The 55,793-nt window shown below is 63.4% G+C and carries 57 protein-coding genes and 1 pseudogene (1 of these 58 running past the window's edge); 41 read left to right on the top strand and 17 right to left on the bottom strand.

Translation table 11 applies throughout. From position 1 onward, the window contains the following. From C8N35_RS24285 to C8N35_RS19555, 13 genes and pseudogenes are all read left to right on the top strand, one after another. Positions 1–156: pseudogene (locus C8N35_RS24285) on the top strand (ribulose-phosphate 3-epimerase); the annotation flags it as partial. A 117-nt stretch (positions 157–273) separates the two neighbouring features. Next, entirely contained in the window at positions 274–879 is a 606-nt protein-coding gene (locus C8N35_RS19500) for a methylated-DNA--[protein]-cysteine S-methyltransferase (RefSeq protein ID WP_428977126.1), read from the top strand. A 314-nt stretch (positions 880–1,193) separates the two neighbouring features. Then, positions 1,194–1,958, top strand: a complete 765-nt coding sequence (locus tag C8N35_RS19505) for a DUF2259 domain-containing protein (RefSeq protein WP_107991413.1) — start codon at positions 1,194–1,196, stop codon at positions 1,956–1,958. 169 nt (positions 1,959–2,127) lie between these two features. Then, positions 2,128–2,754, top strand: coding sequence for a TetR/AcrR family transcriptional regulator (locus C8N35_RS19510; protein ID WP_107991414.1), 627 nt, complete (start codon positions 2,128–2,130; stop codon positions 2,752–2,754). A 288-nt stretch (positions 2,755–3,042) separates the two neighbouring features. Further along, positions 3,043–3,300 carry a DUF1344 domain-containing protein gene (locus C8N35_RS19515; protein ID WP_107991415.1) on the top strand — a complete coding sequence of 86 codons (258 nt, stop codon included), beginning with the start codon at positions 3,043–3,045 and terminating at the stop codon, positions 3,298–3,300. A 445-nt stretch (positions 3,301–3,745) separates the two neighbouring features. Further along, a complete protein-coding gene (locus C8N35_RS19520; protein WP_107991416.1) occupies positions 3,746–4,201 on the top strand; it encodes a DUF2852 domain-containing protein in 456 nt (151 codons plus the stop codon). 281 nt (positions 4,202–4,482) lie between these two features. Continuing rightward, a complete protein-coding gene (locus C8N35_RS19525) occupies positions 4,483–5,115 on the top strand; it encodes a LysE family translocator (RefSeq protein ID WP_245926869.1) in 633 nt (210 codons plus the stop codon). A gap of 64 nt (positions 5,116–5,179) precedes the next feature. After that, a complete protein-coding gene (locus C8N35_RS19530) occupies positions 5,180–6,394 on the top strand; it encodes a winged helix-turn-helix domain-containing protein (RefSeq protein ID WP_107991418.1) in 1,215 nt (404 codons plus the stop codon). Between the two features lie 73 nt (positions 6,395–6,467). Next, on the top strand, positions 6,468–7,118 hold the full coding sequence (locus tag C8N35_RS19535) for a hypothetical protein (RefSeq protein WP_107991419.1): 651 nt from the start codon (positions 6,468–6,470) through the stop codon (positions 7,116–7,118). 334 nt (positions 7,119–7,452) lie between these two features. After that, complete coding sequence (locus tag C8N35_RS19540) at positions 7,453–8,082, top strand: hypothetical protein (RefSeq protein WP_146177435.1); 630 nt, start codon at positions 7,453–7,455, stop codon at positions 8,080–8,082. A gap of 63 nt (positions 8,083–8,145) precedes the next feature. Next, a complete protein-coding gene (purB, locus tag C8N35_RS19545) occupies positions 8,146–9,474 on the top strand; it encodes an adenylosuccinate lyase (protein ID WP_107991421.1) in 1,329 nt (442 codons plus the stop codon). A 44-nt stretch (positions 9,475–9,518) separates the two neighbouring features. Further along, positions 9,519–10,073 carry an RBBP9/YdeN family alpha/beta hydrolase gene (locus tag C8N35_RS19550; protein ID WP_107991422.1) on the top strand — a complete coding sequence of 185 codons (555 nt, stop codon included), beginning with the start codon at positions 9,519–9,521 and terminating at the stop codon, positions 10,071–10,073. Positions 10,074–10,406: 333 nt separating this feature from the next. Next, complete coding sequence (locus C8N35_RS19555; RefSeq protein ID WP_107991423.1) at positions 10,407–11,396, top strand: lactate/malate family dehydrogenase; 990 nt, start codon at positions 10,407–10,409, stop codon at positions 11,394–11,396. Positions 11,397–11,485: 89 nt separating this feature from the next. Here the strand turns inward: C8N35_RS19555 and C8N35_RS19560 are convergent, their stop codons facing one another. The 4 genes from C8N35_RS19560 to C8N35_RS19575 form a co-directional block, all read right to left on the bottom strand. Next, positions 11,486–12,358 carry an aldo/keto reductase family oxidoreductase gene (locus C8N35_RS19560; protein ID WP_107991424.1) on the bottom strand — a complete coding sequence of 291 codons (873 nt, stop codon included), beginning with the start codon at positions 12,356–12,358 and terminating at the stop codon, positions 11,486–11,488. Positions 12,359–12,519: 161 nt separating this feature from the next. Next, positions 12,520–12,738, bottom strand: a complete 219-nt coding sequence (locus C8N35_RS19565) for a hypothetical protein (RefSeq protein WP_107991561.1) — start codon at positions 12,736–12,738, stop codon at positions 12,520–12,522. A 186-nt stretch (positions 12,739–12,924) separates the two neighbouring features. Then, positions 12,925–13,722, bottom strand: coding sequence for an HpcH/HpaI aldolase family protein (locus C8N35_RS19570; protein WP_245926870.1), 798 nt, complete (start codon positions 13,720–13,722; stop codon positions 12,925–12,927). Between the two features lie 243 nt (positions 13,723–13,965). After that, positions 13,966–14,289, bottom strand: coding sequence for a DUF1476 domain-containing protein (locus C8N35_RS19575; protein WP_107991425.1), 324 nt, complete (start codon positions 14,287–14,289; stop codon positions 13,966–13,968). A gap of 379 nt (positions 14,290–14,668) precedes the next feature. On the opposite strand from C8N35_RS19575, the gene purC reads away from it, so the two are divergent. From purC to C8N35_RS19595, 5 genes are all read left to right on the top strand, one after another. After that, positions 14,669–15,466, top strand: a complete 798-nt coding sequence (gene purC, locus C8N35_RS19580; protein WP_107991426.1) for a phosphoribosylaminoimidazolesuccinocarboxamide synthase — start codon at positions 14,669–14,671, stop codon at positions 15,464–15,466. A 134-nt stretch (positions 15,467–15,600) separates the two neighbouring features. Next, complete coding sequence (purS, locus tag C8N35_RS19585) at positions 15,601–15,840, top strand: phosphoribosylformylglycinamidine synthase subunit PurS (RefSeq protein ID WP_107991427.1); 240 nt, start codon at positions 15,601–15,603, stop codon at positions 15,838–15,840. Between the two features lie 67 nt (positions 15,841–15,907). Next, positions 15,908–16,060 (top strand): phosphoribosylformylglycinamidine synthase-associated small membrane protein, encoded by a 153-nt coding sequence (locus tag C8N35_RS23945; RefSeq protein ID WP_170122185.1) that lies wholly within the window; start codon positions 15,908–15,910, stop codon positions 16,058–16,060. Positions 16,061–16,105: 45 nt separating this feature from the next. Beyond that, a complete protein-coding gene (gene purQ / locus C8N35_RS19590) occupies positions 16,106–16,780 on the top strand; it encodes a phosphoribosylformylglycinamidine synthase subunit PurQ (protein ID WP_107991428.1) in 675 nt (224 codons plus the stop codon). A gap of 4 nt (positions 16,781–16,784) precedes the next feature. After that, on the top strand, positions 16,785–17,990 hold the full coding sequence (locus C8N35_RS19595; protein ID WP_107991429.1) for a hypothetical protein: 1,206 nt from the start codon (positions 16,785–16,787) through the stop codon (positions 17,988–17,990). Between the two features lie 25 nt (positions 17,991–18,015). Here the strand turns inward: C8N35_RS19595 and C8N35_RS19600 are convergent, their stop codons facing one another. From C8N35_RS19600 to C8N35_RS19615, 4 genes are all read right to left on the bottom strand, one after another. After that, entirely contained in the window at positions 18,016–18,408 is a 393-nt protein-coding gene (locus C8N35_RS19600) for a hypothetical protein (RefSeq protein ID WP_146177436.1), read from the bottom strand. 132 nt (positions 18,409–18,540) lie between these two features. Continuing rightward, a complete protein-coding gene (locus C8N35_RS19605) occupies positions 18,541–18,927 on the bottom strand; it encodes a hypothetical protein (protein WP_245926871.1) in 387 nt (128 codons plus the stop codon). Positions 18,928–19,092: 165 nt separating this feature from the next. Beyond that, positions 19,093–19,752, bottom strand: coding sequence for a class I SAM-dependent methyltransferase (locus C8N35_RS19610; RefSeq protein ID WP_107991431.1), 660 nt, complete (start codon positions 19,750–19,752; stop codon positions 19,093–19,095). Between the two features lie 50 nt (positions 19,753–19,802). Next, positions 19,803–21,071, bottom strand: a complete 1,269-nt coding sequence (locus C8N35_RS19615) for a BtaA family protein (protein WP_107991432.1) — start codon at positions 21,069–21,071, stop codon at positions 19,803–19,805. A 359-nt stretch (positions 21,072–21,430) separates the two neighbouring features. Here C8N35_RS19615 and C8N35_RS19620 point away from each other — a divergent pair, with 359 nt between their 5' ends. The 7 genes from C8N35_RS19620 to C8N35_RS19650 all read left to right on the top strand — a co-directional run bounded on the left by C8N35_RS19620 (position 21,431) and on the right by C8N35_RS19650 (position 27,449). Next, the gene (locus tag C8N35_RS19620; protein WP_107991433.1) at positions 21,431–21,889 is read left to right on the top strand and encodes a BLUF domain-containing protein; all 459 of its coding nucleotides are present in this window, start codon (positions 21,431–21,433) and stop codon (positions 21,887–21,889) included. Between the two features lie 387 nt (positions 21,890–22,276). Beyond that, positions 22,277–22,963: a molybdenum cofactor guanylyltransferase MobA gene (gene mobA, locus C8N35_RS19625; RefSeq protein WP_107991434.1), complete on the top strand. Its 687-nt coding sequence runs from the start codon at positions 22,277–22,279 to the stop codon at positions 22,961–22,963. After that, positions 22,960–23,484, top strand: coding sequence for a molybdopterin-guanine dinucleotide biosynthesis protein B (mobB, locus tag C8N35_RS19630; protein ID WP_107991435.1), 525 nt, complete (start codon positions 22,960–22,962; stop codon positions 23,482–23,484). Before mobA ends, mobB begins: the two co-directional genes overlap by 4 nt. Further along, entirely contained in the window at positions 23,471–24,778 is a 1,308-nt protein-coding gene (locus C8N35_RS19635) for a molybdopterin molybdotransferase MoeA (RefSeq protein ID WP_107991436.1), read from the top strand. The genes mobB and C8N35_RS19635 overlap by 14 nt, the downstream gene beginning before the upstream one ends. 232 nt (positions 24,779–25,010) lie before the next feature. After that, a complete protein-coding gene (locus C8N35_RS19640) occupies positions 25,011–25,781 on the top strand; it encodes an ABC transporter substrate-binding protein (RefSeq protein WP_107991437.1) in 771 nt (256 codons plus the stop codon). A gap of 130 nt (positions 25,782–25,911) precedes the next feature. After that, positions 25,912–26,622, top strand: a complete 711-nt coding sequence (locus C8N35_RS19645; RefSeq protein ID WP_107991438.1) for an ABC transporter permease — start codon at positions 25,912–25,914, stop codon at positions 26,620–26,622. Next, positions 26,619–27,449 (top strand): ABC transporter permease, encoded by an 831-nt coding sequence (locus C8N35_RS19650; protein ID WP_107991439.1) that lies wholly within the window; start codon positions 26,619–26,621, stop codon positions 27,447–27,449. The genes C8N35_RS19645 and C8N35_RS19650 overlap by 4 nt, the downstream gene beginning before the upstream one ends. Positions 27,450–27,608: 159 nt before the next feature. Here C8N35_RS19650 and C8N35_RS19655 read toward each other — a convergent pair whose 3' ends face one another. Continuing rightward, a complete protein-coding gene (locus C8N35_RS19655) occupies positions 27,609–27,983 on the bottom strand; it encodes an RrF2 family transcriptional regulator (RefSeq protein ID WP_107991440.1) in 375 nt (124 codons plus the stop codon). Positions 27,984–28,358: 375 nt separating this feature from the next. Between C8N35_RS19655 and hcp the strand changes: the two genes are divergently transcribed. From hcp to C8N35_RS19670, 3 genes are all read left to right on the top strand, one after another. After that, positions 28,359–29,939, top strand: a complete 1,581-nt coding sequence (hcp, locus tag C8N35_RS19660) for a hydroxylamine reductase (RefSeq protein WP_107991564.1) — start codon at positions 28,359–28,361, stop codon at positions 29,937–29,939. A 333-nt stretch (positions 29,940–30,272) separates the two neighbouring features. Further along, entirely contained in the window at positions 30,273–31,418 is a 1,146-nt protein-coding gene (locus tag C8N35_RS19665) for a trans-sulfuration enzyme family protein (RefSeq protein WP_107991441.1), read from the top strand. A gap of 105 nt (positions 31,419–31,523) precedes the next feature. Then, positions 31,524–32,402: an NAD(P)-dependent oxidoreductase gene (locus tag C8N35_RS19670; RefSeq protein WP_107991442.1), complete on the top strand. Its 879-nt coding sequence runs from the start codon at positions 31,524–31,526 to the stop codon at positions 32,400–32,402. A 145-nt stretch (positions 32,403–32,547) separates the two neighbouring features. On the opposite strand, the gene C8N35_RS19675 is transcribed toward C8N35_RS19670, so the two are convergent. Then, positions 32,548–33,042, bottom strand: a complete 495-nt coding sequence (locus C8N35_RS19675; protein WP_107991443.1) for an Lrp/AsnC family transcriptional regulator — start codon at positions 33,040–33,042, stop codon at positions 32,548–32,550. A 178-nt stretch (positions 33,043–33,220) separates the two neighbouring features. On the opposite strand from C8N35_RS19675, the gene C8N35_RS19680 reads away from it, so the two are divergent. After that, on the top strand, positions 33,221–34,162 hold the full coding sequence (locus C8N35_RS19680) for a sulfurtransferase (protein WP_107991444.1): 942 nt from the start codon (positions 33,221–33,223) through the stop codon (positions 34,160–34,162). A 106-nt stretch (positions 34,163–34,268) separates the two neighbouring features. Here the strand turns inward: C8N35_RS19680 and C8N35_RS19685 are convergent, their stop codons facing one another. Both C8N35_RS19685 and C8N35_RS19690 read right to left on the bottom strand, forming a co-directional pair. Next, positions 34,269–34,901, bottom strand: a complete 633-nt coding sequence (locus tag C8N35_RS19685; protein ID WP_107991565.1) for a uracil-DNA glycosylase family protein — start codon at positions 34,899–34,901, stop codon at positions 34,269–34,271. Positions 34,902–35,003: 102 nt separating this feature from the next. Beyond that, positions 35,004–35,615, bottom strand: a complete 612-nt coding sequence (locus tag C8N35_RS19690; protein WP_107991445.1) for a glutathione S-transferase family protein — start codon at positions 35,613–35,615, stop codon at positions 35,004–35,006. A gap of 273 nt (positions 35,616–35,888) precedes the next feature. Here C8N35_RS19690 and C8N35_RS24410 point away from each other — a divergent pair, with 273 nt between their 5' ends. After that, positions 35,889–37,418: an ATP-binding protein gene (locus tag C8N35_RS24410; RefSeq protein WP_107991446.1), complete on the top strand. Its 1,530-nt coding sequence runs from the start codon at positions 35,889–35,891 to the stop codon at positions 37,416–37,418. A gap of 85 nt (positions 37,419–37,503) precedes the next feature. Here the strand turns inward: C8N35_RS24410 and cobT are convergent, their stop codons facing one another. Beyond that, on the bottom strand, positions 37,504–38,529 hold the full coding sequence (gene cobT, locus C8N35_RS19700) for a nicotinate-nucleotide--dimethylbenzimidazole phosphoribosyltransferase (protein WP_107991447.1): 1,026 nt from the start codon (positions 38,527–38,529) through the stop codon (positions 37,504–37,506). 194 nt (positions 38,530–38,723) lie between these two features. Here cobT and C8N35_RS19705 point away from each other — a divergent pair, with 194 nt between their 5' ends. From C8N35_RS19705 to C8N35_RS19720, 4 genes are all read left to right on the top strand, one after another. After that, complete coding sequence (locus tag C8N35_RS19705) at positions 38,724–39,554, top strand: adenosylcobinamide-GDP ribazoletransferase (protein WP_107991448.1); 831 nt, start codon at positions 38,724–38,726, stop codon at positions 39,552–39,554. A 148-nt stretch (positions 39,555–39,702) separates the two neighbouring features. Then, a complete protein-coding gene (locus tag C8N35_RS19710; RefSeq protein ID WP_107991449.1) occupies positions 39,703–40,890 on the top strand; it encodes an alpha/beta hydrolase in 1,188 nt (395 codons plus the stop codon). Between the two features lie 116 nt (positions 40,891–41,006). Further along, on the top strand, positions 41,007–41,201 hold the full coding sequence (locus C8N35_RS19715) for a DUF1289 domain-containing protein (RefSeq protein ID WP_107991450.1): 195 nt from the start codon (positions 41,007–41,009) through the stop codon (positions 41,199–41,201). Further along, on the top strand, positions 41,198–41,920 hold the full coding sequence (locus C8N35_RS19720) for a retropepsin-like aspartic protease family protein (RefSeq protein WP_107991451.1): 723 nt from the start codon (positions 41,198–41,200) through the stop codon (positions 41,918–41,920). The genes C8N35_RS19715 and C8N35_RS19720 overlap by 4 nt, the downstream gene beginning before the upstream one ends. Positions 41,921–41,955: 35 nt before the next feature. On the opposite strand, the gene C8N35_RS19725 is transcribed toward C8N35_RS19720, so the two are convergent. Next, positions 41,956–42,786, bottom strand: coding sequence for a sulfite exporter TauE/SafE family protein (locus C8N35_RS19725; RefSeq protein ID WP_107991452.1), 831 nt, complete (start codon positions 42,784–42,786; stop codon positions 41,956–41,958). 74 nt (positions 42,787–42,860) lie between these two features. After that, on the bottom strand, positions 42,861–43,898 hold the full coding sequence (gene dusA, locus C8N35_RS19730; RefSeq protein WP_107991453.1) for a tRNA dihydrouridine(20/20a) synthase DusA: 1,038 nt from the start codon (positions 43,896–43,898) through the stop codon (positions 42,861–42,863). Between the two features lie 863 nt (positions 43,899–44,761). On the opposite strand from dusA, the gene C8N35_RS19735 reads away from it, so the two are divergent. The 4 genes from C8N35_RS19735 to C8N35_RS19750 all read left to right on the top strand — a co-directional run bounded on the left by C8N35_RS19735 (position 44,762) and on the right by C8N35_RS19750 (position 50,231). After that, a complete protein-coding gene (locus C8N35_RS19735) occupies positions 44,762–46,045 on the top strand; it encodes an MFS transporter (protein WP_210203618.1) in 1,284 nt (427 codons plus the stop codon). 107 nt (positions 46,046–46,152) lie between these two features. Further along, positions 46,153–47,508 (top strand): NAD(P)/FAD-dependent oxidoreductase, encoded by a 1,356-nt coding sequence (locus C8N35_RS19740; RefSeq protein WP_107991454.1) that lies wholly within the window; start codon positions 46,153–46,155, stop codon positions 47,506–47,508. 197 nt (positions 47,509–47,705) lie between these two features. Then, positions 47,706–49,283, top strand: a complete 1,578-nt coding sequence (locus C8N35_RS19745; protein WP_107991455.1) for a peptide chain release factor 3 — start codon at positions 47,706–47,708, stop codon at positions 49,281–49,283. Between the two features lie 87 nt (positions 49,284–49,370). Then, positions 49,371–50,231: a hypothetical protein gene (locus C8N35_RS19750; RefSeq protein ID WP_107991456.1), complete on the top strand. Its 861-nt coding sequence runs from the start codon at positions 49,371–49,373 to the stop codon at positions 50,229–50,231. Here C8N35_RS19750 and C8N35_RS19755 read toward each other — a convergent pair. Then, positions 50,203–51,027, bottom strand: a complete 825-nt coding sequence (locus C8N35_RS19755) for a hypothetical protein (protein ID WP_146177437.1) — start codon at positions 51,025–51,027, stop codon at positions 50,203–50,205. The two genes, C8N35_RS19750 and C8N35_RS19755, sit on opposite strands and share 29 nt — an antisense overlap. A gap of 415 nt (positions 51,028–51,442) precedes the next feature. On the opposite strand from C8N35_RS19755, the gene C8N35_RS19760 reads away from it, so the two are divergent. Next, on the top strand, positions 51,443–53,605 hold the full coding sequence (locus C8N35_RS19760; RefSeq protein WP_107991567.1) for a malate synthase G: 2,163 nt from the start codon (positions 51,443–51,445) through the stop codon (positions 53,603–53,605). Positions 53,606–53,776: 171 nt separating this feature from the next. Continuing rightward, entirely contained in the window at positions 53,777–54,130 is a 354-nt protein-coding gene (locus C8N35_RS19765) for a carboxymuconolactone decarboxylase family protein (protein WP_107991458.1), read from the top strand. A 103-nt stretch (positions 54,131–54,233) separates the two neighbouring features. Here C8N35_RS19765 and C8N35_RS19770 read toward each other — a convergent pair whose 3' ends face one another. Beyond that, entirely contained in the window at positions 54,234–54,563 is a 330-nt protein-coding gene (locus C8N35_RS19770; RefSeq protein ID WP_107991459.1) for a DUF2218 domain-containing protein, read from the bottom strand. A gap of 550 nt (positions 54,564–55,113) precedes the next feature. Between C8N35_RS19770 and C8N35_RS19775 the strand changes: the two genes are divergently transcribed. After that, on the top strand, positions 55,114–55,793 hold the 5' portion of the coding sequence (locus C8N35_RS19775) for an FAD binding domain-containing protein (RefSeq protein WP_107991460.1). It continues 184 nt past the right edge of the window; 680 of the gene's 864 nt are visible here — the first part of the coding sequence; its start codon is at positions 55,114–55,116; its stop codon lies beyond the right edge, outside the window.

Genomic DNA, 55,793 nt, shown 5'->3' on the forward strand with positions numbered 1-55,793 from the left:
GTGACGGCGGAAACCGCGCCGCTGGTTGCCGCGGTGGGGGCCAACGTGCTGGTGGCGGGGTCCGCCGTCTTCAAGGGCGGCTCGCCGGAGCAGCCGCAGTTCTACGAGCGCCACATCAAGGCCATCCGCGCCACGGCCGACGCCGCGCGCGCCTGAGGCCGACGTTTCGTTGCGCACCGTCGGAAAGCTTGCGGCGGAGCCCGGGTTGCATTACTCTTTGTTCATGTTTTGTACGCGCGATACCGAGGCTGAAAGCGGGAAAGGCGGCGCGCCATGCTTGCGGCAGGCGAGACGACGAACTGGTGCGAATTCGACACGCCGATGGGACGCGGACGGCTCGGCTGGAGCGCGAACGGGCTGACCCGGCTGCGGTTGCCCGAAAGAGCCGCCGGGTCTGGCGATGCCGGGTTGGACGGGAGTGCGGACTCAGCGTCGGGCACACAACCGAGCGCGCCCAAAAATGCGCCAATGGCCGCCCCACCTCCTGATGCGCCGGCCTTCGTCATGGACGCCCTGGCGAAGCTGAAACGCTACTTCGCCGGAGAGCGGGAGGATTTTACCGGCGTGCCGCTCGACCTTTCCGGCGTTTCGCAAAGCCGCCGCACGCTTTACGCGGCGCTGTGCCGGATCGGCTGGGGCAAGACGACGACCTATGGCGGGCTTGCCGGGATGCTCGGCGCGCCGGGCGCGGCACAGGCCGTGGGGCGGGCGATGGGCGCCAACCCGATCCCCGTGATCATCCCCTGCCACCGGGTTCTGGCCGCGGGCGGCCGCATGGGCGGGTTTTCGGCGCCCGGCGGCGTGGTCACCAAGCAGCATCTGCTGGCACTGGAAGGCGTCGAGCCGGAAGAAACGCGGCAGATGGGCTTCGGTTTCTAGAACGGTATCTTGTCGGCCGGATTGCTTCAATCTGATCGCAATATGCTCCAGAAAGTCCTGCGCGAGACGGTGCTACGGAAGACGAATGGCACGAGGGCAGCCGCCGGAGACAGGGGCCGAAACGGCGTGCGGCAAGCGCCGGAACCGGGCGCGCCTTGAAAGCGGGCGGCTTTTCTGTTTTCACCTATCCGCATTCCGCCGCGCAGCCTGTTGCGGCCGGGGCCGGCGATCGCCTTCCCGGCGCAAGGCGCCTCCGATGTGGAGCGGTGCGGCGCCATGATTTCGACTTGAGCGAGCGACGAGGAAAACGCCCCATGCGCACGCGATTTCTGCGAAACCGGCTTGCCGTTGTCGTCGTGAGCGGCCTTGCATGCCTTGGCGCCGTCTCCGGTGCGCATGCCGCCGACGCGGCGCAACGGGCGATCATCGGCTTTTCGCCGGATGGCAGCCATTTCGCTTTCGAGCAATACGGCCGGCAGGACGGTTCCGGCTTTCCCTATTCCGATGTCTTCGTGTTGGAGACGGCAACCGACAGCTGGGTGCGCGGCACACCGGCGCGCGAACTGATCCGCAGCGACGGGGCGAGCGTCGATGAGGCGCGCAAGGCGGCGCGCAAGCGGATCGACCCGTATCTGTGGCGTCTCAATATCGGTGTGGAGGGCAAGACGCTCGTCTCCGACAGGGCGGCGGATGCACGCGACGCGGCCCGTTTCCTGCCGTTCACGCTGAAGGACGACGGCGACAGGCTGGGCCTGGGCACGGCGCGGCTCCGGCTGACCGAGATCGCCATGCCCAAGGCCGACTGCGCGACGCTGACCAGCGACACCCATGGCTACGCACTCGTTCTGGAGGGGGCGACGGGAGACCCCTTGCGCATCCTGCACGAGGACACCGAAATTCCCGCCTCGCGCGGCTGCCCGCTCCATTACGGACTGTCGGACATCATCGTCTTTCCGCGCCCGGGCAAGGGACCGGTGATGGTGGTTCTGATCTCCGTCTATCAGTTCGGCTTCGAGGGGTTGGACCGGCGTTTTCTCGCGCTCTCGACGACCTTCGACAAGAACCCGAACGCGCAGTGACGCGACGGAAAAAAGGGGAACGGAGGAAGAAAGCGAGAGAAGTGGAGCGGCTTCGCCGCACTTCTCTCGCTTTCTTCTCTCCCTTCCTTCCATTCCTTTCCCTTTCCTCCCCCCTGCCCCTCCCTTTCCCCCTCGCTAAATCACGCCCCATCATGTAAAGACCCGTCACATGAGCTGGAAGCGAGGCGGACGCGGGTATCATCACGGCAATCTGAGGGAAGCGCTCATTCGCGCGGCCCTCGAACTCATTGCCGAAAAGGGGCCATCCGGCTTCACCGTGGCGGAGGCCGCCCGCTCGGCCGGGGTCAGCCCCGCCGCCCCCTACCGTCATTTTCGCGACCGCGACGAGTTGCTGGTCGACGTGGCGCTGCGCGGGTTCGAACTCTTCGCCGAAGCGCTGGAAGAGGCCTGGAACGAGGGCCGGCCGGATGCGCATGCCGCGTTCGAGCGCGTGGGCAGGGCCTATCTCGCCTTCGCCCGGACACAGCCCGCCTATTACGCCACCATGTTCGAATCGGGCCTGCCGCATGGCGCCACCCCGGAACTTCGCGAGGCGACAGAGCGGGCCTATGCGGTGCTGCGACAGGCCTCCGAAGCGCTGGTGGCAACCCTCCCGGCAAAGGGCCGGCCACCGGCCTCCATGGTGAGCTTCCATGTCTGGGCACTCACACACGGGATCGCATCGCTTTTCGGACGTTCCGACGAAGGCCGGCGCAAGCTGCCTATGTCGCCGGAAGACCTGCTGGAGGCAGGCATGCTGATCTACCTGCAGGGCCTTGAACCCAAGGCGGAGTAGACCGCGCGGATGCACCGCCGATGGCACGGGCGTGCTGGCCGCACGGGTGCGCCGAATTGAAGCGGCACGTCATTTCAACCGTGCGTTTTGAAGGCGAGTTGAAGGCGCGACGTATTATTTTTTGTTAATTTGAAACGCCTCGCGGAGCGCCCGAGAGTGCTGCCTGCGAACGGGGGATCCGTCGGCGGCCACCACTTCAGGCGATCGTGACAGGCCGATCCCGGACCGTTCGTCTGGCGGGCTCGCACCGGGTTCCCGGCGGGCTTTTCATCTCAGGAAACTGAAATCATGCGTCGAGTCATTGTTTCCGCTGCGGCGGTCGCTCTGATTGCGTCGGCCACCACGGCCTTTGCCGCGCAGACCACCACCGGCACGGTGAAGGCGTTCAACCACAAGAGCATGACCCTCACGCTCAAGGACGGCGTCAAGTACCGCCTGCCTGCAGGCTGGAAGAACCCCGGCCTGAAGACCGGCGAGAAAGTGGCCGTTACCTACGACGTCAAGAACGGCAAGCGTACCGCGAGTGCTGTCGAAATCCGGAAATGACCATCCGCCATGGGGGCAACCGCTCCACCCACCCCCATGGCGCCCCCGGTCCTGACCGAGACCCTTGCTCCACGCGGGGTCCGGCCTGACGGGACCAGGAGGAACGGACGGCGGCCGGAATGGCGCTGATCCTCCGCGGCTTGGGCCGCCGTCCGTATCACGCGCGCCTAGACTGATCGATTCCCGGTTCGCGTACCGCTCCCGGACCGGGTCGTGCGCACCGGGCGGGAACGATCATTGTGACCGCCGCGTATTCTCCGGCCCGGCCACCACGCACGGGCCTTCGCGGCTGCGATCGCGCCGCCTCTCCTGCCCGCCGCATTCCCCGCCCGCCCTTGCCACTCTTCCGCGCTTCCTTGCCGTGCTGAATTTGCGGCGCCGCTCTCTTGACAGCGCCGCTGCGTGCAACCATGTTAATGTTATTCACATTCACACGAGGTCAATCATGACGGCAGCAGCCTCTGTCACGAACAAGCTCGATGAAATGGGACGGCCCGCGTGGATCGTCGTCATGATCATCGGCTTCATCGTTTTCTGGCCGCTGGGACTGGCTGTCCTGGCTTACTTGCTCTGGAGTGGACGCATGGGATGTCACGCACGCGGTTCCGACCGCTTTGAACGGAAGATGCAGCGCATGCACGAAAAGATGGACCGCATGCGCGCCCGCATGACCGGCAAGGACTGGTGGGAAGGCTCTCCCTCGTCCGGCAACGCTGCCTTCGACGAGTACAAGGCGGAGACGCTGAAGCGCCTGGAAGAAGAGCAGGACGCCTTCCACGATTTCCTGGAGCAACTGCGCATGTCCAAGGACCGGGCCGAATTCGACCAGTTCATGTCACAACGGCGCGGCAAGGACACCGCCTCCCCGGACGACCGGCCGAGGGAGAGACCGGAAGCCTGAGCCGTCCCGTTTCCCCGCGAGGACGACGAAGCGCCCGCCCCACCCGGCGGGCGTTTTCGTTTGTCGCCATAGCGCGGTTCGCGACGACAGCGCGAGGTCCGGCCGGCGATGGATTGCCCGGACAAAGCCGGGCAATGACGGGAGGACAGTGTTGGGCCGCGTCAATCGGGCGAAAGAGACTGCCAACGCGCAAACACGCTTGCAGCCGAGACGTTTCTTTCCGACAGTTGCGGCGAAGGTACCCAAGGGGCACCGGAGGCACTGCCAGGGAGGCGCGCCACGTGAGCACGGAAATTCTGCACCCGCTTCTTCTGGTCTATGCGGCCTATGTCATTGCCGTCGCGAGCCCCGGCCCCTCCAACATGGCCATCATGGGCACCGCGATGAACGAGGGGCGCGGCCCGGCGGTGGCGCTGGCGCTCGGCATCGTCACCGGCAGCCAGACATGGGCGCTTCTGGCCGCGACGGGGCTTTCGGCCGTGCTGACCACCTTTGCCGGGGCGCTTTTCGTCATCAAGATCGCAGGCGGGCTCTACCTGATCCACCTCGCCTGGAAATCGGCGCGCGCGGCGCTGAGCGCACGCCCGGCCGAGCCGATGGCGCCGGCCAGACAATCGAGCCGCGCCCGTCTCTATCGCCGCGGCCTGCTCTTGCACCTGACCAACCCGAAGGCCGTTCTGGGCTGGATCGCGATCATGTCGCTCGGCCTTCGCCCCGGCGCTCCCGCCTACACGCTGGCTGCGATTCTGGCGGGCTGCGCCCTCCTCTCCGTCACGATCTTCGTGGGCTACGCGCTGGTCTTTTCCACCAAACCGATGGTGACCGCCTACCAGCGGGCGCGGCGCTGGATCGAGGGCACGCTGGCGCTCGTCTTCGGCTATGCCGGAATCCGCCTGCTCGCGTCCAGACCGTGACGCCATCCGCCTTTGCGAGACAAAACGGGCTGCGCGCGCACGCCTTCGTTGGCATAGTGACGCCATGACACTGCTGATCCAGAATCGCGACGCCCGCCGTCTGCTCATCGATACGCAAGGCCTGTCGATCCCCCCGCGCAGCCGGCTTTCGCCTGCAGAACTTTACGCGCTTATCGAGAAGCTCGGTTTCGTGCAGCTCGACAGCATCCAGACCGTGGAGCGCGCGCACCATCACATCCTTTTCGCGCGCACCCAGGGCTACCGGCAGGCCGACCTGAAGCGGCTGCACGAGCGCGACGGGCTCCTCTTCGAGAACTGGACGCACGATGCCTCGGTGATCCCCACGCGGTTCTTTCCCAATTGGAAGCACCGGTTCGAGCACAATCGCCCGCGGCTTCTGGAACGGTTCACCAATTGGCAGCGCGAGGAATTCGCGCACATGATCGACGAGGTGCTGGGCCATATCCGCGACAACGGCCCGACCATGGCGCGCGATCTCGGCAATGACACGGGGCCGAAAAAATCGAACGAAGGCTGGTGGGAGTGGCACCCGACCAAGACGGCGCTGGAATATCTGTGGCGCACGGGGGAGCTCGCCATCGTGCGGCGCGAGGGGTTCCAGAAGGTCTATGATCTGACCGAGCGGGCGATACCGCCAGAGCATTTCGAGCGGGAGGTCTCCCACGCGGACTTCGTGGATTGGGCCTGTTCATCGGCCATGGAACGGCTCGGCTTCGCGACGCCCGCCGAAATCGCCGCCTTCTGGGATCTGGTGACGCTGGAGGATGCGAAGGCCTGGTGCGAAGGCACACGCGCGGCGGGCGCGCTCATCGAGGTGGATGTGGAGAACGCCGACGGCACGACGCGCTCGGCCGTCGCGCGACCGGACATCACGGAGACGATCGCCGCCGCCCCGGAAGCGCCCTCGCGGCTGCGCGTGCTGAGCCCGTTCGACCCGCTGATCCGCGACCGGGCTCGCACCGAACGCCTGTTCGGCTTCCGCTACCGCATCGAGATCTTCGTGCCCGAACCCAAGCGCGAATACGGCTATTATGTCTTCCCGCTGATGGAGGGCGACCGGCTTGTCGGGCGCATCGACATGAAGCACCACCGCAAGGAGGGCGAGCTTCGGGTGGCGGGGCTTTGGTGGGAACCGGGTGTGCGCAAGTCGGCCGGACGAACGGCGAAGCTTGAGGCCGAACTCGACCGCATCCGGGCCTTCACCGGGGCGGAGCGGGTGGCGTTTGCGCGGGAGAGCGGAAACACGTGCGAAACATGAGGAAACGTTGGACGCAAAAAGGCCAGATCCATAAGGTCGAGGCAACGTCATTTCTCGCTAAGTGAGTTGCTATATGCGCGTTCTCGTCCTGCTTGTCGTCTCTCTCGTGCTCGGCTCCTGCGGCTCCACGTCTGTCACCGAATTCGCCGATAGCGGCAACGCCTACCGGCTCAAGCCCGGCAACACGTACCTCGTCAGCTTCTTTGCCGGACAAGGCGGCAAGATGTCCAATTCGAAGCAGATTTTCCGGCATGTCTTCTGTCCGGTCAGCCCCGAGGGAGACTTCGGCAGCTGTGCCAAGGACGAATACGAATTCAACATGGTGCCTACGACGAAAATATCATTCGAGCACACGCTGCCGGTCGCCGGCGTGAACGGCGTTCGCATGACTTTCACAACCAGTCCGATGGAAGGCACCGGCCGCTACGCGCTCACCACGAAGCTTCCGCTGGTCAAGACCCAATATTCGACGATCGTCCGCATCAAGACCTTCACCTGGGTCGCGGAATTCGCACCCGACACGGTCATCGTCCTGCCGCCGGACGGCCAGGGCGAGGTCTGGACGGAGCGCGCCCGCGAGAGCCTCGCCGCCGTCATGGGCGACAAGGTGAAGGGGCTCCGGTTCGTCGCCGCCCGCAAGGTATCGACGAATTGCACAGATGCGAAGAACATCTTCGGCATGAAGACGGAGAAGTACTTCGACTGCAAGCTGGTCGGGGAATAGCGCGGGGCTTGCGAAAGGTCGCGGGCATCGGCCATGGGGGGCTTTGCGCCGTCACACAGGATCTCGTTTCCTCGGACACGGCACACGTATTTACGGTTGCTCGCATCCAGTCCGTCACACTCTCCAGCGTCATCCCGGACGCGACGCGGCGCGAAGTGCCGCTTCGCAGATCCGGGATCTTCCCACACAGCCTGCCGCGCGAGGTCCCGGGTCTGCACGGCAGCACTGACGTGCTGCGGTGCGCCCGGGATGACACCGGAGAGCATTGCGCGGAATGCGCCTCCTCCCCCTGACGCAACGCTTTCCCAATCTTTCCTGTGTTAATTCTGCCGGTATGACCGTCCAACCGGCCTCCCCTGTCGTGGCGCCAATCGAGCGTCGCGGGTCCGACCGGCGCAAGCCGAGCACGCCGCTTGTCCGGCTCCTGACGCGCCTTGCGCTGATGGCGCTCGGCTGGGGCGCGGCCGTGGCGCTTATCGCGTTCTCCCGGCTCGTCGGCGACGATCGGGCGATCGACGGCCGGATGGCGACGATCCTCGCGATCTTCTTTTCCGGCGGGGTCATCGGTGCGGTGACGGCCTTTCCGACCGCGGTCATTCTCGTCATCCGGCGCCCGCAAAAGAGCGCGCGGTTTGCGGCCATGGTGGTGTCGCTGACGCTCGGCACCGTCGGCTTCACGGGCTTTCTGTTCTACCTCCATTTCAACCGCTATTACGCAGCCTGGCATGCGGAACCGTTCACGCACGACTGGCTATGGCAGACGCTTTTTACCGGTGCGCAGGCGGTCTACATCTTCGCCGTCACGGGGCTGCCGCTGCTGTTTCCGGCCGGCATTCCGCTGCTTTTCGTGGCCGGCCTCATGTTCTCGCGCACCGACGGGCGGCGCGGCTGGCGACCGCAGGACGGGCGATTGCCCCGCAAGGATCGCCGTGGCGACGGCAAAGCGCCACGCCGGCAATTGTGATCGCCCCTATTTCCTGCTAGATGGCGCGCACCCCTCCCCTTCATGAAAATGAGGCCTGCGCCGATGATCCCGCGCTATTCCCGTTCCGAGATGACCTCCATCTGGTCGCCGGAAGCAAAATTCCGCATCTGGTTCGAGATCGAGGCGCATGCCGCCGACGCGCTGGCCGAGCTGGGCGTGATCCCGAAGGACGCGGCCAGGACCATCTGGGACAAGGCGAAAACGGTCGAATTCGACGTGGAGCGCATCGACGAGATCGAGCGCGTGACCAAGCACGACGTCATCGCCTTCCTCACGCATCTGGCCGAGATCGTCGGACCCGAGGCGCGCTTCGTCCACCAGGGCATGACCTCTTCGGACGTCCTCGACACATGTCTTGCCGTGCAGCTCGCGCGCGCCGCCGATCTGCTGATCGGCGATATCGACAAGCTGCTGGAGGCGCTGAAGCGCCGGGCGATGGAGCACAAGGACACGGTCACCGTCGGCCGCTCGCACGGCATCCACGCCGAGCCGGTCACTTTCGGTCTGAAGCTCGCAGAGGCCTATGCGGAATTCGCCCGCAACCGCGAGCGCCTCGTTGCCGCCCGCAAGGACATCGCGACCTGCGCGATTTCCGGGGCCGTCGGCACGTTCGCCAACATCGATCCGCGCGTGGAAGAGCACGTGGCGCAGGCGATGGGGCTTTCGGTGGAGCCGGTCTCCACGCAGATCATCCCGCGCGACCGTCATGCGATGTTCTTCGCAACCCTCGGCGTCATCGCCTCGTCGGTCGAACGGGTCGCCATCGAGATCCGTCACCTGCAGCGCACCGAGGTGCTGGAGGCGGAGGAATATTTCTCGCCCGGCCAGAAGGGCTCCTCGGCGATGCCGCACAAGCGCAACCCCGTGCTCACCGAAAACCTCACCGGCCTTGCCCGCATGGTGCGCTCCTACGCCTTCCCCGCGATGGAGAACGTGGCCCTGTGGCACGAGCGCGATATCTCGCACTCCTCCGTGGAACGCATGATCGGCCCCGACGCCACCGTGACCCTCGATTTCGCGCTGGTGCGGCTGACCAGCGTCATCGACAAGCTGCTGGTCTACCCCGAACGCATGAAGGGCAACATGGACCGGCTCGGCGGGCTCGTCCATTCGCAGCGCATCCTGCTGGCGCTGACCCAGGCCGGCTGCTCACGCGAGGACGCCTACCGGCTCGTCCAGCGCAACGCCATGAAGGTGTGGGACAGCTACCACGTCTCGGGCTCCGCCACCGTCGACTTTCTGGAGGAGCTGCTGGCGGACAAGGACGTCCGGTCCTATCTGTCGGAGGAAGAAATCCGCGAGCGCTTCGACATCGCCTATCACACCAAGCATGTGGACACGATCTTCCAGCGGGTGTTCGGCGAGGCGTAAGCCTTTCGCGAAACCAAAACGGCCAAGATAAAACGATCTGCCCCATGAAAGCTGCTGAAGCCGATATCCTCCTCATTCCTGGCCTTGGAAATTCCGGGCCCGATCACTGGCAGACGCGCTGGGAGGCGAAGCTCTCCACTGCCCGGCGCGTCGACATGGGCGACTGGAACAAGCCGCACCGGCCGCAGTGGACGGAACGTCTGGTGCGCGCCGTGAACGCGGCGGAAAAGCCGGTGGTGCTCGTCGCCCATTCGCTGGGCGTCGTCACCGTCGCCCACGCAGCACCGGAGTTCGACAAAGGCAAGGTCGCCGGCGCCTTTCTGGTGGCGATGTCGGACGTGGAGGACGTGAGCCGCATGCCAGCGCCCGTGCCGGGCTTTGCGCCCATTCCGCGCGAACCCCTGCCGTTTGCGAGCGTTCTGGTGGCCAGCCGCACCGATCCTTACGCGCCCTGGACCAAGGCGGAGACGATCGCGCACGCCTGGGGTTCGCAGTTCCAGGATGCCGGCGATGCCGGCCACATCAACGCCGAAAGCGGCCAGGGGCCGTGGCCGGAGGGGCTGCTGTCGTTCGCCAAGTTCATGTCGCGGCTGGGGTAGCGAGGGCCGGAGCCTTCGGGCACCGAATGCGTAGCCCATCCTTCGAGGCGGACGCTACGCGCCCTCCTCAGGATGACGTTATCGTTTTGTTTTTCTTAAAGAAAAATCCATATGCACAACGTCATCCTGAGAAGGCCTGACAAGGCCGTCTCGAAGGACGGCCGGCACGCGCCGCCCTTATGCTTCCGGCGGCAACGGTTGCGGCTCACCTTTCCCAAGCCCCGCCCCTTGAAGCCCGCCGGACGCGGGTCTAGGACATGTACGGACGCGCGCTGCCCTCCTCCCGAATTTTCCCAAGGCAGCGCCTCCGGTTGAAGTCGCAAAGAGAAAGCCATGCACAAGAACAAACTCGTCGTCGTCGGCGCCGGCCATGTCGGCTCCTACGTGCTCGCGGATGCCATGAAGCTCGGGCTCTTTGCGCAGATCGGGGTGATCGACATTCTGGAAAACGTCGCCTATGGCGAGGCGCTTGACCAGGCGCAGGCGACAGCGCTCACCTACATGAACAATGTGGACGTGACGTCGGGCGGATACGAACAGTGCGCCGATGCCGACGTGATCATCGTCGCGGCCGGGCCGAGCGTCATCCCGGACCCGTCAAATCCGAAAGGCGAGCCGGACCGCACGCTGCTGACGAAGACCAATTGCGAGGTCATCCGTCAGGTGATGGCCGGGATCACGAAGCATACCACCGACGCCATCGTCATCCTGATCACCAATCCGCTCGATACGATGGTCTATATCGCGGAGAACGAGTTCGGATACCCGAAGGGCCGTGTCTTCGGCACGGGCACGATGCTCGACTCGGCGCGGCTGAGGAAGCTCATCGCCGATACCTATGACGTCGATCCTAAATCGGTCACCGGCTACATGATGGGCGAACACGGCAGCACGGCGTTTCCCGCACTCAGCCACGTCAACGTCGCCGGCATTCCGTTCGCCGAACTCGGCCAGTATTTCACCGCGCGCGAGGACATCACGGATCCGGAGGTCGTGAAGGCCAAGATCGTCAGCGCGGCCTACGAGGTGTTCAACGGCAAGGGCTGGACCAATGCAGGCGTCGCCCAGGCGGCCGTGACGATGGGAAAGGCGGTGCTGCTGGATGAACACAGCGTCTATCCCGCCTCAACGACGTTGCGCGGGCAGTACGGTCACGACGGCGACGTGGCGCTGAGCATGCCCTGCGTCATCGGCCGCGAAGGCATCGTGAAACAGCTCCCCGTCACGCTGAACGACTGGGAGGCGGAAAAGCTGGAGGCCTCCATCGCGTTCATCAAGTCCGCGATGAAGGATGCCGGCACGGGGCCCGACAAGGCGCGCTGAGCGGCGTTTGCCGCAAGACCACCAATTCATGCAGGCGATCCACAAGGTCCGGCCCCGTCGAGGGGCGGCCCTTGCAGATCGCTTTTTCGTTACGCTGCCTTGCCGATACCATCGAGTTCACGCAACGCGTCTTGCGGCAGCTCAAGCTCCGCCGCCGCGATGTTCTCCTTCAGGTGCGCCACGGATGACGTTCCCGGGATCAGCAGGATATTCGGCGAGCGCCGCAGCAGCCAGGCGAGCGCGACCTGCATCGGCGTCGCATCCAGGCGCCCGGCAATCTCATTCAGCGTCTCCGACTGCAACGGCGTGAAGCCGCCGAGCGGGAAGTACGGCACATAGGGCGTGCCCGCCGCGGCGAGATCATCGATCAGCGCGTCATCGGCGCGATTGGCGATGTTGTACATGTTCTGCACGCAGACGATATCGCAGATCCCGCGTGCCTCGGCCACCTGACCTGCGGTGACGTGGCTGAGGCCGATATTGCGCACCAGCCCCTGACTCTGCAGGTCGGCCAGCACCGAGAGCGGCTTCTCGATCGGACCGTCCGCCGGCTTGTGCGGATCGAACATGAAGCGCAGGTTGACCACGTCGAGCGTCTCGAGGCCGAGGTTGCGCAGGTTGTCGTGGACCGCCCGGGTAAGCTGCTTCTTGGAGAAGGCCGGGTTCCACGAGGCATCCTCGCCGCGCAGGGCACCGATCTTGGTGACGATGACGAGATCGTCCGAATAGGGATGCAGCGCCTCGCGAATGATCTCGTTGGTGACGTGCGGCCCGTAGAAATCGCTGGTGTCGATGTGATCGACGCCCTCTTCCACCGCCGCGCGCAAGACCGCGACCGCCCCGGCGCGATCCTTCGGCGGACCAAAGACGCCGGGGCCCGCGAGCTGCATGGCGCCGTAGCCGATCCGTTTCACCGTGCGATCACCCAGGGCGAAAGTACCGGCCTTGTCGATATTTCTCATGAACGTACTCCTGATGCTTTCCGTCTTATACCTAAGGCGGGCACATCAGGGGAAAATAGACCGATCAGAAACAGGCTGTACGACGAGACGAACAATCGTGCCGCCGGGCGCGGTACACGGACCGTTTCCCCGCTCTCGATCACGCGGACCCCGCCTGGGTCTCAGGCGAGATGACCCTGGTGCGGCTTGATCAGGTCGTTGATGCGCTTGGCGATCCAGATGCTGACCGGCAGCGCGATTACGGCACCGACCGCCATGGCGATCAGCATGGCGTTGGCATCGATCTGGCCGACACCGAAGACGGTCAGCGGCACGAGCATGCCGATACCGGCGAGTGTGGGGGCTGCGATGATGAAGATGATTGCGGCAAGCTTCCACATGATCCGATGCTCCTCAAACCTTGGGAACCGTTCTTCCCAGCAGAAGCATGCCGCATCCGAAATTCCATCGCGGATTTTTTTTCGATCCGACAGCTTCAGCCGACCGGTCGCAGCATTCGCGAGTGCTCGCATTCACTCATTGAAATTTGTCAATATCCAGGCCGGACAACTTGCCGCAGAGGCATCCTACCTGTCTTTGTTGGCCGCGGCTTCCAAGAACGGTGCGAGGGTCGCGGACACGCCGGAGCGGATGATGGCCTTGTCGCTCGTCCAGGAAATGAAGGTGAACCCCATTTCGCGGGCCGCGACGGCGTCATCCAGCGTGTTGCAATAGATGCCCGCGAGCTTGCCTGCGTCCCGCGCCGCTCGGGCGATGCGCCTGGCGGCGTCCTGCACCTCGCGCCCGCCCGGCTCGCACCGCGCGCCATCCGACAGTGCGATGGAGAGATCGGCGGGACCGACGAAAACGCCGTCCAGCCCGTCCACGGCGACGATCTCGTCGACCGCCTCCAGCGCCGGCCGCGTCTCGATCATGCCGAAGCCGATCGTCTCGGCGTCGGCGCTCATCAGATAGGCCTGCGACTCGGCCACACCATGAAGCTCCATTGCGCGCGCCGGTCCCCAGCTGCGCGTACCGGCCGGCGGAAACTTGATGTAGGAGACGAATTCCCGTGCATCGGCGACCGAGCCGATCATCGGTGCGATGATCGCTTCCGCCCCAGCATCCAGAAGACGACTCGCGGTAGCGAAGTCGCCCACGGGAACGCGCGCGACCGGATGGCCGCCGGCCAGCAGGATGGCGGGAATGGCGTCGCGCACCGAAGCGTAGTCGTGGCCGCCATGCTGCATGTCGAGCGTCACCGCCTGATAGCCGGCGCGCACCAGTTCCTGCGGCATCGCGCTGCCCGGCAGCGTCGACCATGCGGTCACGATCGTTTCGCCGGCACGCAGCCGGTTTGCAAGCGTCATCGCAGGCTCAATCATGTTCGTTCCTCTCCAAGACCGTCGTCGCGCTTCGTTCAGTCCAGTCCCGTATCGTATCGTATCGTATCGGCCCGATGTTTCTGCATATCCAGCGAGGCCGCAACCGTTTTGCACGTTGATAGCGCAAATAGGCAAATAGAAAGGCCGCCCCACCATTCGGCGGAACGGCCTTTCAAGATCATTCCGTATCCTGACCGCACACGAAGCCACCCGCACCGTGGCTCCGCCCTTGTGCAAGGCGCATCACCCGTCGGTTCTGACCTGCGCCACCGCCTCGGCCATCAGTTCTTCCATGGTCCGACGGATCTGATGATCCGACTGCTCCACCTTGGCTTCGTCGAAATCGCCGCGGATCTTGCGGAAGACGTCTTCCTCCCCCGGCTCCTCGAAATCGGCACGCACGACCGACTTGGCGTATTCCACCGCTTCGTCACCGCTCAGACCGAGCTTCTCCGCAGCCCATTGCCCCAGGAGCCGGTTACGCCGGGCCATGGCCTTGAACTGCATTTCCTCATCGTGGACGTATCGCTTTTCGAAAGCGTCCTCGCGCTTGTCGAATGTGCTCATGGTCTTCTCCTGCCCTGAGACCGGCCGCGAGCGATTGCCGGCGGATCCCCCCTCATGGAGGCATCCTGTTACGTAAATATGGCCCTTTACGGCCACGGAAACAACGCCTTGCATCGTCGGCCCTTGCATATATTTCCGCAGGCCCCAAATCAATCTCGTAAGGCTTCACCCGTTCGGCTAATAGGGCGGCATCCCCAACCATCGACCGGCACGGAGTCCCCGCTCGCGGACGGTCCTCGCACAGGACGTCGCAGCCGATTGTGCTTTACCCCCAATTCGGGTAGGTTCCAGCCTCGCTCGCGGGAGAAACGTCACGATTCCGCTATCGTGTGCCTTGTTCCAGGCGCGATCGAAGCGGATAACGGAGTATCCATCGCAAATGGATTTCCTCAACAAACCACGGTACGTACCCATGAATCGCCGCCGGCGCATCTATGAAGGCAAGGCAAAGATCCTCTATGAGGGACCGGAGCCCGGCACGCTCATCCAACATTTCAAGGACGATGCGACGGCCTTCAACGCGAAGAAACACGAAGTCATCGATGGCAAGGGTGTGCTCAACAACCGCATCTCCGAATTCGTGTTCACCAATCTGAACGCTATCGGCGTGCCGACCCACTTCATCCGCCGGCTGAACATGCGCGAGCAGCTCATCCGGGAAGTCGAGATCATCCCGCTCGAGATCGTCGTGCGCAACGTCGCCGCCGGCTCGCTCTCCAAGCGTCTCGGCCTCGAAGAGGGCATGCAGCTGCCCCGCTCGATCATCGAGTTCTACTACAAGAACGACGAGCTCGACGATCCGATGGTCTCCGAAGAGCATATCACGGCTTTCGGCTGGGCCACGCCGCAGGAGATCGACGACATCATGGCTCTGGCCATCCGCGTCAACGACTTCCTCTCCGGCCTGTTCCTGGGCGCAGGCATCCGCCTCGTCGACTTCAAGATGGAGTGCGGCCGGATGTGGGAGGGCGAGATGATGCGCATCGTCGTCGCCGACGAGATCTCCCCCGATTCGTGCCGTCTCTGGGACATCAAGACCAACGACAAGATGGACAAGGACCGGTTCCGCCGCGACATGGGTGGACTCGTGGAAGCCTACCAGGAAGTGGCTCGCCGTCTTGGCATCCTGATCGAGAACGAACGCCCGCACGGCTCGGGCCCCGTTCTCGTGAAGTGAGTGCTCGTAAAGTGAATGCTCGTGAAGTAGCGACTTTGCAAGTCGCGCCGCTTTGATGTAATCCCCGAACGCCCGTGCTCGATGAGCGGCACGGGCGTTTTTCTTTTGGCCGACCGACCGCATCAGGACGAACCATGAAGGCACGCGTCACCGTCACGCTGAAAAACGGCGTTCTCGACCCCCAGGGCAAGGCAATCGAAGGCGCGCTCGGCGCGCTCGGCTTCGGCGGCGTCGGGGGCGTGCGTCAGGGCAAGGTGTTCGACATCGAACTGGAAGGTGCCGACAAGGAAAAGGCCAGGGCCGATCTCGAAGCCATGTGCGAAAAGCTGCTCGCCAACACGGTCATCGAGAATTACGCCATCGAGCTTTCCTGAGGCGCACGCGTTCGTTTTCGCCGCGAAGCGGTGTAGAGTGCGCGCAGACCGGAACGAGAGTGCGTCGATGGTCGGGAGCCGGAACGAGAATGGGGCGGACGAGGCGCGGCCAGAGGCCGACGACGCGCGCCGCATCATCCGCTTCCTGATCGGCAAGGCGCTCCTGTTCATGCTGTTTCCGGCCGTTCTTGCGGCCCTTGCCGTCTTCTTCCTGATCTAGAGCTGCCGTTTCAGATCCAGAACCACTGGCCAGAGTGTAAGACCCATGAAATCAGCCGTCGTCGTCTTCCCCGGTTCCAATCGCGACCGCGACATGCTGCACGCGCTGGAACTCGTCACCGGCGAAAAGCCCGCAACCGTCTGGCATCAGGACACCGAACTGCCCGACGTCGACCTGGTGGTGCTGCCGGGCGGCTTCTCCTACGGCGACTACCTGCGCTGCGGCGCCATTGCAGGGCGCTCGCCCGTGATGTCCGAGGTCGCGAAGATGGCGGAGCGCGGCCGGCTGGTGCTGGGCGTTTGCAACGGCTTCCAGATCCTGACCGAGACGGGCCTCCTGCCCGGCGCGCTGATGCGCAACGCGGACCTGAAGTTCGTGTGCCGGGAGGTGAAGCTCCAGACGGTCAACACCCAGACGCCGTTCTCCGGCGCCTTCGAGAATGGCCAGGTCTGGCGCTGCCCCGTCGCTCACCACGACGGCAACTACTTCGCCGACGCCGACACGCTTGCGCAGCTTGAAGACGGCGGCCGGGTGGTTTTCCGCTACGCGGAAGGCACCAATCCGAACGGCTCGATCAACGACATCGCCGGCATCGTCAACGCTGCCGGCAACGTGCTCGGCATGATGCCGCATCCGGAGAACCTGGTCGAACCGATACAGGGCGGCACCGACGGCCGCAGGTTCTTCGAAAGCCTGATACAGGCGCTCGAGACCGCCTGAGCCGATGCTCATCGGCGCAGCGGCGATCGCCGTCACCCTAGCAACAGGCGCTTTCCTGGCCCTGCCCCGGGTGATCGGCAGCGATCGCTGGCGCGCGATTGCGACCCCGCTCGCCTCCATCATCGGTTCCGGCTTTCTGGTCACGGTGCCGATCCTGCGCGATCTATCCGGCGCCTGGGCCATCCTGCCGATGGCAGGGCTTCTGGCCCTCGCCTACCTGATCGGCGGGGCGATCCGCCACAACATCCGTTACGTCGAGCCGATCTTCGAGGATGGCAGCGCGCCGCTCGGCCTTGCCTCGCTGGAGCGACTGTCGCATCTCGTCCTCGCCTTCGCCTATTTCGTCTCCGTCACCTATTACCTCGTCCTCTTCGCCTCCTTCGCGCTGAAGCCCTTTGGCATCGTGGACGAGACGGTGGTGAAGATCGTCGTGTCGATCTGCCTGGCGATCATCGGAACGGTCGGCTTTACACGCGGATTTGCGGCGGTGGAGCGGCTGGAGGTCTACACAGTCTCGCTGAAGCTCGCGATCATCGCCGGGCTCATCGCGGGGCTGACGGTATTCGGGCTCGGCGAATTGGCGAGCGGGACCATCTCCACAATTCCGGGCCACTTCGAGGCGCGCAACGTGCCGGTCTTCCTGGGCCTGCTGATCGTCGTGCAGGGCTTCGAGACCTCGCGCTTCCTCGGCAATGCCTACGGGACGGAGATGCGTGCCACGACCATGAAGCAAGCGCAGATCCTGGCCGGCATCATCTATCTCGCCTTCTTCGTGACGATGATCCCGCTTCTCGGCAACGACGTGACCGGCGGCGGTATCGCGGCGATCGTCGACATGCTGAGGCCGGCTTCGCTGATCCTGCCGATCCTGATCATGGTGGGAGCGCTTGCCAGCCAGTCGAGCGCGGCGATCGCCGATACGCTTGGAGCCGGCGGTCTGGTGCACGACGTCACGGGAGGCCGGGTGCGGATCAACTACGCCTACCCGCTGATCGCGGTCATCGCCGCGATCATTACCTGGGAAACCGATATCTATTCCCTGATCACGCTGGCCTCGCGCTGCTTTGCGCTCTTTTACGCACTCCAGTGCCTGATCGCCTCTCTCAGCGCGATCAGGCGGCACGAGCTTCACGGCGCAGTCCTTTACGGGCTGCTTTGCGTCGTCTGCGCCGCCGTCGTCGCCTTCGGGGCTCCGGTGGAAGGGGGATAACCCGCTCCCCCAGCGCACTCTTGCGTCAGCGCACCGAGTAGTGGCCGCCTTCGCCCGTGCGGACGTTCTGGTGATAGTAGCCCTTGCCGTCCTGGAAGATCTTGAGGCGCAGGTTGATGTCGCCCGTCATCACCAGCAATCCGCCTTTCGTGATGGTGTACCTCCCCTTCTGCCCATGCCTGTTCGTCCAGGTGCCGTTGGCCTTGTAGGTGGTCTGGTGTGAACGCGAAGTCGCCGTGTGTCCGACATATGCCTTGCGCACCTCCGCCTGCGTGAGCTGGCGGCGTTTGCCGGCAACGAGCGTTACCGGCGCGCCGAGCTGAGGTGTGGCGCCGGTGACGGGCGGAAGAGCCGACGCGCCGAGCGCGGAAACGCTGACGAACGCCGCCGCCATGGCGGGCAGTAGAAGTCGTTTCATGCAAACAGGTTCCCGTTGAGTTTACGACAATAGTTTCAGAACACTAATTCCGTTCTCGTTATTTTATACTTCAATGGCCGTTATTGCATCAAGATCGCTTGAAAAGCCGACCGGCCAGCCATACCAACGGGCTCATTTCACTTTGATATGGACGGAATCAGAATAGATCTCGACACGGACCCAGCAATTGTCATTGACAATGCGCCAGCCGGCATCCCCTTCGATATAGCCGTTGAGGATCATTCGTTCCATCCGCGCGCGGTTGGCGGCGGAGGCGAAGAAGCGATCGTCCTCGTCGCCGCGATCGCGAATGCCGAAGCGATGAAAATTCGCCCGATCCTGACGAACCACCTGCCAGGGCTCGGAGAGCCGTGTGCCACGGGAATTGTAATGATCATCGGGCCCGAGATAGGCGACGTAAACCTCCAGAAGCCGCCCCTGCGCCAGCGCCGGCGGATTGAAGGACAGGCCTGCGACAGCGAACGTGGCCAGAGCCAGCAGAATTGAAGACAGTTTCATCGTACCCCCCATTTCACAGAAACAATGTGAAACATAAATAGAAGATCGGGGGAAGACGCGACGTAAACAAGAGGGACGTTTGGTCGCGTGCGCCGCGCATCCCGGGAAAGGCGCGGGCCCAGGAAAGGCGCGGGCAAACCCCTCAAGCGAGGAGATCTCCTTGCCTCAAAGCGCCCGCAATTCGCCGTACCAGGCATAGCCGCGATAAAGCGGTGCCGTTCGCACCGCACCGCCCTCCGCTTCCGCGATATCGCACAGAGCCTGAAACAGATCCGGCCTCGGCGAGACATGAAAGCTCTTCAGCCACAGGAAAAGACCGGTCCGGAACAGGTGCGGGAGACGCTCCTGCTGGCCGAAATCGACCACGTGCAGCCGCCCGCCGGGCGCAAGGGCCAATGCCGCGCATTCCAGCGCCTGACGCCAGGGCGGCACCATGGAAAGCGAATAGGAAAAGAACACCCGATCGAAAGCCGCACGACCGAAAAGGAGTATCGGCTCGAAATCGGCGGCGTCGGCGCGCGCAAGCGTGATGCGCCCGCCAAGGCCGGCACGCTCGATGTTCGCGCGGGCGGTCTCCAGCATTTCGGCGGAAATATCGAGACCGTAAAACCGCGCGCGGGGATAGGCGCGGGCGGCCGCAATGAGATTGCGCCCCGTGCCGCACCCCACCTCCAGCACATGGCCGCGCGCGGGCGGACTGAGCGAGGCGATGAGCTGATCGCGCCCCAGCAGATAGTACTTGCGGGTGAAATCGTAGATGTGGCGCTGATACCGGTAGACCCGGTCCATCAGCTCCCCGTTGTGGGGCGCGGCAATATCGGACATGGCACTGCGGACCGCTTTCCGGCCCTCCCGGTCTGTTGAGACTGTGGACGTCAGTTGAGCGTGTAGAGGTGGAAACCGCCGTAGATCGAGGAGCGGTCGCGGGCGTTGAGCGCGAGGCTTTCGTCCTCGCGATAGGTCCAGCGCGAGAGCGTTTCATCTGCGACACGGCCGGGAAGCAGGCTCGGTTCGGCGGCGGTGCGGAAGACCACCCGGGCGCCGGCGCGCGCGGTGCGGGTTATCTCGCTCCACAAAGCGTTCAACTGGGCATCCGTCATCCAGTCCTGCGCATCGAGCAGCACATAGGCATCAAGGCTCGCATCGCGTTCGCCCGCCAGATGTTCGGTGAAGGAGCGGTTGACGACCCGGACCCGGCCGGCACGCTCGCGGATCTCCTCGAAATGCTCGCGCTTCAGGTAGGGCGGCAGCGGGCCCGCCGGCCCCGTGCTCTCTCCGTGCGTGGCATTTTCCATCGGCGCATAACCGCGGGCGAAGGCTTGCCAGGCGAAGTAGTTTTCCGACATGGGGAAATCGCAGGCGAGCTTTTCGAGCCGCTGACGCAGGACACCGGCCATGTCGCCGCCGCCGGCGGACGCAAGCGCCTCGTACTGGGCGGGCGGAATGCCAAGGCCGTAGAGCGACATCTTCTTCGACGTCGCCCAGCGCACCAGGCGCTTGTCGAAGATGGGGGCGAGTGCGGTATCGAAGAAGGTGCGCTGCTCGTCGAGCGACCGTGCGCGCACCATGTCCTTGGGATCGATGCCGTACAGCCGCGCAACGAGATGCCCCGCACCGATGAAATACCCCAGCAGCCCGTGATAATAGAGATCGCGGGAGAACAGCGTGATGCGGCGGCGGCCCCAGCCCGACAGGCTGCGCCCTTCCCAATAGCCGCGCGTGTCGGCGTCGAGCTTGTCCTTCACGAAGCGCCTGTATGCCGCGATGTTGGCCTTTTCGTCGGCCTCGCCGAAGAAGCGGTAGAAGGTGTCGTGGTTGGGCAAGTGCGTGACAGCGGCGAGCTTCAGCCGGGTCAGCGCGACATGGGCGCGGTTGAGATCGACGGCGACGATCTCGGCCGGATCGGCGGTCAGGTAGCTCATCACGTTGCAGCCGCCCGAGGCGATGGTGACCATGCGGCTGTCGGGGCCGAGCTTGAGCGCCGCCATGTCGACGTCCGGGTCCTCCCAGATCTGAGGGTAGACGAGCCCCTTGAAGGCGAAAGTGAACATCCGCTCCAGGAAACCCTCGCGGGTGCCGGCGGCGGAGCGGTGCACCGCTTCCTTCAGTCGGCGGGTGGAGTCACTCAAAGCTTGATCGGCCATCTGCCTGTCTCTCCGGAAATGGGCGGCCGGGCGGTATCCGGCGCGCGAATTTCCGGCGAGGGTTACGCAGGATCGGCGACAGTTTGGTGACGCCCGGAGTGCCGGAGCCAGGCCCCCGCCACCGGGGACGCAAGAAATTCGACCGGGCGGATGAGGTGGCAACCAGACACTGCGCAAGATATTCCTTAGCCGGATGGCTATGTAATCACACCGATAACATTACAAATTTACTTGTACTTTACATTATCGAGCGACCATTGACGGCATTGAAGGGGAGTTTTCGCCGGACCGCAGAGGGTGCGGGGCGAAAGGGCCAGTCGCGGTTCGCTTACCCACGTCGCGACGGCAGGGAGGAAGCCATGAGCCTCTATCAGATCTGCTACCGGAGCCGAATCAAGCCGGATGTCGTCGCGGGCGATATCGAGGACGAGATCGCGCACACCATCAACCGGCTTCGCCGAATGAACGCGCTGAACGGCGTTACCGGCGCGCTCATCCTGACCGACACTCATGTCTTCCAGCTGATCGAAGGCCAGGCGGAGCAAGTCGACGTTTCCCTGCAATGCGCCGCCAGCGATCCGCGTCACGAGCGTGTGGAAATCCTGTCGCGCAAGGCTGTGGAATACCGGCTCTTTCACGACAGCTGGCTCTATTTCGCGGACCTGCGCATGGACCACGGCCGCGAACTTCCCTCCGAGCTTTCCATGATCATGCCGCGCCCGGAAACGGCGAACGCCGCCGACATTCTGGCGCTGATGGCCCATATAGCGGGCGATCTCGCCGAGGCGCAGCTGACCAACCGGCTGTTGCAGATCTGACATCTGCCAGTGGGTCCTGCGCGGTGCTGCCCGGGGCCGCGCCCTGGTACCGCCGGCCCCATGTGCGCTTGCGGGGCACAGCGCAGACCTTCCCCCGTGACTGTTGCGCTTCTGCGCCTATATGATGGACGAATCCTCAGGAGGCGCCGGCGCGTAAGGAAATGCGCAAGCACGAATTCCCACCCCTTTTCTCCTTTCTGGCGCCGATTGCGGGCACACGGCCGGGAAATGGCCACAGAACGGGTCATCAATACGGTTTCGCCGCGATGCAAATCATCTTATACGCCGCGCCGACCCACCTTGAGCGCGCCCACCCGGCGCGAAGCGCGGGGCGATGGCCGCCTCCCTGGCCCGCCCCGCACACGGACATTTCCGAGGAGTATCTTCATGAGTAACGAGGCACAGGGCGATCCGGCCGTCGTCGGTTGCATCCTGGCCGGCGGGCTGGCGCGGCGCATGGGCGGTTGCGACAAGCCGCTGCTGCCGTTGGGCGGCAAGGTTCTGCTCGCCCACATGATCGAGGCACTGAGCCCCCAGGTCGGCACGCTGATGCTTAACGCCAACGGCGATCCCGGCCGTTTCTCTGGCTTCGGCCTGCCGATCGCGGCAGATCCGGTGGAGGGTTTCGCCGGGCCGCTGGCGGGTGTGCTGGCCGGCATGCGGTGGACCCAGGCCAATGCGCCCAAGGCGACCTACATCGTGAGCGCGGCGGCCGACACGCCGTTCTTTCCGCAAGATCTCGTCGCCCGCCTCAAGGTGCCTCTTGGCGACGAGCCGGGCATTGCAATCGCTGCGTGCGGCGGAAAGCGGCATTCCGTTTTCGGGCTCTGGCCTGTAGCGTTGGCGGACGATCTGGCCGCATGGCTGGCGAATCCGGAAAACCGCAAGGTCCTCGCCTGGGTCGAACGGCACCGCAACCTCACCGTCGAGTTCCCGCCGCACGAGGGGCGCGATCCCTTCTTCAACATCAACACGCCGACAGACCTGGCAGAGGCGGAGCGCATCCTTGCAGACCCCTCTCACCAGCGACGGCCGGCTTGCGAAAAAGACGAAAAGAGCGAGGCCAGCGCATGACGCAAACCGTTTTCGGCATCACCGGATGGAAGAATTCCGGCAAGACGACGCTCGTGGAACGGCTGGTGGCCGAACTGACCGGGCGCGGCTACAGGATCTCCACCATCAAGCATGCCCATCACGCATTCGATATCGACCATCAGGGCACGGACAGCTACCGTCACCGTGAGGCCGGCGCCGTCGAGGTGGCCCTGGTTTCCGGTCACCGGTGGGCATTGATGCACGAACTTCGAGGCGATGACGAGCCGCCGCTGGAAGCGGTACTGAACCGGATCTCGCCGTGCGATCTGGTGCTTGTGGAAGGCTACAAGCGTGAGGCGCATGCCAAGATCGAGGCGCGCCGCACTGGCGCCTCCAAAACGGAACCGCTCACCCCGGGCGACCCCGCCATCGTGGCTATTGCCACAGACCACCCAATCGAAGGCGAAAGCGTACCCGTGCTTGACCTCAATGACGTGAGCGCGATCGCCGACTTCATCATCGATCACTGCCGACTGCCGGAACGCAATGCCGCCGAATAAGCCCCTCCCCCCCGAACTGCGCACGCTCGTGGACGATTGTTTCCAGCACGACAGTGAGCGCCTGCGCCACGACGAAGCCATCGCGATCCTGCGCGAGCGGGTAAAGACAGTGGCGACGCCCGAAACCGTGCCGCTGGAGCAAGCAGCGGGCCGCGTCCTCGCGAAGGCGGTAACCGCGCCGCGCGACGTGCCGCTTACCGACAATTCGGCCATGGACGGCTACGCCTTCGCTCACGGCGCCTACGAGGCGACCGGCGGCTTCTTTCCCGTCGACCAGCGCATTCCCGCCGGGCACCCTGCTGAAGTGCCGCTGCTTCCCGGCCGTGCGGCGCGGATCTTTACCGGCGCGGTGATACCGGAGGGAGCGGATACGGTCGCCATGCAGGAAGACTGCGAGCGACATGATCAGGACAGCAAGCCCTTCGTCATCATTCCGCCGGGCCTGAAGAAAGGCGCCAATGTGCGCCGGGCGGGCGAGGATGTCGCCAGGGGCGCGGAACTGATCCCGGCCGGCAGCCGGCTGCGGCCGCAGGAGATCGCCGCCATCGCCTCCGTCGGGCAGGCGGAGGTTACCGTCACGCGGCGGCTGAAGGTGGCGCTGGTTTCCACCGGCGACGAGATCGTGCGCCCCGGCAATCCGATCCAGCCGGGACAGGTCTACGATTCCAACCACTACCTGCTGCATGCACTGTTGCAATGCGTGGACGCGGAGGCGATCGATCTCGGCGTTCTCAAGGACAAGCCCAATCTGATCCGCACCACGATCAAGGAGGCGGCCGCCACGCACGACGCGATCCTGACGACGGGCGGGGCCAGCAAGGGCGAGGAGGACCACCTCGTCGCGGCCCTCGATGCACTCGGCACGCGGCACATGTGGCAGCTGGCCATCAAGCCGGGCCGGCCGATGAATTTCGGCCAGATCGGCGACTGCATCATGCTGGGCCTGCCAGGAAATCCGGTGGCCGCCATGGTGTGCTTCCTGCTTTACGTGCGGCCCGTACTCGTCGCCATGTCAGGCGCGCCCTGGCCCGAGCCGGTGCGCTTCCAGATCCCCGCCGCCTTCGAGATCAGGAAGAAAAAGCCCGACCGGCGCGAGTTCTCGCGCGGCTGGCTGACCCACGACGAAAACGGCAGGCTTTGCGTCGACAAGTTCGAGCGTGACGGCTCCGGCCTGATCACGGGCCTGCGCGAAGCCGATGGACTGATCGAGATCGCCGAGGAGACCACCAAGGTGGAACGCGGCGAGATTGTCAACTTCATCCCCTTCACGGAACTCGGCCTGCCGGGCAAATAGTCCGGCAGGCGCTGTCTCTGGGGCCGTGCGTCCACGCCGCCACCTGCCTAATTCGTGGCCGACGCCGAAAAAATATGCGAATGCGACACCATCCCATCCGCAAGACGGTTGCGCCGCTGGAATTTTTGATGGGATTATACGCAAAGGCACCGGCTCGCATTTTTAGCGCGCCGACGTTCGACCGCGACGGTTTCGTCGTGGCAAGGCAACAAACCGTACCCAGAGGAAAACCATGCGTTTCATCATCCGCGCCGCCGCAGCAGCAGCGCTGACCTTCGCCGCAATTGCTACGGCCAATGCCGAAACGGTTCGCATCGGCACCGAAGGCGCCTATCCCCCGTTCAACAACCTGACGCCGGACGGCCAGCTGGTGGGCTTCGACATCGACATCGCCAAGGCTCTGTGCGACGAGATGAAGGTCGAGTGCGAGTTCGTGACCCAGGACTGGGACGGGCTGATCCCCGCGCTCGAGGCCAACAAGTTCGACGCCATCATCGCCTCCATGTCGATCACTGACGAGCGCAAAAAGAAGGTCGACTTCACCAACAAGTACTACAACACCCCGCCGGCCATTGCCGTGCCGAAGGATTCAGACATCAAGGGCGTAAGCCCTGAGGCCCTGGCCGGCAAGACCATCGGCGCGCAGTCCGCAACGACGCATGCCAACTTCGCCGAGGAGAAGTACCCGGATGCGGACGTGAAGGTCTATCCGACCGCGGATGAATACAAGCTCGACATTTCCAACGGCCGGCTCGACGCCGTCGTCGACGATGTGGTCGTGCTGAGCGACTGGGTGAAGAGCGAAGACGGCGCCTGCTGCAAGATCCTGGGCACGGTGAAGCCGGATGCGGCCATCTACGGCGAGGGCATCGGAATCGCACTGCGCAAGGGAGACGACGCGCTGCGCGAGAAGTTCAACAAGGCGATCGTGGCGATCCGCGCGAACGGCACCTACAAGAAGATCAACGACAAGTACTTCGAGTTCGACGTCTACGGCGATTGATCACTCTTCAGTTTTGTCACCCGGCGCGGAAGGACATCGATGTCCGCCGCGCCGGGTTCGCCGTTTTTGCCGGCGGGTTCCGCATCCGCCGGTCGAAGCATCCTTGCATGACGCAAGCCCAGGCCGACATATGGACCACGTCCTGACGCTGCTCTCCTTCGGCAAAGAAGGATGGGGCGACGAAATCGCCGCCGGCACACTTCTGACCATCGCCCTGGCGCTGGCGACATTGCCGCTCGGACTGTTGCAGGGATTCCTGCTGGCACTCGCCAAGAATTCCGATGATTCAAACCTCCAGCGCGCCGCCGACATCTACACCACGATCTTTCGGGGCCTGCCGGAACTGATGACGCTGTTTCTCATCTATTACGGCGTGCAGATCGGCCTGCAGGCGTTCATCGGCCTGTTCGTCGAAGGCGTCTATATCGAGATCAACAGCTTCCTGGCGGGCATGGTGGCTCTGGGGGTGGTGTTCTCCTCCTATTCCAGCGAGGTGTTCCTGTCCGCCTTCCGCGGCATTTCCCAGGGCCAGTACGAAGGGGGCTACGCGCTCGGCCTGTCGAGCTACCAGACCATGCGGCTCGTCATCCTGCCGCAACTCATCCGGCTTGCCCTGCCGGGCCTGTCGAACCTGTGGCTGGTGCTTTTGAAGGACACCGCGCTGGTTTCGGTGATCGGTCTTTCCGACCTGCTGCGCATGTCAGGTGTAGCCGCGCGCGTCTCCAAGGAGGCCTTTCTGTTCTTCGGGCTCGCCTGCCTGATCTACCTCGTCTTGTCGATGATCTCTTCCGCGGGACTTGCCCGCATCGACGCCTGGGCGCGCAAGGGGGACACGCGATGAGCCTCGGATCGGCAGCCGCCGAAGCCCCGCCCGCCCCCGTCAAGACAGCGCGCCCCTGGACCTTCACCCGGATCGCCGGCTACGCGTTGATGGGTTTCTGGATCGCGATGGGACTGGGGCTTGTCGCCTTTCTCGTAAGTTCCTTCGATCCGGAATTCATGGCGAAATACGGGGCCAAGTTCATAAAAGGGCTTATCGTCACCATCGAACTGGTGGGGTTATCTGTCGTTCTTGGAGCATTGGTCTCGCTGCCGGTGGCGATGGGGCGCCTGTCCAGCAACAAGATCATCGGCCGCATCGCCTATTCCTACGTCTATTTCTTCCGCGGCACGCCACTTCTGGCGCAGGTGTTCCTGTTCTATTACGGCGCGGGATCGTTCCGTCCGTTCCTGCAGGATATCGGGCTCTGGTGGCTGTTGCGTGACGCCTGGGGCTGCGCGCTGCTGACCTTCACGCTCAACACCTCTGCCTATCAGGCGGAAATCCTCGCCGGCGCGATCCGCAACGTGCCCGCAGGACAGATCGAGGCGGGCAAGACGCTGGGGCTCAAGCGCGGAGTGATCTTCTTCCGCATCGTGCTGCCGCAGGCACTGATCACAGCGCTGAGGCCCTATGGCAACGAGGTCATCCTCATGCTAAAGGGCTCGGCCATCGTCTCCATCGTCACGGTCTTCGATCTGATGGGCGAGACCCGGCGGATCTATTCGCGAACCTACGACTTCCAGGCCTATTTATGGGCGGCGATGCTCTACATCATCCTGGTGGAAGGGTTGCGCAGAGTGTGGGACAAGCTTGAGGCGCGCCTGACCCGGCACCTCAAGCGCTGAGGCCGGCGGTCGCACGTCAGGCGGACGCAGGGTATGGGGCCACACCCTAGAGCATATTCCAATCAGATTTACTCAATCCGATGGACAAGAATATGCTCAGGATTTTGATCTGAAGCGGTTTCTTGTCGACCAAGCGATTTCGCTTGGTCGGAACGCGCTCTAGACGATGTCGGCAAGTGTCTTTCCGTCGAAAACGTCCAGAAACGCGGAAAGCCCCTGATCGAAAAGCCTGGTCAGCTTGCACGTTTTCAAGGGGCATGCGGCGCAATCGAGCAACGTCAGGTTCTCCTGCCGGCGGATCAGTTGCCCGAGATTGATCTGCGTCGGCGAACAGGCCAGCCGCAGCCCTCCCTTCTTGCCCGGCACCGCCTTCACCAGTCCGGCGCCAGACAAGCTCTGCGCCACCTTCTTCAGGTGCTGCGACGAGATGCCGTAGACTTCGGCCACCTCACCTATGGTCACGAGGCGATCGGGCTCCTGCGCCAGATACATCAGCAAACGCAGCGAAAAGTCCGTGAATTGCGTCACTTTCATGGTGCGACAGAGGTCTCCTGTCCTCTAAAACGGGCCTGTTGCGCCCGGTCTTCCTTTTCATATTAGCGCGAATTCGTCGCCGCCGTATGCCGATACGCCCGCTTGACACGTCCATCCACGCGGATCATGGTTCGAGCGACAAATGGGGTATTTAATATACTCCTTTTGGTCATCTCGAAACATCCCGTTATCAACCCACCCGTCAAGGGTAGGAACGGGAAAGGCATGCCCGCTTGCGGGCGCCCGGAGCGTTTCCGTTCTGACTGAACCGTCCGAGCGGCCGGAAACATGCTCAAGATCAAGATGTTGAGCATGGTCCTGTCGATCTGGTCCATTCAACCCGATCGGGATGAGCTCCAGAAATGGGGATCCAGGATGCTTTGTTATCAATGCGAACAAACCACGCCCGGCGGCGGGTGCTCCGACATCGGCGTCTGCGGCAAGGAACCTGACGTCGCAGACCTTCAGGATCTGCTGATAGACGCCGCCCAGCGCCTTGCCCGATCGCTTTCGACGGTTCCGGCCGAACAAAGGCCGCAAGGGGCGTCGGCGCAGCTTGAGAATGCGCTGTTCACCACCGTCACCAACGTCAATTTCGACGCGGAAAGTATCGAGGCGCTGATTGTTGCGGTCGACACCATGACCGATCCTGCCAATCCGGAGGCCAGCGGAGCCTCTCGTGAAGAGCGCCTGACCAACGCCTACAAGGTCGGGATCTCCGCCCGCCGCGCCCGTCAGGGCGAGAACGTGACCGGCCTGCAGGATCTGCTGCTCTTCGGCCTGAAAGGAATGGCGGCCTACGCCCATCATGCGCGCCGCCTTGGCCGGACAGACCCGGTTGTCGACGCGTTCATGATCGAAGCCCTGGCGAAGCTGGCCGAGGGGTTGAGCGATCCCGATGCGCTGATCGCACTCAACCTGAAATGTGGCGAAGTCACTGTCGCTGTCCTCGCCCTGCTCGATGGAGCCAATACCGGCAGCTACGGCCATCCCGTGCCCACGGCTGTGCGCATGGGCCATGTTCCGGGCAAGGCAATTCTGGTTTCCGGCCATGACCTGAAGGACCTGAAGGCACTGCTGGAGCAGACCGAAGGCACCGGGATCAACATTTACACCCACGGCGAAATGCTGCCGGCGCACGGCTATCCCGAGCTCAACAAGTATCCCCATCTCGCAGGGCATTACGGCGGGGCCTGGATGCGCCAGCGTCGCGAGTTCGAGAATTTCCCCGGCCCCATCCTGATGACCACCAATTGCATTCAGCGGCCGGCGCCGACCTACGAGGATAGGATCTACACCTGCGGCCTCGTGGCGTTTCCCTTCGTGAAGCATGTCGAGGGAAGCGACTTCTCCGCGCTGCTCGAGGCGGCCAAGGCCACACCGGGCTTCACCGACGAGACGAACGCCGGCGACCATCTGGTCGGTTTCGGCCATAACGCAGTGTTGTCGGTTGCCGACACCATCATCGATGCGGTCAAGTCGGGAGCGCTGAAGAAATTCGTTCTCATCGGCGGCTGCGACGGCGTGAAATTCGACCGCAGCTATTACACCGACCTGGCGACATCCCTGCCGCAGGACTGGGCGATCCTGACACTGGGTTGCGGAAAGTTCCGCGTCATCGGCCATGACTACGGAAATATCGGCGGCCTGCCCCGTCTGCTCGACATGGGTCAGTGCAATGACGCCTTCTCCGCGGTCAAGGTGGCCATGGCGCTTGCCGATGCATTCGAGTGCTCCATCAATGACCTGCCGTTGCACCTGGTGCTGTCGTGGTACGAACAGAAGGCGATCTGCATCCTGCTCGCCCTGTTGCATCTGGGGGTGAAGAACATCCGGATCGGGCCCAGCCTGCCGGCGTTCATCACGCCGAGCGTGCTTCAGGTGCTGGTCGACACCTTCAACGTCATGCCCATCGACACAGTGGAAAATGACCTGAAGGCGATGCAGGCGGCCTGATCCGCCCCTCATCCGCCGCGAGCGGAACGGCACTCGATAGCGCCGCACTCGTGGAAACAGAAAGGCGCGTGAGGCAGGCCTCCCCACCTCACGCGCTCATTCCGCTCAGATCGCCCCGTCGTCTCAGGGGCTCATTCAATTTGCTCGGCCCCGCCTTGGCGGTCCGGTCCCACCTTCTTGAAACAAGGGGGCTGTCGCTACCCGGACGAAGCCATTAATACGCGTGACGTGGCGGTAACGGGGGCCGGATGCGCAGGCAAACCCGGGTTTTCTCTTTTCTAATCGGTCTCCACCGCCTATTCCTCAGATGAATTCCGCATTTCGGGAGCCACCATGAGCACAGATAAGAACATCGCCACCGTCCTTGCCCATGCGGGTGGAAGTCCCGACCCACGCACGGGTGCCGTCGTCCCCGGCATCGCTCCGGCCACCACCTTTGCGCGCGGCACGGACTATGCGCTGCCCAGCCCCGGCCACCTCTATTCGCGCGACGACAACGATCTCTATCGGCAGGCCGAAGCTTTGATCGCGCGCATGGAAGGGGCCGAAGAGACCCGCCTCTTCGCTTCCGGCATGGCGGCGATCGCAGCGGTTTTTCGCTCCGTCCCGCAAGGCGCGGCCGTCGTCGTCCAGTCGGGCATCTACTGGGGAACGACGGTGTGGGTTCGCAAGTTCTGCAAGCGCAACGCGCTTGCACTCGTGGAATGCGACACAAGCGATCCGGCCAGACTGTCGGAAACGCTCGAACAGGCCGCAGCCGATCTGGTGTTCATCGAAACCCCCTCGAACCCGACATTGAAGGTCACCGACATCGAGGCCGCAGCGAATGCCGCACATGAGGCGGGGGCAGTGCTGGTTGTCGATGCCACCGCGTCGACGCCGCTCGTCTGCCAGCCGATGAAATTCGGCGCGGACTTCGTCGTTCATTCCGCCACCAAGGCGCTGAATGGCCATTCCGATCTGCTCGCCGGCGTCGTCTCCGCCCGCGACGCCTCTTCGGAGCGTTGGCGTCTGATCGCTGAGGAACGGCATGACGCGGGCGCCGTGCTGGGATCCTTCGAGGCGTGGTTGCTGCTGCGTGGCCTGCGCACGCTCTCACTTCGCGTCGAGCGGATGAACGCCAACGCGCTAGCCATCGCGCGCTTCCTGGCCGGCCACGACAAGGTGGAGCGGGTGCTCTATCCGGGACTTGAAACCCATCCGGGCCACGACATCGCCGTACGTCAGATGAGCGGCGGGTTCGGCTCGCTGGTCTCGGTGCTTGTCAAGGGCGGAGCTGAGGACGCGCTGGCCGCCGCCGGACGACTGCAGATCTTCCTGCGCGCGACGTCGCTGGGCGGGGTGGAAAGCCTCGTCGAGCACCGTTATTCGATCGAGGGCGATGCGACGGGCGTTCCAAAGAACCTGCTCAGGCTTTCGATCGGCATCGAGCATGCCGACGACCTGATCGCGGATCTGGACCAGGCACTTTCGCTCTGAAACGACCTTCCGTTCGGGCACCGTCTTCGATTAGGCTTGCGATCGACGCAGGGCGCGCGTCGGCACGCTCATTGCTTTCAACGAAATCCGTGGGGGAAACGTAACATGGCGAATGTCGCATTCATCGGTCTCGGCGTCATGGGATACCCGATGGCCGGCCACCTGAAGACGCGCGGCGGACATGATGTGACCGTCTACAACCGCACCGCGGAAAAGGCAGAGGCCTGGGTGAAGCAGTACGGCGGAGAGCGCGCGGCGACCCCTGCGGCGGCGGCGGCGGGCTGCGATTTCGTGTTCTGCTGCGTCGGCAATGACGACGACCTGCGATCCATCACGTTGGGACCCGACGGCGCTTTCAAGGGCATGAAGGAAGGCGCGATCTTCATCGACAACACGACCGCATCCGCCCATGTGGCGCGCGAACTTTACGACGCCGCGAAGGCCCAGGGATTTACCTTTCTCGACGCCCCCGTTTCCGGCGGTCAGGCAGGGGCGGAGAACGGCCAGCTTACCGTTATGGTAGGGGGCGATGCGGATGCTTTCGAGACGGCGCGGCCGGTCATCGACGCTTACGCCAAGATGGTCGGCCTGATGGGCGAGACGGGCGCCGGCCAGCTCACCAAGATGGTCAACCAGATCTGCATTGCAGGCCTCGTGCAGGGGCTGTCGGAGGCGATCCACTTCGCCGGCAAGGCGGATCTGGATGTGGAGAAAGTGATCGGCGTGATCTCCAAGGGCGCGGCGCAATCCTGGCAGATGGAAAACCGCTGGAAGTCGATGGCGGACGGAACGTTCGATTTCGGCTTCGCGGTGGACTGGATGCGCAAGGACCTCTCCATCTGTCTGGACGAGGCACGCGCCAACGGCGCCCGGCTGCCGGTGACGGCCGTCGTCGATCAGTTCTACGCCGAGGTACAGGCCATGGGCGGAAAGCGCTGGGATACATCCAGCCTGATCGCGCGACTGGAAAAGGGCGAGAAATAGACCGGGAGCACACGACAGGAACGGCCGGCGGGCCGTCTTGCGGGAGCCTTGACGGGGGCGGCCCGTCTCGAGGGATGGGCCGCTTATTCCACCCCCTGGGGCGATTTCTTGTCGATCAAACGGGTCCGTTTGACCGGAAAGCGTTCTAGTCCGCAGAGCCTGCCCGCTCCTTGCCGATGACGATGTAGTTCAGCGGCAACTCGCTGGTGTTCTTGATCTGCTCCATCGCGAAGGTGGTGGAGACGTCGGCAATATCGATCTTCGAGATCAGCTTCTTGTAGAAAACGTCATAGGCATCGATATCCGGCACCACCACGCGCAGCAGGTAATCCACCGAACCGGCCATACGGTAGAATTCGACGACCTCGGGAAACTCGCGGATCACGTCCGCGAACTTCCGCAACCAGTCGTCGGTATGCTGGTTTGTGGTGATGGAGACGAAGGCCGTGACCTTGGCGTTGACCTTGGGCGCGTCGAGAAGCGCGACGCGCTTGCGGATGACGCCGTCCTCCTCCAGCTTCTGGATGCGCCTCCAGCACGGCGTGGTGGACAACCCCACCCGACGGCCGATCTCGGCCACGGGAACGGTCGCATCGCTTTGCAGGATGGAGAGGATACGACGGTCGACCTTGTCTATCATTGTCAGACTTCCCTAGAATATTTTTCTACATATATCAACATTATCGATATCCAGCTTCCATCACGCATCCACATCCGTGGAATATTAGATTTTTCTTCTAAACTTGCGCACTGACACGCTTGTCCTTTTTGGATGCGAATGTCAATTCAATCTGCATCGTTTCACCGAGGAGCCCCCCATGCTGTCCCCCATCAAGAGCTTCGCCACAGCGATCGCGGCGGTTGCGATCTCCGCCACGGTGGCGCTGGCCGCGACACCCGCCCTCTCGCCACTGGTGACCACCGGATGGCTGAAGGATCATCTCGACGAAAAGAACCTTGTCATTCTGGATATCCGGCCGGCGACGGCGAAGGACAAGGCCGCCACCTATGGGGACGGTCACGTTCCCGGGGCGATCTCCGCGCCCTACCCCGGCGCCTGGCGCGCCAAGCGCGACGGTGTGCCAGCGCAGATGCCGAGCGTCGATGCACTCGAGGCCTACCTCTCCGGCATCGGCGTGACGAAGGACAAGACGGTGGTCGTGATCCCCAGCGGAGCATCGAGCTCCGACTTTTCCGCCGGCACTCGCGTCTACTGGACACTGAAGGAGCTGGGCCTCGACAATCTGGCCATACTCGACGGCGGCATCCGCGCCTGGAAAGCGGCGGGTCTTGAGCTTTCCACCGACAAGGTCGAACCCAAGGCGGCCAGTTTCAAGGCGGCTCCCGACCCGGACATCATCATCTCCACCGACGAGGTGGCCGGGGACCTCGGCACCAGGACGGTGCTGGTCGATGCGCGCCCCGAGGCCTTCTTCACCGGCGAGACGAAGCACAAGCTCGCTTCACGCCCTGGCCGCCTGCCCGGCGCCGTCAGCCTCGACCAGAATACCTTCTTCGACGCCGCTACCGGCAAGCTGAAGCCGAAGGCGGAGCTTTCCATGATCGCCTCCGCCAAGGTCGGCGATCCGGACGCCAATATCGTTTCCTACTGCAACACCGGCCATTGGGCATCCGCCGACTGGTTCGTGCTGCACGAGGTGCTCGGCTACGAGAACGTCAAGCTCTACGACGCATCGATGGTGGGCTGGACGATGGATCCGGGCCGCCCGGTGGACCTTGGCGCGCCGAACAAGGACTGACAGCGGTCTCGCACCGCGATCAACACAAGCCCTGGAGGCGGGACGGCGATTTTGTTCCGCAACCGGGGCTTTTCCTTTTGAGGAAGCCCGGATCGCTCGCTGTCTCTTATGCCGTCAGCCGCGCGACTTCCTCCCGCAGGACCGGAAGAAGTTCCGCCTCGAACCACGGATTGCGCCGCAGCCAGATGTTGTTGCGCCAGGAAGGATGCGGCAGCGGTAGCAGACGCGGCTGGCGCGCCTCCGCGAGGATCTGACGCCAGTCGGCCACCGTTTCCGACAAGGTGCGCCTGCGTTCGCGTCCCAGATGATAGGCCTGCGCATATTGCCCTATCGCCAGAACGAGTTCGACCTGCGGCAGGGCGGCGAACAGCCGGTCGTGCCAGTTGGCGGCGCATTCGCGCCGGGGCGGCAGGTCGCCGCCCTTGGCGTCCTGGCCGGGGAAACAGAACCCCATGGGAATGATCGCGAGACGGCTCTCGTCATAGAAGGTGTCGCGGTCGACACCCAGCCAATCGCGCAGCCTTTCGCCTGACGGATCGTCGAAAGGAAGGCCCGAGGCATGGACGCGGGTGCCGGGGGCCTGTCCGCAGATGCAAAGCCTGGCCGAGCGGCTTGCACGCACGACCGGACGCGGTTCGTGCGCAAGCGGGCGCGCCAACGGACGTTCCACGCAGATACGACAGGCGCGGATCTCGCTGAGAAGAGTGCCCAGGTCGGGCGCCGAAGCATCGTCTTTCATGGCCAAGGTCAAATCATGGAACACAGCGTGGCGGAGTGACAAGGCGAGGCCGCTCGTTGCGCGAGAACCACAGATCGCGGAGGCCTCACCTCGCGCGCCACGTCAGGCCTGCGCGCTCGGCCGCGCCTTCACCGCCTCGTACCACCGCGAAAGGTTCGGCAGGTCATCGGGTATCTCGATGCGCGATGGTTTGCAGAAATCGAGGGCGATCATTGCGGTGATATCGGCGATGGTAAAGCGCTCTCCGGCAATGTAGGCGCGGTTGGCCAGCTCCGCGTCCAGAAAACGCATCTGCTCGATGGCCCGGGGCCGGTTCGCCTCCCCCCATTCGGCGACCTGAGGAACTTCCATCTCCTTCATCGCGGGATGCAGATGGCGGAAGACGAAGGCGACCGGCAGCAACAAGGTGAGTTCCATGCGTCGCTGCCACATCTCCACCATCGCCTTGTCGATGGCGTTGATGCCCATCAGCGGCGGCTCGGGATGTGTTTCCTCGATATAGCGACAGATGGCCACGGTTTCGGAAATCAGCGTTCCGTCATCAAGTTCCAGAACCGGCACCCGCTGGTAGGGGTTGATCGCGGTGAAAGCATCGCTCTTTTGCTCAAGCTTGCCGATATCGACCTGCTCCAACGCCAAATCGATGCCCTTCTCGGCCAGGAACACCCGAACACGGCGCGGGTTTGGCGCGCGACCGCTGTCATACAGTTTCATCCTTGAGAACCCTCCCCCAATCGTTGTTTGCAACGCAGTCGAGCATGACGGGCAGGCTGCGGCAAGCCCCCGCCACACCGCCTGCGGGCCCTCACGGATTTACCAAGAATGGCGAATTTGGTTGCCAATTAACCACTCCGTTGAATCTGTTCTTAAGGAATTATGGCGACAATCTGTTAAGTCACAGCCCGCCCTGCCCGGCGCCGCCGCTCCAAGGAAAGCGGCGGCGACAGGGTTTCGGCGCCGCGAAACTCGAGCCCCGCACGCGTGCCCATGCAAGCCGACAGCACCGCATCGACCGCTGAAAAAACCGCGCTGAACAGCCAGCGCGCAGGCCGCCGGCGCGCCGTCTCGCGCACGGTCCGGTCGGTGCGCGAGCAACTTGGCAGTTCGTCCGGCATGCGGGCGGACTTCGACTACGAGCTGACGCTCATCTATGCCAAGACGCGCATCTCCGCGACATTCGCACTGCCGGCCTTCACCCTGATCATTGCCGGCATCTGCTACTACTGGATCGGTGCGGCGACCATCATCTCCTGGGTGAGTTCGGTCATTCTCGCCCACCTGCTGCTTCTGTCGATGTCGCACCGCTTCGAGAAGGCGCCCATAAGCGGCATCGACCTGAAGCGCTGGCGGCGAAATTTCATGATGGGCGATTTCCTGCAAGGATTCGCCTGGGCCGCTATCATGCTGTTGCAGGCGGACCGGACCGTCGAGAATTTCGAGGTCTTCCAGTTCGCCACCGTGCTCGTCATCATCGCGATGATGACGATGCTGTCGTCGAACATTCCCGGCGCGCTTTATGCCGCGACACTGCCGGTGACAATCGCGCTTGCCTACGTGTTCCTTCAACGCCAGGAGCCCGTCTACTACGCCATGGCGGCGATGGGGCTCGGCGCGCAGGTTTTCTTCGCCATCCTCGGCCACCGCATGTTCTCCTCCAACGTGATGATGCTGGAGTACCGCGCGCAGAAGGACGAGCTCATCATCGAGCTGGAACAGGCCAAGGCGGTGAGCGATGACAGCCGACGGCGGGCGGAGGAGGCGAACCTCGCCAAATCACGGTTCCTGGCAACCATGAGTCATGAACTGAGGACCCCGCTGAACGCCATTCTCGGCTTTTCGGAAGTCCTGAAAAATGAGGTTCTTGGGCCGCTGGAAAACAAGACCTACAGGGAATATGCCGGCGACATCCATACCTCCGGCCAGCACCTCTTGAACCTCATCAACGAGATACTGGACCTGTCGCGCATCGAGGCGGGCCGCTACGAGCTGAACGAGGAGGCGATCACGCTCCCGCATCTGGTGGACGACTGCATCCACCTGATGAAGCTCAGGGCCAAGAACAAGGGCCTCACCATCCGCGAACAGTTCCAGGAGGGATTGCCGAAACTCTGGGCGGACGAACGCGCCATCCGGCAGGTGGTGCTGAACCTGATCTCCAACGCGGTGAAGTTCACGCCGTCGGGCGGCGAGGTGTCGGTGAAGGCGGGGTGGACCGCCGGCGGCGGCCAGTATGTGAGCGTGCGCGACAACGGCCCCGGCATTCCCGAAGACGAAATTCCGCTGGTGCTGCAGGCATTCGGCCAGGGTTCGCTGGCGATCAAGAGCGCGGAACAGGGCACGGGCCTCGGCCTGCCGATCGTTCAGGCGCTGATGAACATGCACGGCGGCAAGCTGGAATTGCGCTCGAAGCTGCGCGAGGGCACCGAGGTCATCATCACCTTCCCGCGTTCGCGCGTCATGGAAGAGATGCCGGCGCTTGAACCCACGCACCGGCCTTCGATGAAGAAGGCGTCCTGACGCTTACCCCTTCCAGGGCGCGAACGCCCTCGCGGGCGTCCGGCCAGATTTCGCGGACAACGCGTTTGCGGAAACGCACCCGCGCCTATTCGCTGACGCTTACACCGGCATCGGCGAACGTCGCCATGCCGTCATGGGTCTGGGCGGCCGCCTTGACGATCCCCATGGCCATGGCCGCGCCTGTTCCCTCGCCCAGTCGCATGCCGAGATCGAGCAGCGGGCGCTTGCCCATTATCTCAAGCGCGCGGCGATGGGCCGGTTCGGCGGAAACATGGCCGAACAGGCAATGGTCGAGCGCGCCAGGATCCATCGCGTAGAGGATGGCGGCGGCCGATGTCGCGACATACCCGTCGACAATGACGGGAACGCGCTGCATCCGGCCGGCGAGGATCGCTCCGGCCATGGCCGCGATCTCACGCCCGCCGAGCCGGCGCAGCACTTCCAGCGGATCCTTCAGCGCGCCCTTGTTGCGCGCCACGGCCTTGGCGATGACCTCGGCCTTGCGTGCGACACCTTCCGCATTGAGTCCGGTGCCGGGGCCGACCCAGTCCCTCGCCTCGCCGCCGAACAGGCCGTGCATGATGGCCGCCGCTATGGTGGTGTTGCCAATGCCCATCTCGCCGATCGCCAACAGATCGATGCCGCCGGCAACCGCCTCCATGCCATAGGCGATCGTGGCCGCGCAGGTCTTCTCGTCCATGGCATCTTCGATGGTGATGTCGCCGGTGGGCAGTTCCAGCGCCAGCTCGAAGACCTTTAGGCCTAGATCGTAGGCGATGCAGATCTGGTTGATCGCGGCGCCGCCGGCCGCGAAATTGGCGACCATCTGATGGGTCACCTCACGCGGAAAAGGGGCAATGCCCTGGTCGGTGACGCCGTGGTTGCCGGCAAAGACCGCGACCAGCGGTCGAGTGACCTTCGGCCGTTGTGCCCCCTGCCAGGCGGCCAGCCACTCCACAATCTCCTCCATGCGGCCGAGAGAGCCGGCCGGTTTCGTCAGATGGGCCTCGCGCTCGCGCACGACCTTCACCGCCGCCGTATCGGGGCCGAGCATCTCCGGAATGAGATTGCGAATATCGTCAAAGGGCAGCCCCGTGGGGGTTTGCGGCATGGGAAGTCTCCGGATCAGGTGGAATGTTTGGCGGTAGCGACCGGTGCGATCTATAAACGGCACATAACCAAATACAAGCCGGGTTTCCGGCACCGCAAAAGCGCGACAACGTTCACTGCCGGCCACCAACGGCAAGGCACAACGGGCGCGAACCGTTGCCATCCGCTCGGCCGCGGATGAGGGAAAGGCGTATCATGACAAGCGACGAGCAGCGGCAACACGACGCGGGAGAACGAACGAGGGCGACGTCGTGGCTGGCGGACCTGGGATGCTGCCTCAGGTTTTTCTCGCGGGTGCCAGTCCCCCCTCTTGCCTCCGACGACGATCCGGCAGCCCCGCCGAATCTGAGCCATGCGGTGCGTTGCCTCCCGCTGGCGGGATTCGCTCTGGGTTTACCCGCCGCGACCGTGCTGCTGATTCTCGGTCAAACGGCGCTCCCCTCCCTTCTGCTCGCCGCCTTCGCCTTGACGGCGCTCGCCGCCACGACAGGCGCCCTGCACGAGGACGGTTTTGCCGATGTCGCGGACGGTTTCTTCGGGGGGGCGACACGCGAACGACGGCTGGAGATCATGGCCGACAGCCGTATCGGAACATTTGGCGGACTGGCGCTCATCCTGCTTCAGATCTCTCTCGCAGCCGGCCTTGCCGCGATCATCGTGCGGCAGGGCCTTGATGCCGCGGCGATGGTGATCGTGTGCGGGGCGGCGGTGAGCCGGGCGGCCGCGTTATGGCCGTGGACGCTGCTCGATGCCGCGCGTCCGGGAGGGCTGTCCCACCGCTTCGGCGCGCCGTCGCTTTCCACCGCACGCCTTGCCACGGGAATCGCCGTGCTCATCAACGTGGGGCTGACCTTCAACGGCGGCTTTTCCCACTGGCTGATCACCCTGGCGGGCGCGGGTATCGGCGCCTTCGGTGTCGGAGCTCTCGCCAAAGCCCGCATCGGCGGACATACCGGTGATGTCATTGGCGCCGCGCAACAGGCCGCCTGGCTTGGATATGTGGCAGCCTATCTGATGCTGCCATGAACATTTCATTGGCGGGGTAACCGTTTCACCGCATGAATGTCGCAGGATTTCGGCTATCATGGTCTCAACTGCCCTGCTCGGCGCCGCCATTCGGTGCCAAGTGCCTCCCGGCTGCCCTTCCCCGGGCCGTCTTGTGTGTGAAGAGCGAATGAACACCATCCGACACCTTGCCGAGCCTGCCGGAACGTTGCGGCGCGTTTGCGCCATGATACTCGTTTGCGCGCTCGTTGCCGGCTGCTCCACCCGGCCGGGCCCCGGTAGCCTGGAAACCTCCACGGCAGCGGAGCAGGGCGCGGAGAACCACACGATCCTGATCGCCACCACCCGTGAGCGGTCGGACAAACCCGCCACCTATTTCAACGGCGAACGCGCGACACATCCCAATTATGCGATCGCCACGGTTTCCGTGCCGCCGACGCACAAGCCGGGAAAAATCGAATGGCCAAGCCGGCCGCCAGGCGATCCCGCAACGGATTTCACGTTACGCGGCGCCGCGTACATAAAGGACCGGGCCGCGTTCAAGTCCGCTCTCAATTCGGAACTCGCCAAGCGCAAACCCGCGGACAGGGAGGCGTTCGTTTTCGTCCACGGGTACAACACACGCTTTGCCGAGGCTCTCTATCGCTTTACCCAGGTCGTCCACGATTCCCGGGCACCCGTGGTGCCGGTGCTGTTCACCTGGGCCTCACGCGGCTCGGTAACCGACTATGTCTACGACATGAACAGCGCCCAGATCGCCCGAGACGCACTGGAGCAGACGCTTCGTGACATCGCCGCCACCGGTGTGAAACGGATCAACATCCTGGCTCATTCGATGGGTTCCTATCTGCTGGTAGAGACACTACGCCAGATCTCCATTTCCAAGAACCCGATCAATCAGGACCGTTTCGGCATCATTGCGCTCGCCGCGCCCGATATCGATATCGACCTATTCAAGCAACAGCTCAAGCGCGCCGGAAAGCCGGACAAGCCCTTCCTGATACTCGTCTCGAAGGACGACCGGGCGCTCAAGGCGTCCAGCCTGCTGGCCGGCGGCAAGCAGCGTGTGGGCCGTTACGGGAATACCGAGGAACTGGCCTCGCTCGGCGCCATCGTCATCGACCTCACCAAGCTCAGCGGCGAGAACGCCGCCAATCATGACAAGTTCGCTCAGATCGCCCGGATCGCACCGGAACTCCGCGACACCTTGCTGAATGCCAGGCTAGGGGAGAACGTTGGAGCTCCCTCGCCAACGGGGGGGCGGCTCGGGGATATCATCGGCCGCGGCGCGAACATCGTGCTGACGGTACCGAAGACGATCCTGAACGCACCGATCAGCGTTCTTGCCGGCCAGTGACGCGGGCCGCGTCTTGTCTCGCCATTGGACATCCTTATTTTGAAGTGACGGTATGCGTCGGCTGACGTCGTGCCTCCTGGTCCGAGCGGGCCGCGATATCACAGATATGGATACAGATGAGCCTGCGAGCCGCGATCAAGAGTCCGTGCGTGAACGTCTGCGTGATTGATGAGCCATCCGGGCTTTGCACGGGTTGCGGTCGCACGCTCGACGAAATCGCCGGTTGGAGCCATCTGAGCGACAAGAGCCGCGCGGCCGTGATGGAAGAGTTGGGCGCGCGGCTTCGCAACCTTCAAGGTGACATGCGATGACCAACCGACCGGGACGGTTCCTGCGCGGCCTCGCCCTGATCGTGCTGGCCGTCATCATAGCCGGGGCGGCGATTCACTTCCTGGGCTTGTGGAACGACAGCGCGCCGGCCGAGGTCGATTTCGATCGCACCGGGCCAGCCTTCGTCAAGCTCGCGCTGATCGGTCTCGTGCTGGCTGCCAGCCTCATTTTCGCTCGCCCGCGCGTAGGCGAAGTGCTGAGCGCCATGATCTTCTGGGGTGGGCTCGCGCTCATTCTCGTCGCGGGTTACTCCATGCGCTACGAGCTGGAAACGATGGGGCGCAACATGCTGGCCTCGCTGGTGCCAGGAATGGCCGTGGAACGCGGCGATGGTACCGTGGCGCTGGCGCGCGACCGCTCGGGACACTACGTGCTGGACGCAAGAGTGGACGGAGCTCCCGTGCGTTTCCTGGTCGATACAGGGGCGAGCGTGGTGACCCTGACGGCCGAGGACGCGCGCGCGGCCGGAATCGATCTGGACAAACTGCACTTCGGCGCCGTCGTCTCCACGGCCAACGGGCGCGCGCAGGTGGCCCCCGTTCGGCTTTCGCGTGTGTCGATCGCCGGCGCGACGCTCACGAACCTGCGTGCTTTCGTCGCCCGCGACGGCGCGCTCGACACCAGTCTCTTTGGCATGAACGCGCTCGACCGGTTTTCATCGTGGCGCGTCGAAGGGCGCCGGATGATCCTGACACCGTAAGGGGCTCGGTCCCCCGTTCCGGTGGCGAGGGCTGCTTAGCCCCACAGGCTCCAGGCGAAGCGTGCGGCGACGATCAACAAAAAGATGCCGAAGCTTATTTCCATGGCGCGCTTGGACAGAGCATGGGCAACGCGCACGCCAAACGGCGCGCAGAAGATCGTGACCGGGATGACCAATATGACGCCAAGCATATTGATATAGCCAAGCGAGAACGGCGGAAGATTGGCCTCGCCCCAGCCAGCCCAGATCAGGCCGATGACCGCCGGAACGGAAATGAGGATACCAACGCCCGAAGAGGTGGCGACTGCCTGATGGATGGGCCGGCCGAAGAGCGTCATGAACGTGTTGTTCATGACGCCGCCGCCAACCCCCATCAGGGTGGAGAAGAAGCCGATCACGAACCCGAAGATCGCCCGCGTGGGGTTGGCCGGAATGTCATTGCCGAACCGCCAGCTATCCCGGTTGAACAGCATTCGCAGACCGATGAGGACAGCGACGCCCGCAAAGATCCCCTTCAGTTCGGCACCAGACACATAGGCCGCAACGAACGTGGCAACGATCGCCCCGATTGGTACGGGGATGGCCCAGTCCTTCAGGAACTTCAGATCCACAGCGCCACGCGCCTTGTGCGCCAGGAACGAACGGATGGACGTGGGCACGACGATGCCAAGCGACGTCGCAACCGAAACGTGCATGCAGACGGACGGATCGACGCCGAGAATGGAGAGGAACTGATACAGAATGGGTACCAGCACGGCGCCTCCCCCGATCCCGAAGACGCCAGCAAGAAAGCCGGCGATTGCTCCCGAGGCGAGCAGGGCCAGGACGAGGCTCGCGAGATAGCCCCAATCAGCAGTGAGTTCCATGGGAAATCCTTCGTGGAACGTCGTATAGAAGACGTTGCGCCCCAATCGCGCGAGCGCGCATGACGTAAGGATAATTACGGACGGGCACAGGCGAATGCAACGTCCTGTCTGTCGCGCATCTGTGCGTCCGTGTCCAGTGGCTCGCCGCCCAGTTCCTCCAGCGCCATGCGAATAACCTCGACACCGGCTCCCGGCTTGACGGCTTCGCTCGACAGGATGCGACGCCATTTCCGCGCGCCGGGAACCCCTTGAAACAGCCCGAGAATATGCCGCGTGACATGGGAAAGCCGGGCCCCGCGAGCAAGTTCGCCCTCGATATAGGGCAAGAGAGTTTCAACCGCGGCGAGAAGGTCGCGCGGCTCGCCCTCTTCGCCATAAAGGCGCGTGTCTACCGCTGCGAGAATACCGGGATCGTGATAGGCAGCACGGCCCAGCATCACGCCGTCGACATGGGCCAGATGCGCTTCTGCCTCATCAAGGTTGGCGATACCGCCATTGATGCCGATCCAGACCTGCGGCAGGCGCCGCTTCAGACGATAGACACGCTCGTAGTCGAGCGGCGGAACATCCCGGTTTTCCTTCGGACTAAGGCCCTTCAACCATGCCTTGCGGGCATGCACCCAAAGTGCATCCGTGCCGGCGGCAACGACCGCGTCGGCCACCCGGTCGAGTCCCAGTTCGGGATCCTGATCGTCCACACCGATACGACATTTCACGGTGACCGGAATGGAAACGGTCGCCTTCATCGCGGCCACGCAGTCGGCGACAAGATCCGGCTCCAGCATCAGGCAAGCGCCGATGCGACCCGACTGCACCCGGTCGGAAGGGCAGCCGACATTGAGATTGACCTCGTCATAGCCCCAGTCCTCGACGATGCGCGCGGCGCGGGCGAGATCGTCGGGGTCGGATCCGCCGAGCTGGCAGGCAAGCGGCTTTTCGATCTCGGAGAACCCCAGCAATCGTTCGCGGTCGCCATGCAGGACGGCGCCTGTCGTCACCATCTCCGTGTAGAGCAGCGCGCGCCGGGTCAAAAGACGATGAAAGACCCGGCAATGACGGTCCGTCCAGTCCATCATCGGCGCGACGGCGAAGCGATTACTGTCTTCGTACATTTACGTATACTTCCTGAACAACATCGAGACCGGGCCGATCGACACTGTCTGAATTTGCACTATGTGACTCATTCGTTTCGATTTTTCAAAGTACTACTACAACCGCTTTTCGACACCCCATACCCACGAACTGGAGATGCCGGAAAGCTCGAGCGCCAGGCGGCCGCTTGGGGATCAAGCCGGACATCGACAGCCCGGTGACCGAAAAACAATTGTGAACCACGATTTCTGACGGATCGACAACCTGAAGAAACGCGGCCGCGTGCTTTTTGCCCAACCGGAAGCATTGCCACGACGACATGGGCACGTTCAAACCGTTCGCAATAGGCATCGCCTTGGGCAAGAATCTGGTGCAGCAGCCGGCGCCCTTTCACACCTTGCCGTTGCGGCGCGTTTCGGAGAGCATCTTGTGCCCGATTTCGAGAACGGCCCGCTGGAACCGGCCCGTGCGGACTGGTGGCCAAGCTTTTGAGCCCCGTTCCTGTACCACACCCAAACGTGCCACGACCCGACGCCGTTACGCGCCCTTGCCGATTTCATCAGGCCGCAAGTTGCCCCCCAATTCGGCATGTCTCACTCGCAGGCAGTCCGCAGCCACAAGTTATCGAACGGCGACACATATCGTCGCCTGCTGATAATTATATTTGCATTTGTGTCGTTAAGACTGCCGATATTGCATTATTTGTAAAATCCGATCTTGTGTTTCGCTTTAAAATTGCGTTTAAGAGGCCTCCAACCTCAGCCCCTCCTCCCGACAGGCTGCTTCGATGAGGTTTTCCAAGACCCTCTTCGAAAGAACTGTTTTTTCTCTGATGCGCAAAGGCGGCGTGCTTTTTGCGTTCGGATACTTTCGGACCTGACCGATGACCATCGCCGACACAACCTACGCCCCGCCCGTCAACCGCGCGAGCCAAATACTCGCCGCGAGCATGGTCGGAACCACGATCGAATTCTTCGACTTCTACATCTACGCAACAGCCGCCGTGCTGGTGTTTCCGCATCTTTTCTTCCCCGAGAGCGACCCCACGAGTGCGTTGCTGCAATCCTTCGCAACCTTCTCGATCGCCTTTTTCGCACGCCCGATCGGCGCGGCGATCTTCGGCCATTTCGGTGACCGCATCGGCCGCAAGGCGACACTGGTGGCGGCTCTCATGACGATGGGCATTTCCACGGTCGCGATCGGCGCGCTGCCGACCTATGCCTCCATCGGCGTGTGGGCGCCGCTGCTGTTGGCGCTGTGCAGGCTCGGCCAGGGTCTGGGGCTCGGCGGAGAATGGGGCGGTGCGGTGCTGCTTGCGACAGAGCACGCGCCCAAGGGCAAGAAGTCGTGGTTTGGCATGTTCCCGCAGCTCGGCGCGCCCGTCGGCTTCATTTTCGCCAGCGGCATCTTTCTGGCGCTGACGGAATTCATGACCAACGAACAGTTCTTTGCCTATGGTTGGCGGATTCCGTTCCTGGCGAGCGCCGTGCTCGTCATCTTCGGCCTGTTTGTTCGCCTGAAGATCACCGAGACACCGGAATTCGCCCGCGCAATCGAGCGCGCGGAGCGGGTTGCGGTGCCGGTCGTCGACCTGTTCCGCTCCCACAAGCTGGCGTTGCTGCTGGGCACCATGGCGGCGCTCGCCACCTTCGTGCTGTTCTACCTGATGACGGTCTTCTCGCTGGGCTGGGGCACGCATCATCTGGGCTATTCGCGTGAAGAATTCCTGATCCTTCAGATGATCGGCGTCATCTTCTTCGCCGTGTTCATACCGATCGCCGGCCGGCTGTGCGACCGCTATGGCGTGCGCAAGATCATGTTGATCGTCACCGCGATCATCGCAGCGTTCTCATTCACGATCGCACCGCTGTTTGCCGGTGGCACGGCCGGCGTGGTTACCATGCTTGTGCTGGGCTTCGCCGCCATGGGGCTCACCTACGGCCCGTTGGGCACCGCGCTCTCGCTGCCGTTCCCGACCGCCGTTCGCTATACTGGGTCCTCGTTGACGTTCAATATCGCCGGCATCTTCGGTGCCTCGCTCGCGCCCTATATCGCAACCTGGCTCGCCTCCACCTATGGCTTCCAGGCGGTGGGCTACTATCTCGCGATCAGCGCGGCGATCACCTTTGTCGGTTTCCTGTTCATTCCGGCAGCCGGCGAGAAGTGATCCGCCCGCCTTCGGCGGCGCGAACAGACCATCTCGCAAATCCGGGCGCGCGACGTTATCGTCGCGCGCCCTTTGCGTTTCTTTCCCACGTCATCCGAGTCCCCGCCATGCCGCTCTACTCTCCTCACGCCTATGACCGCACGCGCCCGCTCGGCAGCTATTGGGAGACAACGGTCGAACCGGAGGCGCGCAACGACAGCGCGCTGGAAGGCGACGCACAGGCCGATTTCGCGATCGTCGGAGGCGGGTTCACCGGTCTCAACGCCGCCCTCCGGCTCGCGACCCGGCACAGCGCCGACGTGGCGCTTCTTGAGGCGGGAGACATCGGATGGGGCGCTTCGGGCAGAAACGGCGGCTTTTGCTGCGTCGGCGGCTCGAAGCGGTCGCTGACCGATCTCGTCAGACACTATGGCCACGATGAGACAGCCCGTTTTCTTGATTTCCAGGCGCAGGCGATTGAACATGTCCGCGATCTTCTCGCCACCCATGGCGTCGACGCCGATACGCATTCCGACGGCGAGCTGAGCCTTGCCTACAGGGAAAAGGCGGTGCGCGGGCTTCAGGAGGAAGCAGCGCAATTGCGTAGCACCTTCGGTATAGAGCTGAAGATCCACTCGCGCGCTGAACTGGCGGAGATGGGCGTCGCCGGCCCGGAGTTCTTCGGCGGAGCGACGCTTGATCGCGGCTTTGCGCTCAATCCCCTGAAATACGCCAAGGGTCTTGCAAGGGCCGCCCGCGATGCGGGAGCAAAGCTCTACCGCCGCTCCGCTGTCACCTCCATTTGCCGGGAGAATGGCGGATGGCGACTGGACACTGCCCACGGCCGGCTTTTCGCCCGCCGTCTCGTCATGGCGACCAACGGCTATCTGGAGGAAGGGCGTGCCGGCACGCCGTTCAAGGCGCTCGAGGGCCGCCTCCTGCCCGTACTTTCCTCCGTTTTGGTGACACGACCGCTCACGGCGGACGAACTTGCGGCGCAGGGCTGGACCTCGCACCAGATGGCCTATGACACACGCCGGCTGCTGCACTATTTCCGGCTGATGCCGGACGGCCGCTTTCTCTTCGGCATGCGCGGCGGCACCAACACCACACCTCGCTGCGACGTGAAGACACGGCGGGAGATCCTGGCCGATTTCCACCGCATGTTTCCCGCCTGGCGGGACGTGGAGGTGACGCATGTCTGGTCGGGCTTCGTGTGCATGTCGGCCAACCTCAACCCTTATGTCGGCCCGCTCGACACTGCGCCTGACGCCTTCGCGGCCCTTGCCTATCACGGCAACGGCGTGGCGATGGGCTCGCGGTGCGGGGTGGCAGTGGCGGACATGGCGGCAGGTGCGACAACGCCTGCGGACCTGCCTGCGGTCATACGCGGTCCACTGAAGCGCTTCCCCTTCCCGACCCTGCGCAAGGCCTATCTGAAAGCGGCCTATCGGTGGTATGCACTGTGCGACGAGGTATTTTGAGGGGGCGGAGAGCCGAACGTTGATCCGCGATCGAGCACGCGACACCAGGAGGCAGCCCCACAATGCGAGGCCTCCCAGCCGAGACTGCTGCGCATTGACCCGGCATTCCGCGCTTCCCATTTGACAAGCGCACGCCTTTTGCGCCAAGGACGGCGCGTTGCGTGTTTGGCGCTGCAAAGCATCCTGAAAAGACCATCATGATCGATCCTGTCTCCCGCAGGCGTACATTCGCCATCATTTCGCACCCGGACGCCGGTAAAACGACGCTGACGGAAAAGCTGCTGCTGTTCGGCGGTGCGATCCAGCTCGCCGGCGAGGTGAAGGCCAAGCGCAACCGCCGCGCGACCCGGTCCGACTGGATGAATATCGAGGCCGAACGCGGCATCTCGGTGATGACCTCGGTCATGACGTTCGAGTATGCCGACTGCGTCTTCAACCTCCTGGACACGCCCGGCCACGAGGACTTTTCGGAAGACACCTATCGCACGCTGTCCGCCGTCGACAGTGCGATCATGGTCATCGACGCGGCCAAAGGCATCGAGGCGCGCACGCTGAAGCTGTTCGAGGTCTGCCGGCTGCGCGACATCCCGATCGTCACCTTCATCAACAAGCTGGACCGCGAGAGCCGCGACCCGTTCGAGCTGCTCGACGAAATCGAGAACACGCTCGCGCTCGACCTCGCCCCCGTCACATGGCCGATCGGTCGTGGCCGGTCGTTCGCCGGCACCTATGACCTGAGAGCCAACACCATCCGCGAACTGGACGAACAGACAGAAGGCACGCCGGTTTCAGGCGCGCAGGACGAGAAGGTCGGGGCACTGCTGCCCGATGGCGATCGCGAGCAGATGCTCGAGGAACTGGAACTCGCGCAGGTCGGCTGCAAGCCGTTCGACCTTCAGGGCTTTCGCGAAGGCCACCTGTCGCCGGTGCTGTGGGGATCGGCGCTGCGCAATTTCGGCGTGCGCGACCTGATCAACCTTCTGGCAGAGATCGCCCCCACCCCGCGTGGCCAGCCTTCGGATGCCCGTTTCATCGAGCCGCACGAGCCGAAGATGTCCGGCTTCGTTTTCAAGATCCAGGCGAACATGGACCCCAACCACCGCGACCGCATCGCCTTCATGCGTGTGGTTTCGGGCAAGCTCACGCGCGGCATGAAGGCGCGTCTGTCGCGCACCGGCAAGATGATCCCCCTGCACACGCCGCAGTTCTTCTTCGCCCAGGACCGTTCGCTCGCCGAAGAGGCCTATGCGGGCGACGTGGTCGGCATCCCGAACCACGGCACGCTTCGTATCGGCGACACGCTGACCGAGGGCGAGGCCATCGTCTTCCGCGGCGTGCCGAGCTTCGCCCCGGAAATCCTGCGCCGCGTCTCGCTGAAGGACGCGATGAAGGCGAAGAAGATGAAGGAGGCGCTGCAGCAGCTTGCAGAAGAAGGCGTGGTGCAGGTGTTTACCCCGCATGACGGCTCACCGGCGCTGGTCGGCGTCGTGGGCGCGCTGCAGCTCGACGTGCTGGTGGAACGCATGAAGACCGAATACGGCCTGCCCATCGCCTTCGAGCCGGCCCGCTTCGAGGCGTGTCGCTGGGTCAATTCCGACGACCACGCCACGCTCGACAAGTTCATGGAAAAGAACCGCGGCTCCATGGCCGCAGATCTGGACGGCTCGCCGGTCTTCATGGCGACGAGCGCATTCATGCTGAACTACGAGAAGGACCGCAACCCGGATATCCGCTTCACCGACGTGAAGGACTATCAGAAGGAACTGGCGGCGTAAGGGCAGCTCCTCCAGGCGATCATCCCGCCACCAATGGGGGCACCATCAGATAGGCTCATCACGACCGGGGCAGGAAAGGCGCACCTAATGCGAGTGATAGGCCTTCTCGTCGCGTTTCTCGTTCTCACGGCGCTTACGCAGATCGGCGGCATCGCGCTCGTTGTAACCTGGTTTGCGCTGCGATTGCTCCGATCACGTCACATGTCACCTGTTTGGCGGACGACGATCGCTGGCACTTTGTTCATCGTATTGTACGGGGTTCTGACGGTATTTATCGTCCCGCCCCTTGCAGCGCGGGACGGACGCATTGCGCTTCCCTGCCTTGCCGACAGAGGCCGACACTACACCGCTGCCAACCCGATATTCTGCCTGCTCAATCGCAACTATGTAGTTCCGCAACTTGCCGAACTTCTCAACGCTCTTTCTCGAGACGTCGCAACCACTTTTCCTGGCACAACGACACTGTTTCTCGACGCAAATCTGCCCTTCTGGGACGGCTTTCCGCTTCTCCCCCATTTGTCACACAAGGACGGACGCAAGCTCGATCTGGCGTTCTATTACCAGAACTCGGACGGCGATTATCTGCCCGGAGCGACGAAATCGCCGATCGGATACTGGGCCTTCGAGCAACCGAAGCCCGACGAGCCGCCATCCTGTCCTGCAAAGAATCTGCTGACCCTTCGTTGGGATATGGTCTGGCTGCAGCCGCTATGGCCGGACTTCCGGCTGGATGAAGCACGGACCCAACATGCTCTTGTCTGGCTTTTCCACAATGGCCGTGAGCACGGTCTGCAGCGTGTCTTCGTCGAACCGCATCTTGCGCACCGGCTTGATGTGGAATCGCCGGATCTCGGCTTTCAGGGGTGCCGGGCCGCGCGGCACGACGATCACATCCATATCCAGGTTGTAGGCCGGAACCTCACCACTTCAGCGCATAACTCGCCTTGAAGATTTTCACCGGTTCGGCGTCGTCTTCTTCCAGTTTGTCGGAAAGGGAGGCGCTGATCACCAGATGGTCGGCGAACGTCTTTTCCGCCGAGAACGTCGCGACCGGCGCATCGAGCACGTTCGTGAACGCCGCTGCGACCCTGAAGTCGCCGGCCAGCGTCTGCTGCGCGCGCACGTTCGCGACGACGGCACTGTCGCCACTCAGATGATCGATCCCGCTCTCCACCACCGTGCCGTAACGTTTGGCCTCAAGCCGCAGCGCCGTTCCCGCCCCCCATCGCATCGGATCGTCGTCCAGCGTGTTGACGTTGACCCAGTATCGATCGTCGAGACTGGCGACGAGCCGGCCCCCAACAACCTTCCAATGCCGCGTGTTCGTCCAGTTGACGCTGCCGTAATCGTCCCGCGGCGTCATTGACAGGGCAAGAGTGGAGGTGTCCCAGAGCGGAAGCGTTTCGTCACCGGAGACCTTGACCCGGCCCCACACGACGCTTGCAGGTGCCGCCACGGAGTCGGAGTGGCCGGACGCGGCATAGAGCCTGCCCGCAAAGCCGATATCCATGCCGAATGCCGCTTCGCTGAGCAGCGGAAGTTTTACCCCCATCTGCTTTATGTAGGTGCCGTCGTCATTTTTCCTGGCGGTGGAGATATAGGTCAGTGCAAGGCCGTTGCCGCTGCCGGCAAATGCCTGCTCGCGGGTGGCGGTGAAAGCGGCCAGTGCGAGAATCACCAAAGCCGCACGACAGAGCGCACGCACCACGCACGGACCAGAAACAGGGTATTGTAAGCCAAACAAGAAGCGAAATCCCCGAAATCCCCGGCACCCTTCAGACGATATGCCCCTGAAGCCCTTACCGGCTGACCAAGGCGCAGCCTACCCTTGGCACAATTCCTTGTGCCGGACAGAACCGTGGGCACCGTATCCGACCCCTGTTCTCATTTGACGCCTGTTCTTGTTGGATCGGATATTTACACGATCCGGTGGTTCGATTGAACCGCAATCTTACGAATAACCAATAAAATTATGATATACGGTATTATATACTTCATTATACGGTATTATAGACTGTGCCCGCGTTTGCCGCCCACGGGGGAAACACATCTTTTCCAAGGCGTGCTTTTGAGCGCGGGTCCCATCCCTGCTATGAGAGCGGCTAACGTGCGGGGCGTACGAGCGCCCTGCCTTCCATAACACACAGGACAGCGCCATGATGTCTAGCCGGGTGGAGACCGCCGGTCTCAAAGTCGCCAAGGAACTCCATGACTTCATCGAGACCGAAGCCCTTCCGGGAACCGGAGTGGCATCGGCCGATTTCTGGGCTGGACTTGGCGCCCTGATCAACGAGCTGGGACCGAAGAATCGGGATCTGCTGGAACGCCGGGCGCAGCTGCAAGGCCAGCTCGACGAATGGCACAAGGCGCGCCGTGGCCGGCCGATCGACTTTCAGGACTACAAGGCCTTTCTCGCCGAGATCGGCTACCTGGAGCCGGAAGGCCCTGACTTCTCGCTCGACACGGACAGGATCGACGAGGAATTCACCACCATCGCGGGGCCACAACTCGTCGTCCCGGTCACCAACGCGCGCTATGCGCTGAATGCGGCGAACGCCCGCTGGGGCTCGCTCTACGATGCGCTCTACGGCACGGACGCGATGGGGGACATGCCCTCCGGCACGGCCTACGACCCGGCACGCGGCCAGCGCGTGATCGCCTGGGCCAAGGCGTTTCTGGACGAAGCGGCGCCGCTGGCAGAGGGCTCTCACGCCAATGTCACCGGCTATACGGTAGACGGCGGCAAGCTCGTCGTCACCATGGAAGACGGCTCGACGACTGGGCTCAAGGACAACGAAAAGTTCGCAGGTTACCGAGGCGAGGCAAGCGCGCCGAATGCCGTCCTGCTGGTCAACAACGCACTTCACATCGAGCTTGTCATCGACCGCGCCAACGCAATCGGCGGGGCGGACAAGGCCGGCGTCGCCGACATGGTCATCGAGGCCGCGGTCTCGACCATCATGGATTTTGAAGACTCGGTCGCAGCTGTCGACGCGGAAGACAAGACGCAGGCTTACCGCAACTGGCTGGGCCTTATGAAGGGCGACCTGTCCGAGGAGGTCTCCAAGGGCGGCAAGACGTTCACCCGCAAGCTCAACGCGGACCGCGAATATACCGCTCCAGATGGCGAGGGCACCGTCACGCGGCACGGCCGTTCCATGATGCTGAGCCGCAATGTCGGTCACCTGATGACCAACCCGGCCATTCTCGACGCCAATGGCGAAGAAGCGTTCGAAGGCCTGATGGATGCGGCTTTCACCACCCTCATTGCCATGCACGACCTGAAGGGCGACGGCCCTGGCAATTCGCGCGCCGGTTCCATCTATCTGGTCAAGCCGAAGATGCATGGGCCCGACGAAGTCACCTTCACCGACGAAATCCTGACCCGGGTGGAAGGCTTCCTCGGCCTTGAGCCGAACACGGTCAAGGTCGGCATCATGGACGAGGAGCGCCGCACGACGGTGAACCTGAAGTCCTGCATTCGCGCAGCCCGCTCACGCGTCGCCTTCATCAATACCGGCTTCCTCGACCGCACCGGCGACGAGATCCACACCTCCATGGAAGCCGGCCCGATGGAGCGCAAGGGCGACATGAAGAGCCTGCCCTGGATCAAGGCCTACGAGGACTGGAACGTCGACATCGGCATCGCCTGCGGCCTGCGCGGCAAGGCGCAGATCGGCAAGGGCATGTGGGCCATGCCGGACCTGATGCACGCCATGCTGGATCAGAAGATCGGCCACCCGAAGGCGGGCGCGAACTGCGCCTGGGTTCCCTCACCGACCGCGGCGACGCTACACGCCACCCACTATCACAAGGTGGACGTGAAGGCGCGCCAGGCGGAAATCGCCGGCCGCGAACGCGCCTCGCTCGACGACATCCTGACGATCCCCGTGGCGGCACGGCCGAGCTGGTCGACCGACGACGTGAAGCAGGAAGTGGAGAACAACGCGCAAGGGATCCTCGGCTATGTGGTGCGCTGGGTCGACCAGGGCATCGGCTGCTCCAAGGTGCCCGACATCAACGACGTCGCGCTGATGGAAGACCGCGCCACCTGCCGCATTTCCTCCCAGCACATCGCCAACTGGCTGCATCACGGTGTCGTCACCGAAAAGGAGGTGATGGACATCATGAAGAGGATGGCCGAGGTGGTGGATCGCCAGAACGCGGGCGATCCCAACTACACGCCGATGGCGCCGGACTTCGACACCATCGCCTTCAAGGCGGCGTGCGATCTGGTCCTCAAGGGGCGTGAGCAGCCTTCGGGCTATACCGAACCGGTGCTGCATGCCCGCCGGCTGGAGCTGAAGGCCCAACGCGGCTGAGGCGCGGCGATCCTCTTCCGCCTGCAGGCGGATCCAGAGGCCGGCGTCCCGGACGCCGGCCTTTCTTCATGCGCGTCAAAATGCGGGGGACGGCATATTCACATAATGCAACAGGACGATAGCCAACTCTGCTATCAATTAAACCTGTTTGAATGTGAAAGGACGACACCGATGGGCACCACCCCCTATCCCGAGATCACCGATGCCATCTCCAAGCAGGTCAAGGTTCTCTCCAAGGAGATTCCGGACACCATGGCGGGCTTCCGCAAGATGGTTGATGGTGCAGAGGCCGATGGCGCGATCGACAAGAAGACCAAGGAGCTGATCGCCATGGGCATCGCCATCGCACTTCGCTGCGACGGCTGCATCGGCTTTCACAGCCGCAACCTCGTGAACCTCGGCGCCACCCGCCAGGAATACGAGGAGATGCTGGGCGTGGCGATCTACATGGGCGGCGGTCCGTCGCTGATGTATGCCGCCCAAGCCATGAACGCCTGGGAGCAGTTCGGCGGCGCCAAGAGCTGATCGCCGACAGCATCCGCTCCTGCACGGAGCCCGCTGCGGGCCGGCGACACATTCGCCCGGCCCTCACTGTGAACGGGTTCAGCTGGCGCAAAGGGGAAGGGGATCAGACCCCTTCCCACTCCTTCCAGTCGAAGGCGAGCGGCGCCTCGCGGAAGGCGAAGCGGTCGAGATGGCTCTGCACCACGCCCTTCAGCGCCTCCAGCTGCTCGGGCACACTGGCTTCAAGATCGCACCGCAGATGATCGACGCCTGCTGCAAGGGTGAGCCGCCCCTCGCCGGGCCACTCGCCGCTGCGGCCGCTGGCGGGAAAGACGACCTCTCCCTTTTCGGGTGAGAACCCGACCTGCAGATTATGGCTCCAATGTTTGCAAAGCTGCTGAAGGTAGCGGCTGGCACTCTGGGTCGGGACAATGGCCGTGGAATGAACTGTCATTTTTTCCGCTTTTCTGTTTCGTCATCGCTTCATTGCCAAAACCGTTTCGAACCTGAATGCTCCCCACGTCCTATTGAGCCGGACATGTGAAATCAGAAACGGGGCAGGCTGCTATTGCCTTGCTGGCCGGGGGCTGGCCGGGGGGGCTGGCTGGCCGGAAATCGAACACGCACTACCGCATGTATGGTCCTGGCAGCAAAAGGCCAGCGAAAAACGACCTCGGAGCCGGCCCGACGGCATGGTATCCCACTACCACGTGTTTTCATGTGCTCGACAATCCAGAAATATGCCGACCAGGCCTTTCCGTCCGTGGTGCCCCCTATTCTCGCGTCCACAGAGCCTCGACCGTCACGTCCCCTCGCCCCCTTCGCGCTGCACCACCGTCATTCGTGCGCACAAGACCGTCGTTCGTGCAAAACGGCGGCGTATTCATGGGATTGCCGTCGCGAGGCCATGACGATGCGGCACCATGTCGCCTTCGGGCCGCCGCCCCTTGCGCATCCTGGCAGATACGGCGTGCCCGAGCGGAGGAACCCAGGGGAGGACAACCGTGATACCGGGATCGTTCGACTATCACCGTCCCAAGACGGTCGATGAGGCGGTGGCCCTGCTCGGCCAATATGGCGAAGAGGCCCGCGCCATTGCCGGCGGGCACAGCCTCATTCCAATGATGAAATTGCGGCTCGCCGCACCCGAACACCTTATCGATCTGGGCAAGATCGAAGCGCTGCGCGGAATATCGCGTGACGGCGACACCATCGTCATCGGCGCCACGACGACCCAGGCGGAACTGATCGCCTCACCGGTCATCGCGTCCAACCTCCCCATCCTGATCGAAACGGCGATGCTCATCGCAGATCCGCAGATCCGTTATGTCGGCACCGTCGGCGGAAATGTCGCCAATGGCGATCCCGGCAACGACATGCCGGCGCTGATGCAGTGCCTGGGTGCTGACTATGTGCTGAAGGGAGCCAGTGGCGAGCGCTCGGTCGCCGCCCGCGATTTCTACGAGGCGGCCTATTTCACCGCGCTGGAAGACGGCGAGTTGCTGACCTCCATCCGCATTCCACTGCCGCCCGCCGGCTGCGGCTGGGCCTATGAGAAGCTGAAGCGCAAGGTCGGCGACTACGCGACAGCGGCGGCGGCAGTGATGCTGAAACTGCATGGCGGCGCATGCAGCTTCGCCTCCATCGCGCTGACCAATGTCGGCGATACGCCGCTGCTTGCGGC

Origin of the sequence: Breoghania corrubedonensis, assembly GCF_003053845.1 — a bacterium.
Taxonomy (GTDB): domain Bacteria; phylum Pseudomonadota; class Alphaproteobacteria; order Rhizobiales; family Stappiaceae; genus Breoghania; species Breoghania corrubedonensis.

Bases quoted from the DNA above. Each gene is read 5' to 3' on its own strand.
- C8N35_RS19670 (WP_107991442.1), top strand. From the start codon at position 31,524: ATGGCGAATGTCGCATTCATCGGTCTCGGCGTCATGGGATACCCGATG.
- C8N35_RS19550 (WP_107991422.1), top strand. From the start codon at position 9,519: ATGAAAGCTGCTGAAGCCGATATCCTCCTCATTCCTGGCCTTGGAAAT.
- C8N35_RS19735 (WP_210203618.1), top strand. From the start codon at position 44,762: ATGACCATCGCCGACACAACCTACGCCCCGCCCGTCAACCGCGCGAGC.
- C8N35_RS19500 (WP_428977126.1), top strand. From the start codon at position 274: ATGCTTGCGGCAGGCGAGACGACGAACTGGTGCGAATTCGACACGCCG.
- C8N35_RS19725 (WP_107991452.1), bottom strand. From the start codon at position 42,786: ATGGAACTCACTGCTGATTGGGGCTATCTCGCGAGCCTCGTCCTGGCC.
- C8N35_RS19565 (WP_107991561.1), bottom strand. From the start codon at position 12,738: ATGTGGAAGCTTGCCGCAATCATCTTCATCATCGCAGCCCCCACACTC.
- C8N35_RS19650 (WP_107991439.1), top strand. From the start codon at position 26,619: ATGAGCCTCGGATCGGCAGCCGCCGAAGCCCCGCCCGCCCCCGTCAAG.
- C8N35_RS19560 (WP_107991424.1), bottom strand. From the start codon at position 12,358: ATGAGAAATATCGACAAGGCCGGTACTTTCGCCCTGGGTGATCGCACG.
- purC (WP_107991426.1), top strand. From the start codon at position 14,669: ATGGATTTCCTCAACAAACCACGGTACGTACCCATGAATCGCCGCCGG.
- purS (WP_107991427.1), top strand. From the start codon at position 15,601: ATGAAGGCACGCGTCACCGTCACGCTGAAAAACGGCGTTCTCGACCCC.
- C8N35_RS19575 (WP_107991425.1), bottom strand. From the start codon at position 14,289: ATGAGCACATTCGACAAGCGCGAGGACGCTTTCGAAAAGCGATACGTC.
- C8N35_RS19610 (WP_107991431.1), bottom strand. From the start codon at position 19,752: ATGTCCGATATTGCCGCGCCCCACAACGGGGAGCTGATGGACCGGGTC.
- mobB (WP_107991435.1), top strand. From the start codon at position 22,960: ATGACGCAAACCGTTTTCGGCATCACCGGATGGAAGAATTCCGGCAAG.
- hcp (WP_107991564.1), top strand. From the start codon at position 28,359: ATGCTTTGTTATCAATGCGAACAAACCACGCCCGGCGGCGGGTGCTCC.
- C8N35_RS19530 (WP_107991418.1), top strand. From the start codon at position 5,180: ATGACACTGCTGATCCAGAATCGCGACGCCCGCCGTCTGCTCATCGAT.
- C8N35_RS19600 (WP_146177436.1), bottom strand. From the start codon at position 18,408: ATGAAACGACTTCTACTGCCCGCCATGGCGGCGGCGTTCGTCAGCGTT.
- C8N35_RS19765 (WP_107991458.1), top strand. From the start codon at position 53,777: ATGGGCACCACCCCCTATCCCGAGATCACCGATGCCATCTCCAAGCAG.
- C8N35_RS19595 (WP_107991429.1), top strand. From the start codon at position 16,785: ATGCTCATCGGCGCAGCGGCGATCGCCGTCACCCTAGCAACAGGCGCT.
- C8N35_RS19770 (WP_107991459.1), bottom strand. From the start codon at position 54,563: ATGACAGTTCATTCCACGGCCATTGTCCCGACCCAGAGTGCCAGCCGC.
- purQ (WP_107991428.1), top strand. From the start codon at position 16,106: ATGAAATCAGCCGTCGTCGTCTTCCCCGGTTCCAATCGCGACCGCGAC.
- C8N35_RS19740 (WP_107991454.1), top strand. From the start codon at position 46,153: ATGCCGCTCTACTCTCCTCACGCCTATGACCGCACGCGCCCGCTCGGC.
- C8N35_RS19645 (WP_107991438.1), top strand. From the start codon at position 25,912: ATGGACCACGTCCTGACGCTGCTCTCCTTCGGCAAAGAAGGATGGGGC.
- C8N35_RS19620 (WP_107991433.1), top strand. From the start codon at position 21,431: ATGAGCCTCTATCAGATCTGCTACCGGAGCCGAATCAAGCCGGATGTC.
- C8N35_RS19690 (WP_107991445.1), bottom strand. From the start codon at position 35,615: ATGAAACTGTATGACAGCGGTCGCGCGCCAAACCCGCGCCGTGTTCGG.
- C8N35_RS19685 (WP_107991565.1), bottom strand. From the start codon at position 34,901: ATGAAAGACGATGCTTCGGCGCCCGACCTGGGCACTCTTCTCAGCGAG.
- C8N35_RS19635 (WP_107991436.1), top strand. From the start codon at position 23,471: ATGCCGCCGAATAAGCCCCTCCCCCCCGAACTGCGCACGCTCGTGGAC.
- C8N35_RS19720 (WP_107991451.1), top strand. From the start codon at position 41,198: ATGACCAACCGACCGGGACGGTTCCTGCGCGGCCTCGCCCTGATCGTG.
- C8N35_RS24410 (WP_107991446.1), top strand. From the start codon at position 35,889: ATGCAAGCCGACAGCACCGCATCGACCGCTGAAAAAACCGCGCTGAAC.
- C8N35_RS19745 (WP_107991455.1), top strand. From the start codon at position 47,706: ATGATCGATCCTGTCTCCCGCAGGCGTACATTCGCCATCATTTCGCAC.
- C8N35_RS19605 (WP_245926871.1), bottom strand. From the start codon at position 18,927: ATGAAACTGTCTTCAATTCTGCTGGCTCTGGCCACGTTCGCTGTCGCA.
- C8N35_RS19540 (WP_146177435.1), top strand. From the start codon at position 7,453: ATGACCGTCCAACCGGCCTCCCCTGTCGTGGCGCCAATCGAGCGTCGC.
- C8N35_RS19640 (WP_107991437.1), top strand. From the start codon at position 25,011: ATGCGTTTCATCATCCGCGCCGCCGCAGCAGCAGCGCTGACCTTCGCC.
- C8N35_RS19710 (WP_107991449.1), top strand. From the start codon at position 39,703: ATGAACACCATCCGACACCTTGCCGAGCCTGCCGGAACGTTGCGGCGC.
- C8N35_RS19760 (WP_107991567.1), top strand. From the start codon at position 51,443: ATGTCTAGCCGGGTGGAGACCGCCGGTCTCAAAGTCGCCAAGGAACTC.
- C8N35_RS19665 (WP_107991441.1), top strand. From the start codon at position 30,273: ATGAGCACAGATAAGAACATCGCCACCGTCCTTGCCCATGCGGGTGGA.
- C8N35_RS19510 (WP_107991414.1), top strand. From the start codon at position 2,128: ATGAGCTGGAAGCGAGGCGGACGCGGGTATCATCACGGCAATCTGAGG.
- C8N35_RS19750 (WP_107991456.1), top strand. From the start codon at position 49,371: ATGCGAGTGATAGGCCTTCTCGTCGCGTTTCTCGTTCTCACGGCGCTT.
- C8N35_RS19715 (WP_107991450.1), top strand. From the start codon at position 41,007: ATGAGCCTGCGAGCCGCGATCAAGAGTCCGTGCGTGAACGTCTGCGTG.
- purB (WP_107991421.1), top strand. From the start codon at position 8,146: ATGATCCCGCGCTATTCCCGTTCCGAGATGACCTCCATCTGGTCGCCG.
- C8N35_RS19675 (WP_107991443.1), bottom strand. From the start codon at position 33,042: ATGATAGACAAGGTCGACCGTCGTATCCTCTCCATCCTGCAAAGCGAT.
- C8N35_RS19705 (WP_107991448.1), top strand. From the start codon at position 38,724: ATGACAAGCGACGAGCAGCGGCAACACGACGCGGGAGAACGAACGAGG.
- mobA (WP_107991434.1), top strand. From the start codon at position 22,277: ATGAGTAACGAGGCACAGGGCGATCCGGCCGTCGTCGGTTGCATCCTG.
- cobT (WP_107991447.1), bottom strand. From the start codon at position 38,529: ATGCCGCAAACCCCCACGGGGCTGCCCTTTGACGATATTCGCAATCTC.
- C8N35_RS19515 (WP_107991415.1), top strand. From the start codon at position 3,043: ATGCGTCGAGTCATTGTTTCCGCTGCGGCGGTCGCTCTGATTGCGTCG.
- C8N35_RS19680 (WP_107991444.1), top strand. From the start codon at position 33,221: ATGCTGTCCCCCATCAAGAGCTTCGCCACAGCGATCGCGGCGGTTGCG.
- C8N35_RS19555 (WP_107991423.1), top strand. From the start codon at position 10,407: ATGCACAAGAACAAACTCGTCGTCGTCGGCGCCGGCCATGTCGGCTCC.
- C8N35_RS19535 (WP_107991419.1), top strand. From the start codon at position 6,468: ATGCGCGTTCTCGTCCTGCTTGTCGTCTCTCTCGTGCTCGGCTCCTGC.
- C8N35_RS19570 (WP_245926870.1), bottom strand. From the start codon at position 13,722: ATGATTGAGCCTGCGATGACGCTTGCAAACCGGCTGCGTGCCGGCGAA.
- C8N35_RS19520 (WP_107991416.1), top strand. From the start codon at position 3,746: ATGACGGCAGCAGCCTCTGTCACGAACAAGCTCGATGAAATGGGACGG.
- dusA (WP_107991453.1), bottom strand. From the start codon at position 43,898: ATGTACGAAGACAGTAATCGCTTCGCCGTCGCGCCGATGATGGACTGG.
- C8N35_RS23945 (WP_170122185.1), top strand. From the start codon at position 15,908: ATGGTCGGGAGCCGGAACGAGAATGGGGCGGACGAGGCGCGGCCAGAG.
- C8N35_RS19615 (WP_107991432.1), bottom strand. From the start codon at position 21,071: ATGGCCGATCAAGCTTTGAGTGACTCCACCCGCCGACTGAAGGAAGCG.
- C8N35_RS19655 (WP_107991440.1), bottom strand. From the start codon at position 27,983: ATGAAAGTGACGCAATTCACGGACTTTTCGCTGCGTTTGCTGATGTAT.
- C8N35_RS19505 (WP_107991413.1), top strand. From the start codon at position 1,194: ATGCGCACGCGATTTCTGCGAAACCGGCTTGCCGTTGTCGTCGTGAGC.